The sequence below is a fragment of the Variovorax paradoxus genome (assembly GCF_000834655.1).
GTDB classification, from domain to species: domain Bacteria; phylum Pseudomonadota; class Gammaproteobacteria; order Burkholderiales; family Burkholderiaceae_C; genus Variovorax; species Variovorax paradoxus_F.
In genome coordinates this window covers 56,746-114,177 of record NZ_JXQQ01000014.1, presented here as the reverse complement: position 1 = coordinate 114,177, position 57,432 = coordinate 56,746, and the positions used below count along the sequence as shown (strand labels likewise).

The 57,432-nt window shown below is 68.5% G+C and carries 44 protein-coding genes and 1 pseudogene (2 of these 45 cut by a window edge); 21 read left to right on the top strand and 24 right to left on the bottom strand.

Translation table 11 applies throughout. From position 1 onward, the window contains the following. A protein-coding gene (locus RT97_RS07470) for an RNA polymerase sigma factor (protein WP_253278173.1) crosses the window boundary here: on the bottom strand, positions 1–303 show its 5' portion. It extends 273 nt beyond the left edge of the window; 303 of the gene's 576 nt are visible here — the first part of the coding sequence; it begins with the start codon at positions 301–303; its stop codon lies beyond the left edge, outside the window. A gap of 157 nt (positions 304–460) precedes the next feature. Between RT97_RS07470 and RT97_RS07465 the strand changes: the two genes are divergently transcribed. Together RT97_RS07465 and RT97_RS07460 are read left to right on the top strand one after the other, a co-directional pair. Then, entirely contained in the window at positions 461–1,000 is a 540-nt protein-coding gene (locus tag RT97_RS07465; protein WP_042578151.1) for a hypothetical protein, read from the top strand. Between the two features lie 8 nt (positions 1,001–1,008). Beyond that, a complete protein-coding gene (locus tag RT97_RS07460; protein ID WP_042578150.1) occupies positions 1,009–2,322 on the top strand; it encodes a hypothetical protein in 1,314 nt (437 codons plus the stop codon). Between the two features lie 26 nt (positions 2,323–2,348). Here RT97_RS07460 and RT97_RS07455 read toward each other — a convergent pair whose 3' ends face one another. The 9 genes from RT97_RS07455 to argH all read right to left on the bottom strand — a co-directional run bounded on the left by RT97_RS07455 (position 2,349) and on the right by argH (position 15,484). Continuing rightward, complete coding sequence (locus RT97_RS07455) at positions 2,349–3,170, bottom strand: ABC transporter substrate-binding protein (protein WP_080898220.1); 822 nt, start codon at positions 3,168–3,170, stop codon at positions 2,349–2,351. Positions 3,171–3,184: 14 nt separating this feature from the next. Continuing rightward, on the bottom strand, positions 3,185–4,555 hold the full coding sequence (locus tag RT97_RS07450; RefSeq protein WP_042578149.1) for an MmgE/PrpD family protein: 1,371 nt from the start codon (positions 4,553–4,555) through the stop codon (positions 3,185–3,187). Between the two features lie 48 nt (positions 4,556–4,603). Next, positions 4,604–5,578, bottom strand: coding sequence for a Bug family tripartite tricarboxylate transporter substrate binding protein (locus RT97_RS07445; protein WP_042578148.1), 975 nt, complete (start codon positions 5,576–5,578; stop codon positions 4,604–4,606). Positions 5,579–5,627: 49 nt separating this feature from the next. Continuing rightward, the gene (locus RT97_RS07440) at positions 5,628–6,320 is read right to left on the bottom strand and encodes a GntR family transcriptional regulator (RefSeq protein ID WP_042578147.1); all 693 of its coding nucleotides are present in this window, start codon (positions 6,318–6,320) and stop codon (positions 5,628–5,630) included. Positions 6,321–6,505: 185 nt separating this feature from the next. Then, positions 6,506–7,954 carry an efflux transporter outer membrane subunit gene (locus RT97_RS07435; protein ID WP_042578146.1) on the bottom strand — a complete coding sequence of 483 codons (1,449 nt, stop codon included), beginning with the start codon at positions 7,952–7,954 and terminating at the stop codon, positions 6,506–6,508. Continuing rightward, positions 7,954–11,133: an efflux RND transporter permease subunit gene (locus tag RT97_RS07430; RefSeq protein ID WP_042578145.1), complete on the bottom strand. Its 3,180-nt coding sequence runs from the start codon at positions 11,131–11,133 to the stop codon at positions 7,954–7,956. The genes RT97_RS07435 and RT97_RS07430 overlap by 1 nt, the downstream gene beginning before the upstream one ends. A gap of 9 nt (positions 11,134–11,142) precedes the next feature. Next, on the bottom strand, positions 11,143–12,396 hold the full coding sequence (locus tag RT97_RS07425) for an efflux RND transporter periplasmic adaptor subunit (RefSeq protein WP_042578144.1): 1,254 nt from the start codon (positions 12,394–12,396) through the stop codon (positions 11,143–11,145). 174 nt (positions 12,397–12,570) lie between these two features. Then, positions 12,571–14,049 carry a rhomboid family protein gene (locus RT97_RS07420; RefSeq protein ID WP_042578143.1) on the bottom strand — a complete coding sequence of 493 codons (1,479 nt, stop codon included), beginning with the start codon at positions 14,047–14,049 and terminating at the stop codon, positions 12,571–12,573. A gap of 37 nt (positions 14,050–14,086) precedes the next feature. Continuing rightward, positions 14,087–15,484, bottom strand: coding sequence for an argininosuccinate lyase (argH, locus tag RT97_RS07415; RefSeq protein ID WP_042578142.1), 1,398 nt, complete (start codon positions 15,482–15,484; stop codon positions 14,087–14,089). Positions 15,485–15,542: 58 nt separating this feature from the next. On the opposite strand from argH, the gene RT97_RS07410 reads away from it, so the two are divergent. Genes RT97_RS07410 through RT97_RS07400 form a run of 3 tightly spaced genes read left to right on the top strand, consistent with a single transcriptional unit; the run spans position 15,543 to position 18,660 of the window. Then, complete coding sequence (locus RT97_RS07410) at positions 15,543–16,619, top strand: sensor histidine kinase (RefSeq protein WP_042578169.1); 1,077 nt, start codon at positions 15,543–15,545, stop codon at positions 16,617–16,619. After that, positions 16,616–17,368: a LytR/AlgR family response regulator transcription factor gene (locus RT97_RS07405; protein WP_042578141.1), complete on the top strand. Its 753-nt coding sequence runs from the start codon at positions 16,616–16,618 to the stop codon at positions 17,366–17,368. The genes RT97_RS07410 and RT97_RS07405 overlap by 4 nt, the downstream gene beginning before the upstream one ends. Then, positions 17,365–18,660: an AI-2E family transporter gene (locus RT97_RS07400; RefSeq protein WP_042578140.1), complete on the top strand. Its 1,296-nt coding sequence runs from the start codon at positions 17,365–17,367 to the stop codon at positions 18,658–18,660. The genes RT97_RS07405 and RT97_RS07400 overlap by 4 nt, the downstream gene beginning before the upstream one ends. Positions 18,661–18,666: 6 nt before the next feature. Here the strand turns inward: RT97_RS07400 and RT97_RS07395 are convergent, their stop codons facing one another. Further along, complete coding sequence (locus tag RT97_RS07395) at positions 18,667–19,152, bottom strand: winged helix-turn-helix transcriptional regulator (protein ID WP_042578139.1); 486 nt, start codon at positions 19,150–19,152, stop codon at positions 18,667–18,669. A 97-nt stretch (positions 19,153–19,249) separates the two neighbouring features. Between RT97_RS07395 and RT97_RS07390 the strand changes: the two genes are divergently transcribed. Next, positions 19,250–19,642 (top strand): tautomerase family protein, encoded by a 393-nt coding sequence (locus tag RT97_RS07390; protein ID WP_042578168.1) that lies wholly within the window; start codon positions 19,250–19,252, stop codon positions 19,640–19,642. Positions 19,643–19,660: 18 nt separating this feature from the next. Here RT97_RS07390 and RT97_RS07385 read toward each other — a convergent pair whose 3' ends face one another. Next, positions 19,661–20,185: a GNAT family N-acetyltransferase gene (locus tag RT97_RS07385; protein WP_042578167.1), complete on the bottom strand. Its 525-nt coding sequence runs from the start codon at positions 20,183–20,185 to the stop codon at positions 19,661–19,663. A gap of 49 nt (positions 20,186–20,234) precedes the next feature. Here RT97_RS07385 and RT97_RS07380 point away from each other — a divergent pair, with 49 nt between their 5' ends. After that, positions 20,235–21,155: a LysR family transcriptional regulator gene (locus RT97_RS07380; protein WP_042578138.1), complete on the top strand. Its 921-nt coding sequence runs from the start codon at positions 20,235–20,237 to the stop codon at positions 21,153–21,155. Here RT97_RS07380 and RT97_RS07375 read toward each other — a convergent pair. Together RT97_RS07375 and RT97_RS32425 are read right to left on the bottom strand one after the other, a co-directional pair. Then, the gene (locus RT97_RS07375; protein WP_042578137.1) at positions 21,152–21,871 is read right to left on the bottom strand and encodes a winged helix-turn-helix domain-containing protein; all 720 of its coding nucleotides are present in this window, start codon (positions 21,869–21,871) and stop codon (positions 21,152–21,154) included. The two genes, RT97_RS07380 and RT97_RS07375, sit on opposite strands and share 4 nt — an antisense overlap. A gap of 81 nt (positions 21,872–21,952) precedes the next feature. Continuing rightward, positions 21,953–26,203, bottom strand: a complete 4,251-nt coding sequence (locus RT97_RS32425) for a beta strand repeat-containing protein (protein ID WP_367379259.1) — start codon at positions 26,201–26,203, stop codon at positions 21,953–21,955. Between the two features lie 154 nt (positions 26,204–26,357). Between RT97_RS32425 and RT97_RS34110 the strand changes: the two genes are divergently transcribed. Further along, positions 26,358–26,558 carry a hypothetical protein gene (locus tag RT97_RS34110; RefSeq protein ID WP_367379260.1) on the top strand — a complete coding sequence of 67 codons (201 nt, stop codon included), beginning with the start codon at positions 26,358–26,360 and terminating at the stop codon, positions 26,556–26,558. Positions 26,559–26,695: 137 nt separating this feature from the next. On the opposite strand, the pseudogene RT97_RS34190 reads toward RT97_RS34110, so the two are convergent. Then, positions 26,696–26,764, bottom strand: a pseudogene (locus RT97_RS34190) (ESPR domain-containing protein); the annotation flags it as partial. Between the two features lie 625 nt (positions 26,765–27,389). On the opposite strand from RT97_RS34190, the gene RT97_RS07345 reads away from it, so the two are divergent. Further along, positions 27,390–27,635 (top strand): hypothetical protein, encoded by a 246-nt coding sequence (locus RT97_RS07345; protein WP_042578164.1) that lies wholly within the window; start codon positions 27,390–27,392, stop codon positions 27,633–27,635. Continuing rightward, positions 27,632–27,904, top strand: a complete 273-nt coding sequence (locus RT97_RS07340; RefSeq protein WP_253278172.1) for a general secretion pathway protein GspL — start codon at positions 27,632–27,634, stop codon at positions 27,902–27,904. Before RT97_RS07345 ends, RT97_RS07340 begins: the two co-directional genes overlap by 4 nt. 31 nt (positions 27,905–27,935) lie before the next feature. Here RT97_RS07340 and RT97_RS07335 read toward each other — a convergent pair whose 3' ends face one another. The 5 genes from RT97_RS07335 to ppc form a co-directional block, all read right to left on the bottom strand. Continuing rightward, complete coding sequence (locus tag RT97_RS07335) at positions 27,936–29,177, bottom strand: MFS transporter (RefSeq protein ID WP_080898217.1); 1,242 nt, start codon at positions 29,175–29,177, stop codon at positions 27,936–27,938. Between the two features lie 202 nt (positions 29,178–29,379). Beyond that, the gene (locus tag RT97_RS07330; RefSeq protein WP_042578133.1) at positions 29,380–29,907 is read right to left on the bottom strand and encodes a hypothetical protein; all 528 of its coding nucleotides are present in this window, start codon (positions 29,905–29,907) and stop codon (positions 29,380–29,382) included. A gap of 29 nt (positions 29,908–29,936) precedes the next feature. Further along, a complete protein-coding gene (locus RT97_RS07325) occupies positions 29,937–38,132 on the bottom strand; it encodes a GH36-type glycosyl hydrolase domain-containing protein (protein ID WP_042578132.1) in 8,196 nt (2,731 codons plus the stop codon). Beyond that, positions 38,129–38,347, bottom strand: a complete 219-nt coding sequence (locus RT97_RS07320; RefSeq protein WP_042578131.1) for a hypothetical protein — start codon at positions 38,345–38,347, stop codon at positions 38,129–38,131. Before RT97_RS07320 ends, RT97_RS07325 begins: the two co-directional genes overlap by 4 nt. Before the next feature lie 169 nt (positions 38,348–38,516). Then, positions 38,517–41,360 (bottom strand): phosphoenolpyruvate carboxylase, encoded by a 2,844-nt coding sequence (gene ppc, locus RT97_RS07315; RefSeq protein WP_042578130.1) that lies wholly within the window; start codon positions 41,358–41,360, stop codon positions 38,517–38,519. An 83-nt stretch (positions 41,361–41,443) separates the two neighbouring features. On the opposite strand from ppc, the gene hemC reads away from it, so the two are divergent. The 4 genes from hemC to RT97_RS07295 all read left to right on the top strand — a co-directional run bounded on the left by hemC (position 41,444) and on the right by RT97_RS07295 (position 45,652). Beyond that, the gene (hemC, locus tag RT97_RS07310) at positions 41,444–42,370 is read left to right on the top strand and encodes a hydroxymethylbilane synthase (protein WP_042578129.1); all 927 of its coding nucleotides are present in this window, start codon (positions 41,444–41,446) and stop codon (positions 42,368–42,370) included. A gap of 16 nt (positions 42,371–42,386) precedes the next feature. Beyond that, positions 42,387–43,169 (top strand): uroporphyrinogen-III synthase, encoded by a 783-nt coding sequence (locus RT97_RS07305; protein WP_042578128.1) that lies wholly within the window; start codon positions 42,387–42,389, stop codon positions 43,167–43,169. Beyond that, a complete protein-coding gene (locus tag RT97_RS07300) occupies positions 43,166–44,266 on the top strand; it encodes a uroporphyrinogen-III C-methyltransferase (RefSeq protein ID WP_042578127.1) in 1,101 nt (366 codons plus the stop codon). The genes RT97_RS07305 and RT97_RS07300 overlap by 4 nt, the downstream gene beginning before the upstream one ends. Before the next feature lie 102 nt (positions 44,267–44,368). Beyond that, positions 44,369–45,652, top strand: coding sequence for a heme biosynthesis HemY N-terminal domain-containing protein (locus RT97_RS07295; RefSeq protein WP_042578126.1), 1,284 nt, complete (start codon positions 44,369–44,371; stop codon positions 45,650–45,652). Between the two features lie 319 nt (positions 45,653–45,971). On the opposite strand, the gene RT97_RS07290 is transcribed toward RT97_RS07295, so the two are convergent. Next, positions 45,972–49,226, bottom strand: a complete 3,255-nt coding sequence (locus RT97_RS07290; RefSeq protein ID WP_042578125.1) for an Rne/Rng family ribonuclease — start codon at positions 49,224–49,226, stop codon at positions 45,972–45,974. Between the two features lie 548 nt (positions 49,227–49,774). On the opposite strand from RT97_RS07290, the gene RT97_RS07285 reads away from it, so the two are divergent. The 4 genes from RT97_RS07285 to RT97_RS07270 are packed head-to-tail and all read left to right on the top strand — an operon-like array spanning position 49,775 to position 52,965. Beyond that, complete coding sequence (locus RT97_RS07285; protein WP_042578124.1) at positions 49,775–50,872, top strand: RluA family pseudouridine synthase; 1,098 nt, start codon at positions 49,775–49,777, stop codon at positions 50,870–50,872. Further along, on the top strand, positions 50,865–51,539 hold the full coding sequence (locus RT97_RS07280; RefSeq protein ID WP_042578123.1) for an HAD family hydrolase: 675 nt from the start codon (positions 50,865–50,867) through the stop codon (positions 51,537–51,539). The genes RT97_RS07285 and RT97_RS07280 overlap by 8 nt, the downstream gene beginning before the upstream one ends. A gap of 10 nt (positions 51,540–51,549) precedes the next feature. Beyond that, positions 51,550–51,918: a Rieske (2Fe-2S) protein gene (locus RT97_RS07275; protein WP_042578122.1), complete on the top strand. Its 369-nt coding sequence runs from the start codon at positions 51,550–51,552 to the stop codon at positions 51,916–51,918. A gap of 3 nt (positions 51,919–51,921) precedes the next feature. Then, positions 51,922–52,965, top strand: a complete 1,044-nt coding sequence (locus RT97_RS07270; RefSeq protein WP_042578121.1) for a S49 family peptidase — start codon at positions 51,922–51,924, stop codon at positions 52,963–52,965. Between the two features lie 12 nt (positions 52,966–52,977). Here the strand turns inward: RT97_RS07270 and RT97_RS07265 are convergent, their stop codons facing one another. From RT97_RS07265 to RT97_RS07255, 3 genes are read right to left on the bottom strand one after another with little or no spacing between them, the layout of a single operon-like run. After that, the gene (locus RT97_RS07265; protein WP_042578120.1) at positions 52,978–54,129 is read right to left on the bottom strand and encodes an MFS transporter; all 1,152 of its coding nucleotides are present in this window, start codon (positions 54,127–54,129) and stop codon (positions 52,978–52,980) included. Between the two features lie 2 nt (positions 54,130–54,131). After that, complete coding sequence (locus RT97_RS07260) at positions 54,132–54,893, bottom strand: SAM-dependent methyltransferase (protein WP_042578119.1); 762 nt, start codon at positions 54,891–54,893, stop codon at positions 54,132–54,134. Then, a complete protein-coding gene (locus tag RT97_RS07255) occupies positions 54,890–55,471 on the bottom strand; it encodes a Maf family protein (RefSeq protein WP_042578118.1) in 582 nt (193 codons plus the stop codon). Before RT97_RS07255 ends, RT97_RS07260 begins: the two co-directional genes overlap by 4 nt. A gap of 83 nt (positions 55,472–55,554) precedes the next feature. Between RT97_RS07255 and RT97_RS07250 the strand changes: the two genes are divergently transcribed. From RT97_RS07250 to plsX, 3 genes are all read left to right on the top strand, one after another. Next, positions 55,555–56,112, top strand: a complete 558-nt coding sequence (locus tag RT97_RS07250) for a YceD family protein (protein ID WP_042578117.1) — start codon at positions 55,555–55,557, stop codon at positions 56,110–56,112. Between the two features lie 155 nt (positions 56,113–56,267). Then, positions 56,268–56,450, top strand: coding sequence for a 50S ribosomal protein L32 (gene rpmF / locus RT97_RS07245; protein WP_007830466.1), 183 nt, complete (start codon positions 56,268–56,270; stop codon positions 56,448–56,450). Positions 56,451–56,511: 61 nt separating this feature from the next. Then, a protein-coding gene (plsX, locus tag RT97_RS07240; protein ID WP_080898216.1) for a phosphate acyltransferase PlsX crosses the window boundary here: on the top strand, positions 56,512–57,432 show its 5' portion. 177 nt of this gene lie beyond the right edge of the window; only the first 921 of its 1,098 coding nucleotides appear in the window; the start codon lies at positions 56,512–56,514; its stop codon lies beyond the right edge, outside the window.

Below are 57,432 nucleotides of genomic sequence, written 5' to 3'. Positions count from 1 at the left end.
GAGCTGGGCGCGGTCGGCGGTGCGGCGGCGCAGGAGGTCGAGCGCACGGCTGCGCACGATCAAGCCCAGCCATGCCAGCGGCGGGCTCAGGGTGGAGCGGTAGTCGCCGGCCACGCGCCAGACGGTGAGAAAGGCTTCCTGGAGAACATCTTCGGCCCATTCGCGCTGCCGCACGACGCGCATCGCCAGGCCCATGAGCTTGGGCGCGGTGCGGTCGTACAGCTGGCGCAGGGCGGCTTCGTCGCGATGGCCGATCCGATCGATCAGCGCCATCAGTTCGGCGTCTGGGCTGGGTGCTGTCATCCGCGGATTGTCGGGCATCGGTGCGCATGGACAAGATACGGCCCCGCACGCCTGCCGGATTCAAACAACAGGTCCGAAGATCCGATTTCTAGAAACATTCGTTAACGTATACTGCGCCGCAAAATCGGAGCGGGGCCGCGCATGCGCGGGAGGCGGAATGAAGCAAATTGCGATCGTCATCGTGCTCTGCGTGGGCGCGTGGTACTTCTTTATCGGCGGCCGCAAGCTCGACGAGCCGATGGTGCGCGACTACTACCAGAAGGAAGCGCGCGCCATTTCCGCCAACGACGCCTACCAGCTGTGCAAGCAGTTGAGCCGCAAGGCCGTCATCGAGAGCAAGACCACGATGATGGGCAAGACGGTGGAGAGCACCCACAACCGCGACGAAGCCTGCGAAGCCCAGCACAAGACCTTCGAGAAGCTGCGCGCGGTCAGCGACCAGGTCGGCAGCATCATGGCCATCGAGTACGACTACCAGATCGACAGCGTCGAGCTCACGCCCGACCGCAAGAGCGCCACCGTGCAGGGGACCAACGTGATCAAGATGGGCGAGTCGATCCTGCAGTTCAAGACCAGCTTCACCCAGCGCCTTGAGCGCGAACTCGGCCAGGTGCGCCTCGTGCATTCCGAGGAGGCCACGGTGGTGCGCGTGGGCGGCCGAGGCGCCATGAGCCAGAGCGAGTTCTTCCGTAAATAGGGGCGGTCGTGATCGTTCAGGATTCCCTGCCACCCCCGCCGCCGTTCTGGCACCGCCTCAACAGCTTCTTCGCGTTTCCGTTCCAGATGCGGCCGCTGGCCTACGGGCTCGTGCTGTCGTTCTGCAGCCTGCTCTTCGAGGCGATCTTCTTCCTGCCCGATGCGCTGGCGTTCATCGTCATCGAGATCGGCATCATGCTGGCGGCCAGCCGCTACGGCTTCAAGATCACCGCGCTCGGCGCGCGCGGCATCTGGCAGTCGGCCGACTTCGCGCGCGAGTCGAGCGACGACTGGACCTACCTGCCCTGGAAGCTCTTCGCGATCTCGCTGGTGCAGGGCGCGCTGATCGCCTGGCTCGCCTGGTACGAGCCGGTGCTGGGCACGGTGGCGCTGTTCGTCATGTCCTTCACCTTCCCGGCCGCGGTGATCGTGCTGGTGCAGTCGTCCAGCTTCTTCCAGGCGATGAACCCGGGGCACGTGATGGATGCGATCCGCACCATCGGCTGGCCGTATGCGCTGCTGTGCTTTTTCCTGTTCCTGCTGAGCACGGGTGCCCAGATCGCCATATCGATGGTGGTGCCGATGTTCGACGGCCGCATCATCCTGCCGATCGTCAATTTCGCGTTCATCTACTTCGGCTGGGTGATGGCGAGCCTCCTGGGCTATGTGATGTACCAGCACCACGACGCCTTCGGCATTGACGTGGTGCCCGGTGCCGGCGCGGGCGAGGGCATGCCGGTGGACCGCCGCACGCCCGCGCAGATCGCCGCCCAGCGCATCGACGCCGAGGTGGCGCAGTTCATCACCGACGGCGACCTGGCCGCCGCGCTCGGCACCGCCTACGAGGCGCAGCGCACCGCCGCCATCGACGACCTCGCCGCGCAGCGCCGCTACCACCGCGTGCTCGCGATGATGCCGGACAAGGAGAGCGCAATGCTCGACCAGGCCAGGCGCTTCATTCCGCTCCTGATGCGGCGCGACCTGTCTTCCGAAGCGCTCAAGGTCTTCAAGTTGTGCCGCGAGAAGGACAAGGCGTTCGCGCTCGACGACGCGGCCACGGTGATCGCGATGGCGCGGGCCGAATGGCGCAACGGCGATGCCCATGCCACGCTCGCGCTGCTGGCGGGTTTCGACCGCCGCTTCCGCGGGAACGAGGCGATCCCGCAGGCGTATGAACTCGCGGCCCGCGCGCTGGTGCAGGGCCTGGGGCGCGCCGACATGGCCAAGCCCATCCTCCGCACGATGGAATCGCGCTACCCCGACAGCGAGCAGACGCAAGAGGTGCGCTGGCTGCTGCGGCCGGCCCCCGAGGCCGCCGCCTAGCCCGCCGCCTGGCCTGCCCCCTGAGGTCAGGCCCTGCGGGGCGCCACGGCGGCACCCTCGATGCCGTGCCGCTTCAGCGCGTCGGCGACGAAACCGGACGCCTTCATCTCCTCGACGAATCCGCTGAGCCACGCCTGTGCGGCGAGCCGGCCCTTCGGCACGCCCATCGCCTGCTCGATCACCATGAAGCGGCCCGGCAGCAGGCGCACGCCGCCCACGCGCTGCGCGTCGGCTTCGAGCTGCTGCTTCACGCCGGCCGCCACGTCGAGGTTCTGCGCGATGAACTGGTTCGTGACCTCGGGCGAGGTCGGCGCGCGCACCAGCGTGGCGGCCTTCAGCTCGCGTGTGAGGTAGAGGTCGTAGGCGCTGCCCCTGCCGACCACCACGCGGGTGCCGGCGCGGTCCACGTCCGCGTTGCGCTGCAGCGGCGAGCCGTTGCGCACGAGGTAGGCGCCTTCGATGACAACGTAGGGCGCGGTGTATTCCATGTCCGCCGCGCGCACCGGATCGATCGCGACGAAAGCCATGTCGACCTGGCGCGCCTTGACGGCTTCCACCACGTTGCCGGCGGAGTTGAACTGCACGAGGTCGATCGCGAGGCCCAGGCGTCGCGCCGCCTCGCGCGCGAGGTCCACCGACACGCCGCTCGGCTGGCCACCGGCGCCGCGGCTCGCGAGGATCGGATTGCCGAAGTTGATGGCGGCGCGCAGCTTGCCGGTGCCGCCGAGTTCCGCCGCGGCGGCCGCCTGCGAGCTGGCCGTGGTGCCGGCGCAGCCCGCAAGGAGGAGTGCGCCCGCGCCACAGAAGGCGCGGCGATCGATGGCGTGGGAGAGATCGGGCTGCTTCATGCGTTCTCTCCTTGTCAGGGCCGGGCCAGCGCCGCGAGGCCGCGCACGTCGGCTGCCTTTCCCAGCGACCAGCAGGCCGCGAGCAACTCGCTCGTGCGCTGCGCGCCGAGGATGCCGTCCGACAGCCCGTGGAACTTGCGCTCCAGGTCCGCATCGCTCATCGGGCGCTGCAGCGAGCCGATCGCGTGCTCGATGAACACGTGCTCGCGGCGGCCGTCGGTCAGCACCGCGGTCACGTCGGCGCTGGCTTCGTCGATCCCGTCGTCCACCGTGGCCACGACCTTGCGGCGCAGCGCGACCACGTCGGGGCGGTTCACGATGTCGTCGGCAAATTCCTCCTCGGCAGCGCGCCCGAACAACAGGCCCGCCGCGCACCCGTGGTAGACGCTGAACTTGGCGCTCAGCCCATCGGCCGGCTCCTTCTTGCCGGTGAGTTCGAGCACCAGCGAATGCACCTTGAGCTCGATGCGCTCGACCTGGTCCGCCGCGATGCCGCGCTCGCGCAGTTGCACGCAGGCGTCGATGCTCGGGTGGATCACGATGCCGCAGGCAAAGGGCTTGTAGCTGTTGAACGAAATCTCGAAGCGCTCGCCGAGTTCGTCGGTCACTTCGTTCCAGGCGTACTTGGTCGATACCACCTGCGCCCAGCCGCGCGGCGCCTCGATTGCCTTGGGGCTCGCGGTGTAGCCGTGCTGCGCCATCAGCGCGGCCATGAGGCCCGCGCGCGCGGCACCGCCCGGGTGAAAGGGCTTGGTCATGGTGCCGAACTGCTCGCGCAGGCCGACCGGCTGCGACGCGGCGATGCCGAGCGCCATGGCCGTGCGGTCCGCGTCCAGCCCGAGCAGCCGCGCGCAGCCCGCGGCCGCGCCTAACATGCCCGTGGTGCCGGTGATGTGCCAGCCGCGGTCGTAGTGCTCGGGATAGACCGTGTTGCCGAGGCGACACGCCACGTCGATGCCCAGCACCAGCGCATCGAGCACCGTGCGGCCGCTCGCGCCGGTGTGCTCGGCCAATGCCAGCACGGCCGAGGCCACGGGGCCGGCGGGATGGATGATGGTCTTCAGGTGCGTGTCGTCGAAGTCGAAGGTGTGCGAGGTGATGCCGTTGAGCAGCGCCGCATTCGCGATGTCGACCTTCTCGGCACGCCCGAGGATGGTGGCCTGCGGCGCGGGCTGCAGCACCTGCACGGCGGCCAGCGCGGCCTCGACGGCTTCGTGCCTGGCGGCGCCGACGGCGCAGCCCAGCCAGTTGAGGAAGGTGCGGTGCGCCTCGTGGTCCACCGCCTCGCTCCAGCCGCGCGAGGCGTGGCCTGCGACGTACTCGGCAAGGATGCGGGTGATGGGCGGGGCGTTGTGGTCTGCGGCGACCTGGGTGTTGCGGGCCATGTGCTTGAAAGTCTCCGGTGGATGGCGAAGGAAAAAAGAATGCGGGCTTCAGGTGCCGAGTTCGATCTTGCGATCGCGCGCGAGCTGGGTCCATCGCGCGACGTCGGCGCGGATGTAGTCGCCGAACTGCTGCGCGCTCATGGGCATCGGCTCGACCGCCTCGACCGCGAGCTTCTCGCTGAGGTCGGGCGCCTTGAGCACCGTGTTGAGCGTGTCGTTGAGCTGCTTGACGACGGCGGCCGGCATGTGGGCCGGGCCGACCACGCCGTACCACTGCATCGCGTCGAAGCCCGCAAGGCCCAGCTCCTCGAGCGTGGGCACGTCCTTGATCTGCGGATGGCGCGCCCTGCCGGTCACCGCCAGCGGCCGCACGCGGCCCGACTTGAGGTGCGGCATGGCGGCGGCGAGGCCCGGGAACATCGCCTGCGTCTGTCCGCCCATGAGGTCGGTGAAGGCCGGGGCGACGCCGCGGTAGGGCACGTGCGTCATCTGCAGGCCGGTCTGCTGCTTGAAGAGCTCCATCGTCAGGTGCGTGAGCGAGCCGGCGCCGGCCGAGCCGTAGCTCAGCTTGCCGGCCTGGGCCTTGGCGTACTCGAGGAACTGCCTGAAGTCCTTGGCGGGCAGGTCGGCGTTGATGACCAGCACGTTGGGCGTGCCGCCGATCATGCCGATCGGCGTGAAGTCCTTGACCGGGTCGTAGGGCACCTGGCGCGTTGCCGGGCTGGTGCCGTGCGTGGCGACGTAGCCCTGCATCAGCGTGTAGCCGTCGGCCGGTGCGCGCGCGGTGTTCTGCGAGGCGATCACGCCGCCGCCGCCGCCCTGGTTGTCGACGATGAAGGTCTGGTTCAGCAGCTTGCCCCAGCGCTCGGTGACGGTGCGGCCCACCATGTCGCTGCCCCCGCCGGCCGCCACCGGCACGATGTAGCGGATGGGCTTGCTCGGAAAGTCCTCGGCACGCGCGGAACGGTGAAGCCCGAGGAAGGCGGACGTGGGAATGGCGAGGGTGAAGGCTCGGCGTTTCATTGTCTTGTCTCCTGGTGGTTGTTCGAGCCAGGGCGGCCGGGCCGCGCGTTCAGCGGCGGCAGCTCTGCAGGCGGTCGTAGGCGTCGCTCACGTGGCGCGCCATCAGGTCTTCGCAGCGCGCGATGTCGCCCTTGCGCAGGGCCCGGGCGATGCGCGTGTGTTCGGCGATCGATGCGCGCATGCCGATGTCCTGCGACAGGTTCTTCAGGCGCGAGAGGTGCAGCTTCTGCACCACCGTGCGGTAGGTCGCGGCGAGTGCGTGGTTGCCGGCGGCCTCGACGATGGCCCAGTGGAAGGCGAGGTTCTCGCGGTAGTAGCGCTGCACGTCGTGTGCGTCGAAGGCCGCGTTCATCGCGGCGATGGAGGCATCGAGCCGGTCGGCCAGGGCGATGCGCGCGGGCGCTTCGAGCCGCGCCGCGCGGCGCCCCGCAAAGCCGTCGAGGAGGCCCCGCATCTCGTAGAGGTCGTGCACCTCGTCGGCGGTGGGCTCGCGCACGAAGACGCCGGCGTGCTTGCGTGCAACCACGAGCCCGGTGCTCTCGAGTTCGCGCAAGGCCTCTCGCACCGGCACCCGCGAGACGCCCAGCCGCAGGGCCACGTCGGGCTCGTTGATGCGTTGGCCGGGCTGCAGTTCGCCGCGCAGGATCATGGCCAGCATGTCGTCGCGCACCAACTTCGAGAGCGAGGTGTCGCGCACGGCCGAGAGATGGTCCGGAGCGGTTTCGACGAGCCAGGGAAGCATGCGATGGTCCTTGAGTTGGCGGAATATCGTATACGAATGGATCGACGGATGTCCACCGGCTTTACCCGTTCCAGCCTCGCGCAGCATGCGATTCCGGATGCGGTGGCGTGTCGAAAGACCAGCGGGCGCGCTCGTTGCCGAGGGCGCCCGCTGGCGATTTCGAGAAGCCGCTGGCCGGCCGGGCTCTAGCCGTTCTTGTCCGCGACTTCGCTCCAGCCGCCGCCCAGCGTCCTGTAGATCGTGAGGCGGTTGGTCTGCTCGGTGAGCTGCAGGCTGATCAGCGTCTGCTGCGCCGCGTAATGGGCGCGCTGCGCATCCAGCACGTCGAGGAAGCTGCTCGCGCCGCTCCTGAAGAGCGACTGCGACAGCTCGAAGCTGCGGGAGGTCGCGCCCAGCAGCGAGCGCTGCGCATCGAGCCGCTCGGCCAGCGTGCGGCGCTCGGCCAGCGCATCCGCCACTTCACGGAAGGCCGTCTGCACGGTCTTCTCGTAGGTCGCGAGCTGGATCTTCTGCTGCGCCTCGGCCATCTTCAGGTTCGCGCGGTTCGCGCCGCCGTCGAAGATCGGCACGCTGATCGAGGGCGCGAAGCTCCAGGCCTTGCTGCCGCTCGTGAACAGGCCCGAGAGCGTGCTGCTCGCCGTACCCGCCGAGGCCGTGAGCGCGATGCGCGGAAAGAACGCCGCGCGCGCCGCGCCGATGTCGGCATTGCTTGCGCGCAGGGCGTGCTCGGCAGCGCGCACGTCGGGGCGCTGCTGCAGCACGTTCGACGAGAGGCCGGCCGGCGGCACGAGCAGCTGCGCGGCCTCGGCCGTCGCGGTAGTCGGCAGCAATTCGGCCGGCGGCGTGGTGCCGACCAGGAGGGCGAGCGCGTTGCGGTCCTGCTCCACCAGGCTGTCGAACGCGGCCGCATCGGCCCGCGCAGCTTCGACCGTGCTTTGCGACTGCGCGAGCGCCAAGCCCGACTGCGAACCCAGCGCATGGCTGCGCTGGATCAGGTCGAACGACTTGCGCTGGCTCTCCAGCGTGCTGCGCGCGAGCGCCAGGCGCTGTTCGTCCGCGGCCAGCTGCAGCCAGGCCGTGGCCACCGAGGCCACCAGGCTGATCTGCGTGCTGCGTCGGGTTTCCTCGGTCTGGAAATAGCTCTGCAGCGCCGATTCGCCGAGGTTGCGCACGCGGCCGAACAGGTCAAGTTCGTAGGCCGTCATGCCCAGGTCGGCGCTGTATTGCGAGGAGATGCGCGCCTCGCCGCTGGTCGAGAGGCTGCCCGGCGTCCGCGAGCGGCTTCCGCCCGCGCCGGCGTCGACGGTCGGGAACAGGCCCGCGCGCGCGATGCCGTACTGGGCGCGTGCGCGCTCGATGTTGAGTGCGGCCACGCGCAGGTCGCGGTTGTTGGCGAGCGCGAGTTCGATCACGCCCTGCAGGCGCTTGTCGACGAAGAAGTCTCTCCAGCTGACATCGACCGGCGCAGCCGCGTTGGCACCGCTCGCGCCGCCCGAGGGCAGGGCCTGCGGCACCGGCGAGGCGGGCGTTTCATACGCGGGCGCGAGGTTGACGCAGCCCGAGAGCACGGCCGAAGCCACGGCCGCGCAGGCCAGCGAGCGCAGCGGAAAGTGGGGGAGGGATGTGCGTCGCATCATTGGCCTCCCTGTTCCGCGGCGGGCGCCGGCAATGCGCCCGGTACTTCTGCCTTCGCCGGCTTGCGCCTGCCCTCCAGCCACCCGCGGATCAGCGCGAAGAACAGCGGCACGAAAAAGATGCCGAGCGCCGTGCCGACCACCATGCCGCCCAGCACCGCGGTGCCGATCGACTGGCGGCCACCCGCGCCCGCGCCGGTGCCGATGGCCAGCGGCAGCACGCCGAAGCCGAAGGCCAGCGAGGTCATGAGAATGGGCCGCAGCCGCAGGCGCACCGCTTCCAGGGTCGCCTCGATCACGCCCTTGCCCTGCTCCTGTAGCTGTTTGGCAAACTCCACGATCAGGATCGCGTTCTTCGACGAGAGCCCCACCGTGGTCAGGAGGCCCACCTGGAAGTACACGTCGTTGCTCAGGCCCCGGAAGCTGGTGAACAGCAGCGCCCCCACGATGCCCAGCGGCACCACCAGGATCACCGAGAACGGCACCGACCAGCTCTCGTAGAGCGCGGCCAGGCACAGGAAAACGAACAGGATCGAGATCGCATAAAGCACAGGGGCCTGCGCGCCCGAGAGCCGCTCCTGGAACGACGCACCGGTCCACTCGTAGCCGATGCCTGGTGGCATCTGCTTCATCACCTCGTCCACCGCGGCCATCGCGTCGCCCGAACTCACGCCTGGCGCGGCATCGCCCACGAACTCGTAGCTCGGGCTGCCGTTGTAGCGCTGCAGTTGCGGCGAGCCGTAGGTCCAGCGCGAACTCGAGAACGCCGGGAACGACACCATCTGCCCGAGGCTGTTGCGCACGCTCCAGCGGTCGATGTCGGCGGGCAGCATCCGGAAGGCGGTGTCGCCCTGCATGTACACGCGCTTGACGCGGCCGTTGTCCAGGAAGTCGTTGATGTAGGTGCCGCCCATCGCGCTGGAGAGCGTGCTGTCGATGTCGGCCGTGGCCAGGCTCGCCGCGCCCGCGCGCGCATCGTCGATGTCCACCGCGAACTGCGGCGTGTCGTCCAGGTTGTTGCTGCGCACGTTCACGACCACGTCGGAGCGCTTGGACAGGAGCTCGATGACCTGGTCGCGCGCCTTCACCAGCGCGTCGTGGCCGAGGCCGTTGATGTCCTTCAGGTGGAAGTTGAAGCCCGCATTGGCGCCCAGCCCGCGCACCGCCGGCGGCAGCAGCACGAACACGCGCGCATCGCGGATGGTCGAGAGGTCCTTGTTGGCACGGCGCGCGAGCGCGGCGGCCGATTGCCCGTCGCCTTCGCGCTCGGCCCAGTCTTTGAGCTTGACGAAAGCGCGCGCCGAACTCTGGTCGCCGTTCTGCCCGGTGATGACGTTCACGCTCACCACCTCGGGTTGCTTGGTGAAGTAGTCCTGCATCTGCGTGACCACCGGCTGCAGCCGCGCGTCGGAGGCGCCCGGCGGCAGCGTCACCTGCACCTGCAGGAAGGCCTGGTCCTCGTCGGGAAGGAAAGATGTGGGCAGGCGCATGAACAGCACCGCCATCGCGGCCGCGATCAGCAGGTACACCACGATGCTGCGCTTGCCGCGCCGCACGATGCCGCCCACCACGCCCTGGTAGCGGTCGGCGCCCTTGTCGAAGTTGCGGTTGAAGCCCGCGAAGAAGCGATCGACCGCGCCCAGCACCCCTTTGCGCGGCACGGCGTGCTGGCCCTTGGCCACGGGCTTCAGGAGCGTCGCGCACAGCGCCGGCGTGAGCGTGAGCGCCACGAACACCGACAGCGCCATCGCCGAGACGATGGTGATCGAGAACTGCCGGTAGATCACGCCGGTCGAGCCGCCGAAGAAGGCCATCGGGATGAACACCGCCGAGAGCACCAGCGCGATGCCCACGAGCGCGGGCGTGATCTCGGCCATCGACTTGCGCGTGGCCTCCTTGGGCGAGAGGCCTTCTTCATGCATCACGCGCTCGACGTTCTCCACCACCACGATGGCGTCGTCCACCAGGAGGCCGATGGCCAGCACCATGCCGAACATGGTGAGCGTGTTGATCGAGTAGCCGGCAATCGAGAGCACGCCGAAGGTGCCCAGCAGCACCACCGGCACCGCAATGGCAGGAATCAGCGTCGCGCGGAAGTTCTGCAGGAAGATGTACATCACCAGCACGACCAGCAGCATGGCCTCGGCCAGCGCCTTGACCACCTCGTCGATCGACGCGCTCACGAAGGGCGTGGTGTCGTAGCTCACGAAGGTCTGCAGCTGGTTCGGAAAGAGCGGCTGCAGTTCGGCCACCTTGGCCTTCACCGCCTCGGCCACCTGCACCGCGTTGGCGCCGTCGGCCAGCACCACGCCCAGGCCCGCGCCGGGGCGGCCGCCCAGCTGCGAGCGCACGGTGAGGTTCTCGGCGCCCAGCTCCACGCGCGCCACGTCGCGAAGGCGCACCACGGCGCCGTCGGGCGTCGCGCGCAGCACTACGTTCTCGAACTGCTCCACCGTCTGCAGCTTGCTGCGCGCGGTGATGGTGGCGTTGAGCTGCTGCTGCGCCCCGGCGGGCAGCGCCCCTAGCTGGCCGGCCGAGACCTGCGCGTTCTGCGCGGTGATGGCGCTGCCCACGTCCGAGGGCATGAGCGCGTACTTGCGCAGCTTGTCCGGGTCCAGCCACAGGCGCATCGCGTAGCCGGTGCCCAGCGTCTGCACCTCGCCCACGCCGTCGATGCGGCTGATCACGTCGACCAGGTTGCTGCTGATGTAGTCGCCCACGTCCACCGCGGAGGCGCTGCCGTCGCCCGAGTACATCGAGACGATCAGCAGGAAGTCGTTGCCGCCCTTGGTGACGGTGACGCCGCGGCTTTGCACCTGCTGGGGCAGGCGCGACATGGCCTGCTGCAGCTTGTTCTGCACCTGCATCTGGGCCACGTCGATGTTGGTGCCCGCGTTGAAGGTGAGCGACAGGCGCGCCACGCCCGAGGAGTTGCTGGTCGACTGCATGTAGAGCAGGTTGTCCAGCCCCTTCATCTGCTGCTCGATGACCTGGGTGACCGAGTCTTCGACCGTCTTGGCCGAGGCGCCGGTGTAGGTGGCGTTGATCGACACGCGCGGCGGCGCGATGTCGGGGTACTGCTCCAGGGGCAGCGTGCGGATGGCCATCAGCCCGGCGAGCATGACGACGATGGAGAGCACCCACGCGAAGATGGGGCGGTCGATGAAGAACTGGGCCATGGCGGGGCCTCAGCGCGCGACGGTGGCGGAGGCGGCGTCGGGCGCGACGGCGGCCACGGGCCCGGGAGCCGGCCTCGCGCCCGCTGCGGGGCTGGTCGCCGGCTTCGCGCCGAGGTCGACCACGCGCACCCTGTCGCCGACCTTCACGCGCTGCGAGCCTTCCATCATCACGCGGTCGCCCGCGGCCAGGCCATCGATCACCTGCCAGTGCGTGCCGACCGCGCGGCCCACGCTGATCGGGCGCCGGGCCACCTTGCTCTCGGTGTCGATCACCAGCGTGGAGGCGCTGCCGTCCGGCGCGCGCGTGACGGCCTGTTGCGGCACCAGCAGCGCGGCCTGGTTCACGCCTTCCTGCAGCACCGCGCGCACGTACATGCCGGGCATCAGCATCCGGTCGGGGTTGGGCACCACCGCGCGCAGCGTGACGCTGCCGGTGCCGGCATCGACGGTGACGCCGCTGAAGGTCAGGCGCCCGGCGTGCGGGTACTTGCTGCCGTCTTCCAGCAGCAGCTGGATGCTCGCCTCGGCGCCGTTCGCGCGCTGCAGGCGGCCGCTGGCCAGTTCGCGCTTGAGGCGCAGCAGTTCGCTGCTCGACTGCGTGACGTGCACGTGCATCGGGTCCAGTTGCTGCACGGTCGTCATGGCGGCGGTCTGGTTGGCGGTGACCAGCGCGCCCGGGGTCACGGTGGAGAGCTCGGCCCAGCCGGTGATCGGCGAGGTGATGCGGGTGTAGCCCAGCTGGATGCGCGCGGTCTGCTCGGCCGCGCGGGCCACGCCCAGGTCGGCTTCGGCCTGCTGCTCGGCGGCCTGCGATTCGTCGAACACCTGGCGGCTGATGGCGTCGATCTTCACCAGTTCGGCGTTGCGCCTGGCCACGGTGCGGGCCGTGGCCAGGGCCGACTCGGCCTTGCGCGCGCTGGCCTGCGCGCTCGCATGGGCGGCCTGCAGCGAGGCGGGGTCGAGCTGGTAGAGCACCTGCCCGGCCTTGACCTGCGAGCCTTCTGTAAAGAGCCGTTCCTTCAGGATGCCGCCGACCTGCGGGCGGATCTCGGCGATCACCGGCGCGGCGGTGCGGCCGGGGAGCTCGGTGCTCAGCGCGAGGGTTTCATGCTTGAGGGTGACGACGCCGACTTCCTTTTCTGGTGCGGCGGCCGCCTTGGCCCCGGTGGGCGTCTCCACGCTGGTGCGTGAACACCCTGCGAGCGCGGCAATGGCCAGGGCCGTAACGAGCAGGGCGAAGCGGGAGGGGGTGTGGTCAGGCATGAATCAGGCAACGGAAGTAGGAAAAAGCCCCGGATGGAGCGGGCGGGCAGCCCCAAGTTCAATGAGGCGCGGGCGCAAGGGCCGGCTTTACACGCCAGACGCAGCAATTGCAGTGCCACATGCTGCCAACGGCGCTCTACAGGGGCATGACAGCCCCCGGGTGCCGGTGTGGTTTCATGCGCGCTGCAGGGCGCGCGTGACCATGTCGTTGGGCGCGAGCCGCAGCAGGTGCGGCAGGAGTCCGACGGCCTTGTCGCGCTCGCCCGCATGCAGCAGGCCGTTGGCGCACACCGAGAGCGTGTCGGCCAGCTGGGGATGGTCGGGCGCGGTCTTCAGCAGGATGCGGCACAGCATGTCGGCATCGCCGAATTCGCGGATGCGGGCGAACCGGCGCGCGAGCCGCGCCATGTCGTCGGGCTTCAGGCGCAGGCCCGGCCTGGCCTGGTCGAGGTAGGTGCGGTAGCTCGCGTGCTGCAGGGCGATCGTCTCGGGGTCGGTCGCGGGCAGGCGGAAGATGCGGCGCGCGGCCTGGTGGAAATCTTCGCTCGCGGGCTGCAGGCGCGCGGTGTTGAACCAGGCGCGCAGCGTGTCGGTGTCGCCGGGGCGCAGGGCCGCCGCGGCGCGCCATTCGGCCGCGGCCTGGTCGAACTTCATCGCGGCGGCGAGCCGGCGTGCGGCTGCCACGTGCGCATCGAAGCGGTCGTCGTCGTTCGCCATTTCCGACTTCACGGTCTCGGGCGTCTTCACGCGGCCCAGCAGCATGGCGCCGCCCATCAGTGCGGCGCCGGTGAGCAGGCCGCCCAGGTGGGCCATGTAGGCGACGCCCTCGTCGGCGAGCCAGTGCTGCATCAGCTCGTTGACGATCCAGGCCGGCAGCAGGAGCAGGGCCGGCGCGCTCACGTAGTTGAAATAGAAGAACAGCTGGTAGAAAAAGCGGATGCGCCGCAGCCGGTACATCACCGCGTACATGCCCATCAGCGCGGAGATCGCGCCCGAGGCGCCCAGCCCGTACGAGCCCTTGCCCGCATAAGCCCAGGCCGCCAGCGCCGAGCCGCCGATGGCGCCCAGCAGGTAGAAGGTCAGGTAGGTGCTGCGCCCCAGCGCCAGCTCGACCGAGGCGCCGAATAAAAAGAGGAACAGCATGTTGCCCAGCAGGTGGCCGGTGCTGCCGTGCAGGAAGGCGGAGGTGACCAGCGTCCAGGGTTTGCTGAACCCGGCGTCCTGGCCGTAGTCCTGCGCCCAGCGCTCGGTGAAGGGGGCGGGCAGCATCGACTCGTACTGCTGGCGGTCGCGCTTCCACTCGGCGTACTGCGGGTGCGACGGGGTGATGATCTCTTCGGCCTTGAGCTTCTTCTGGAAGTCCCTGTCATGCGCCATGGCCTCGATCAACTGGTCGTAGACCTTGGCCTGCAGCATGCGCTCGGCCAGCTTGCCGCGCTTCGCGTCGGTCTTCTTCAGCTGCTCCACGAAGGGCGGCAGTTCCAGCTCGGGCAGCACGCTCCTGGCGTAGTAGTGGGCGGCGCGCTCGCGTGCGGTCTCTTCGCTGCGCTGCGGCCCCCACCACACGATCATGTTGACGAGGATCAGCAGCACCGTCAGCCACGGTGGGTTGCGCCAGCTCGGTTTGTTCTCGAGCGGGATGGCGTAGAACACGGTTCGGCGGCCGGTTGCTGCTGATGCTGTGCCGCGATCAACCTAGGCGCTTGCGATGGCGCGCGATCTGCGCCTTCACCTGCGCAGGCGCGGTGCCGCCGAGGATGTTGCGTGCGTTCAGCGAGCCGCGCAGGCTCAGCACGTCGTACACGTCCTTCTCGATGCTCGGGTTGAACTGCTGCAGCACCGCGAGCGGCAGCTCGGCCAGGTCGACCTTGTGCGAGGTGGCGGCCTTCACGGCGTGGGCCACGGTTTCGTGCGCGTCGCGGAAGGGCAGGCCCTTCTTCACGAGGTAGTCGGCGAGATCCGTGGCGGTGGCGTAGCCGCGCAGGGCCGCGGCTTCCATCGCCTCGGGCTTCACGGTGATGCCGCCGATCATCTCGGCAAAGATGCGCAGGGTGTCCTTGAGCGTGTCGACGGTGTCGAACAGCGGCTCCTTGTCTTCCTGGTTGTCCTTGTTGTAGGCGAGCGGCTGGCCCTTCATGAGCGTGATGAGCGCCATCAGGTGGCCGACCACGCGGCCGGTCTTGCCGCGGGCCAGCTCGGGCACGTCGGGGTTCTTCTTCTGCGGCATGATCGACGAGCCGGTCGTGAAGCGGTCTGCGATCTGGATGAAGCCGAAGTTCTGGCTCATCCACAGGATGAGTTCTTCGCTCATGCGGCTCACGTGGACCATGCACAGGCTTGCCGCCGCGGTGAATTCGATCGCGAAGTCGCGGTCGCTCACGGCGTCCAGGCTGTTCTGGCAGACGCCATCCATGTTCAATGTCTTGGCAACCAGCTCGCGGTCCAGCGGGTAGCTGGTGCCGGCGAGGGCGGCGGCGCCCAGCGGCAGGCGGTTGACGCGGCGGCGCACCTCGCCCATGCGCTCGGCATCGCGGCTGAACATTTCCACGTAGGCCAGCATGTGGTGGCCGAAGCTCACCGGCTGGGCCACCTGCAGGTGGGTGAAGCCGGGCAGGATCACATCGACGTTCTTCTCGGCGATGTCCACCAGCGCCTTCTGCAGCTCGGTGAGCAGGTCGCCGATGAGGTCGATCTCGCCGCGCAGCCACAGGCGCACGTCGGTGGCCACCTGGTCGTTGCGGCTGCGGCCGGTGTGCAGGCGCTTGCCGGCGTCGCCCACCAGCTGGGTGAGGCGCGCCTCGATGTTCAGGTGCACGTCTTCCAGGTCGAGCTTCCACTCGAAGACGCCCGATTCGATTTCGCTGCGAATCTGCGCCATCCCACGTTCGATTTCGGCGTGGTCCTGCTTTTGGATGATCCCTTGGGCGGCGAGCATGCCGGCATGGGCAAGGGAGCCTTCGATGTCGGCCTGCCAGAGGCGCTTGTCGAAGAAGACGCTGGAGGTGTAGCGCTTCACCAGGTCGCTCATCGGTTCGGAGAACAGGGCCGACCAGGCTTCGGATTTCTTGTCGAGTTGGTTTTGGGTCATGGGAGCCGTCCAGGAGGCAATAATGGGTTGGTCACCCGATGTATCTGTGATGTCTGCGATGCGCAACCCGGCGATTTTATCGGCCAGCCCTGGCTCCACGTCCCCGACGCCGTCGGAAAGGGCTCGCGCCCCCCTGCGCGGCGCACCTTCGCTGTTCGATGCGTGCCAGATCGGTGTGGTGCTGCGCACGGTGGTGTTCGTCGAGGTGGTGGTGGCCATCGCCGCGCTTTTCGTGGTCGCTACGCCCGGCGAATGGCTGGTGCAGACGGCCACCGTCACCGGCGGCGCCTTGCCCGCCACGCTGCTGTGGCTGGTCACGGCCTGCGGGCTCAAGAAGCAGTTGCGGCGGCTGCCGCGCCAGTGGCAATACGCGGCGGGCGCCATGCTCGGCGCGCTCGCATCGCTTTATGGCTGCGGGCTGCTGCGCCTGACCGGCGTGCTGGCCAACGCACCGTGGCTGGCCAGCGCCCTGGCCGGGGCGCTCTTCGCAGGCCTGGTGATGACCGCGATGGCCCTGCGCGCGCGCGGCCAGACGCCCGCCGCCACGACGGCACGGCTCGAAGAGCTGCAGTCGCGCATCCGCCCCCACTTTCTGTTCAACACCCTCAACAGCGCCATCGCGCTGGTGCGCGAGGAGCCGGCCAAGGCCGAGACCATGCTCGAAGACCTGGCCGAGCTGTTCCGCCAGGCGCTCGCCGACCCTGGCGAATCGGGCACGCTGGCCGACGAGATCGCGCTCGCCGAGCGCTACCTGGCGATCGAGCAGGTGCGCTTCGGCGACCGGCTGCGCATCCGCTGGGACCTCGATGCCGCAGCCAGCAATGCGCGCCTGCCGCCGCTGCTTCTGCAGCCGTTGGTCGAGAACGCCATCAAGCACGGCGTGGAGCCCAGCCCTGAGGGCGCCAAGCTGCGCATCCGCACCGAGCGGCGCGGCAGCATGGTGGTGATCGAAGTGGTCAACAGCCTGCCGCCGCTGCGCTGGGCCGACGAGCCGCTGCCGCGCGGCCACGGCATCGCCCTGGCCAACGTGCGCGACCGCCTGCGCCTGTTGCACGACATGCAGATGCAGTTCAGCGCCGGAATGGATCAGAAAAACTACCGGGTGCGCATCGCGATCCCCGCCGAATCACCATGAGCCTCAAGACCCTGATCGTCGACGACGAAGCCCTGGCGCGTTCGCGCATGCGCACGCTGCTGCGCGATTGCACCTCGCCCGCCGCCGAAGTGGTGGCCGAGGCCTCGCAAGGCGCGGAGGCGCAGCAGCACCTGGCCGCGATGGACCTCGACCTGGTGCTGCTCGACGTGCACATGCCCGGCGTCGACGGCATCGAGGTGGCGCGCGCGCTGCGCAGCCGGCCCGATGCGCCGGCCGTGGTGTTCGTCACGGCCCATGCGACGCACGCGGTCACCGCCTTCGAGCTCGACGCGGTCGACTACCTGACCAAGCCGGTGCGCGCCGAGCGGCTGCAGCAGGCGCTGCAGAAGGCCGAGCGCTTCCTGAAGGAGCGCCGCGCGTTGCAGGCCGCGGCCCCGGCCGCCCCCGAGACCGTGCTGATCCAGGACCGCGGCCGTGCCGAGCGCGTGCCGCTGTCCGAGGTGCTGTACCTGAAGTCCGAATACAAGTACCTCACCGTGCGCACTGCCACGCGCAGCCACATCCTGGACGGCTCGCTCAACGAGTTCGAGGAGCGCTATCCGAACCGCTTCCTGCGCGTGCACCGCAACGCGCTGGTGGCGCGCTCGGCAATACGCGCGCTAGAGAAATACGACGACGGCGAAGACGCCGAAGGCTGGGCCCTCCGGCTCGATGCGATTCCCGAACCCGTCGCGGTATCGCGGCGCCAACTCGCCGCCGTGCGCGAGGTGCTCAAGGAAACGCGATGAACGACGAACACAAACCCCCAGCGCCCGACAAACTGCCGCCCGCAGAGACCCCACAGCCGCAACCGGCGCCCGCGCCTGCGGCTGCCGAAGCCCCCCGGACGCCTGCGCCTCCCGCGCCTGCCTCCCCATCTGCTTCTGCTTCCACACCTTCATCCGCACCGGAGGAGCCCGCTGCCGCCCAGCGCCGGCGCCTGATGCTGCACATGCCGGTCGACGTGCGCAGTGCCTCGCTGGTGGTGCTCGCCGTGCTGGCCGGCGTGTTCGCGCTGCAGTGGGGCCAGGCGGTGTTCATTCCGTTGATGCTGAGCCTCCTGCTGACCTACGCACTCTCGCCGCTGGTCGAAATGCTGCATCGCTGGCACCTGCCGCGCTGGATCGGCGCGGCGCTCATCCTGGTGGGCTTGTTCGGGGGCATCGGCTGGACCGGCTACTCGCTCTCGGGCAACGCATCGCAACTGGTCGATTCGCTGCCGGTCGCCGCGCAGAAGCTCGGGCAGGCCATGCGCCGCGACAAGGGCGCCAGCGCGACGCCGCTCGAAAGCGTGCAGCAGGCCGCCGCGCAGCTGGAAAAAGCCGCCGAGGAAAACTCCGCGCGCGTCGCCTCGCGCCGCGGCGTGGCCCGCGTCATCATCGAGCGGCCCGGCTTCAACGTGCGCGACTACCTGCTCAGCGGCACGGTGGGCCTCCTGAGCGCGCTCGGGCAGTTCACGCTGGTGGCCTTCCTTACCTATTTCGCGCTGTGCTCGGGCGACACTTTTCGGCGCAAGCTCATCAAGATTACCGGCTCGAGCCTGCAGAAGAAGAAGGTCACGGTGCATGTGCTGGACGACATCACGCGCAACATCGAGCGCTACCTGCTGGTGCAGATCCTGGTGAGCGTGGTGGTGGGCGTGACGACCGGCCTCGCGTTCTGGGTCATCGGCGTGGAGAACGCGGCCGTCTGGGGAATCATCGCGGCCGTGACCAACCTCATTCCCTACATCGGCTCGGTGATCGTGCTGGTGGCTGCGGGGCTGGTGGCCTTCTTGCAGTTCAACAGCCTGCAGATGGGCATCCTGGTGGGCGGTGTGTCGCTGGCCATCCACACGGTCATCGGCAACCTGCTGATGCCCTGGCTCACCAGCCGCACCAGCCGCATGAACCCGGTGGCGGTGTTCGTGGGTGTGATCTTCTGGGGCTGGCTCTGGGGCATCTGGGGGTTGCTGCTGGGGATCCCGATCACGATGGTGATCAAGGCCATCTGCGACCGGGTGGAAGACCTGCAGCCGATCGGCGAGCTGCTGGGCGAGTAGGCGCGCTCAGCCCGCCGGGGCTTTCTTTCGCGCTGCCTTTGCCTTCGCAGGCAGCTTCTTGACGTACGTCGCGGCCGCATCGAGCGGCTTGCCGTCGTGGGTGCGCAGCTCGAGCTTGCGCACCGGCTTGCCGCTGTCGCGCTCCAGCAGCACCGAGTGGGCCTCGCCCTTGCCGTATAGGTGCTGCTCGCCCCAGTGCCTCAAGCCCACCACCACCGGGAAGAGGCCGTTGCCCTTGGGCGTGAGAACGTACGCCTGGTACGTCGTGCCGTCGGACGCGGGCGCGAGCGCAAGGACGCCCTCCTGCACGAGGTTTTTCAGCCGGTCCGCAAGGATGTTCTTCGCCACGCCCAAGCTCTGCTGGAATTCGCCGAAGCGCTTCATGCCGTCGAACGCGTCGCGGATGATGAGCAGCGACCACTGGTCGCCCACGATGTCGAGCGAGCGCGCCATCGGGCAGGTGTCTTGTTTGAGGCTTCGTCTCTTGGCCATGGGCCGTATTAGACGGGGGATGGTCTTCCGGTGGCAAATCGAAACCTGAATGCCTGCGCGGGACCGATGGGAATCGGTTTTCCGTAAGGTGCCGGACATGCCATACCTCCAACTCGATGTGAACGGCCGCCATGAAGTGGCCGACAAGAAGCGCCTCGCGCGCAAGCTCTGCGAAACCTATGCGGAGATGATGAGCGTCGACATCCGCCGCATCAGCGTCGCGATCCGCGAGGTGGGCGAGGGCGGCGTCTGGCGCATCGTGGACGGGGAGCCTGTCGAGGTGTCGGTGCTCATGTGCGACATCCGCCGAGGCCGCTCTGCCGAGTTGCGGCTCGAAGTTGCGAAAGCCTTGTGCGCCGATAGCATCGAGATCCTGGGGCTGCGCGAAGACCGCCTGAACGTCGAGTTCACCCAGCATTCGGGGGACGAGATGTACCACCCGACGCTCGGCGGCTACAGCCCCGAGTGGTCCGAGGACGAGGCCGGCTGAGCGCCCGGGTGCGGGGGCTCAGCGCAGGGCGCGCTGCATCAGCACGGTATCGACCCACTGCCCGAACTTGAAGCCGACGTTGCGCAGCACGCCCACGGTCTCGAAGCCGAGGCTTTCGTGCAGGCGCTGCGAACCGGCGTTGGCGCTGTTGCCAACCACCGCCACCATCTGCGTGAAGCCGCTGTCGGTGCAACGCGCGATCACCGCCTGCAGCAGCGCGCGTCCGATGCCGTGGCCGTGCAGGCCCTCCGCGACGTAGATCGAGTCTTCCACCGTGTGGCGGTAGGCGGAGCGGGCGCGGTAGGGGCTCGCATAGGCGTAGCCGACCACCTGGCCTTCCTTCAGCGCGACGAGGTAGGGAAGGCCCCGGCGCAGCACCTCGGTGCGGCGGGCCTGCATCTGCTCGACGGAGGGCACTTCTTCCTCGAAGGAGCACAGGTCGTGCTGCACGTAGTGGCTGTAGATGGCCTGCACCGCGGCCATGTGGCGAGGCGCGGCATCGAGGATGTCGATGGTGGAGGAAACGAGGGTTTGTGAAGGCATGCCCCGGATCTTGACCATCCGCCATCGATAAGTGAAGCTTCGATGATCTATGCAAGGCATAAGGAATACTTTGGAAAAGACGCTCAACCTGGACCAGCTCAAGTCCTTCGGCCTGGTGATCGAAACCGGCAGCTTCTCGGCCGCGGCCGACCGGCTCGGCCTCACGCAGCCGGCCATCAGCCTGCAGGTGCGCCAGCTCGAGCGCAGGCTTGCGGTGCGCCTCATCGAACGCGTCGGCAAGCGCGCCCGTGCCACGCCAGCCGGCATGGAGCTGCTGCGCCATGCGCACCACATCGAGACCGCAGTGGACAACGCCATCGACGCCCTGGCCGATCACGCGAGCGGCGTGACGGGCCGGGTGCGCCTGGGCACCGGTGCCACGGCGTGCCTGCATTTCCTGCCGGCCGTGCTGCGTGCGCTGCGGGAAGAATTCCCGGCGCTCGGCATCGTGGTGAGCACCGGCAACACCGAAGACCATGTGCGCAAGGTCGAGGAGAACAGCATCGACCTCGCGCTGGTCACGCTGCCCGCTGCGGGCCGTTCGTTGAGCGTCGTGCCGGTGCTCGACGACGAGTTCGTCGCCATCGGCCGCAGCGACCTCGCGCCCCTGAAGGCGCGCGTGACTCCGGCCGATCTGGCTGCGTTGCCGCTGGTGCTGTTCGAGCCCGCGGCCAACACGCGCAAGCTGGTCGACCGCTGGTTCGCCGCCGAAGGCCTGCAGCCGCAGCCCGTCATGGAACTGGGCAGCGTCGAGGCGATGAAGGTGATGGTGGCCGCGGGGCTGGGCTACGGCATCGTGCCGCGCATGGCGACGACGGGGCGCGGCGCCCACCCCGACCTGAAGACCAGCCGCCTCGCGCCGCGCATGCACCGCACGCTGGCCGTCGTCATGCGGCGGGACAAGCCGGTCAACAAGGCGCTGCGCGTGGTGCTCGATGCGATCGTGGCGACGGGGAAGTCGCGCCGCTAGCGGGTACGCGCCTGCATGTGCGCTTCGCCCGCCGGGTGGACATGCCGCGCCGGAACGCTCGCGAGCTGGTAGCCCGTGCCGTAGATCGAGCGCAGCACGTACCCGTTCGCGGCCTCGAGCGCCAGCTTCTTGCGCACGCCCGCCGCGCACACGTCGATCACCCGGCCCACCGAGCGTCCGGTTGGCGCCTTCCAGATCGAGTTCCAAAGCCACTCCCGCGTCAGCACGCGGTCGACGTTCTGAAACAGCGCCGACGCGAAGGCGAAGGACTGCCTGGAGAGACGGACCTCGCGATCCCGAAGAAACACCACGCTCGATTCATCGACGAGGCGATAGGCGCCCCGCACCAGCTCCCCGGACATCGTTGTCCGCAACGCAGGTGCGCCGCCTTCCAGGACGGCGGGTATCCGACGCGCCAGTTCCTCGCGCCACAAGGGCAGGCCCTTCCAGGCGCCGCCTTGCGGAATGACAAGGATCGCCAGGCCCAGCACCTCGCATGCTGCGCGCAGGCTGGTGTGCGTCAGCTCGTCTTGCGATGCGAGCAGCAGCAGGTCGAAGTGCTCCCCACGGCCCATTGCGGCGAGCAGTTCGGCGATGCCGGCAAACGAGGCCACCCGGTGGTTGGTCGCTCGCAGACTGTCCTGCACCGCGGCGCAGTGCGAATCTTTTTCATCCAGAAGTGCCAGTGACAACGGGCTGCGCGAACTCTCCGTCATCCTGTGGCGCGACCTCGTTCTGTTGGCTGGCGGCCGCGGGTGTTGCCGCCGCCGGCAGCGGCCCGCGGTGCGAACCGGTGCTCAATCGAACTCATAGCCCACGCCCACGCCGATGTTGAACTTGGTGCCGCTGTAGCCGCCGTTGACTTTGTAGACCCACTTGCCGTTGTCCGAGCGCGAGGAGAAGCCGACAGCCATCGCGCTGTAGCCCGAGTAGTTGCCCACCCCGACCGCCAGCAGCGTCTTGCCCGGCGTCATCGCCTGCGGCAGCGAACTCATCGCGGTGGCCATGGCCACGCCCGAATAGGCAATGCGCTGCGTGCTGCCGATCTGGCCTTGCAGCTGGTTCTGTGCGGCCGTCAGCTGCCCCAGGTTGACCGCATCCGTCGGCGCCACACCCGGCGCCACGTTCGAGATGCGCGTGCCGTTGGGCGCCTGGCCGTTGCCCATGTTGACCTGGCCGTAGTTGACCGAGCCGTCCGGGTTGGTCGCGTACTGCACGCTGCCCGCGGCCACCGCGCTGGCGCTGGCCCGCAGTTGCGCGACGTTGGTGGCGTCGCTGTCGGCCGTGCCCGCTGCCACGCCGGTGATCTGGCGGAACTGTCCGCTGGCCGCATTACCCACCGACACCGCAGCCTGCGTGCTTGTGGTGGCGTTGACTGCCGCCGCCTGCTGCGCAGCCGCGTTGGCAGGCACGTAGCCGGCCACGCCTGCCGCGGTCGACGCCACCGAGCCGGAACCCAGCGCGACACCGCCGCTTTGCTGCACCACCGCACCGAAGCCGATGGCCGTGCCCTTGGAGACGTTCTGCGCCTGGCTCAGCGGCGTGCCGCCCGCATCCGCGTTGTCGCCCAGCGCCACGCCGCCGCTGCCTGAGCGGGCGTTGGCGCCGATGGCCTGCGAGCCGGTCGCCAGTGCGCCGGAGCCGATCGCGATGGCGTCGGTCCCCGTGGCCTGTGCGCCGAAGCCGATGGCCACCGCACCGTCGGCTGTCGCCTTCGCGCCGTTGCCGGCGGCGAAGGAGTTGGCGCCGCTGGACACCGACTGCGGCCCGATCGCCACCGACTCCTGGCCGATGGCCTGCGAATCCGCCGCCGTCGAGTTGGCGTGGAAGTACTTCGTGCCGGTGTTGTAGATCGTGCTGACCGTCGTGCTCAGGTTGCTGACGTTCAGGTTGGTCGTGCTCAGGCCCGTGGACAGGCTGGAGATGCCGCTCGTGGCGGTGCTCAGACCCGTCGATGTGGAGGTCGAGAGGCTGCCGATGCTGCTGGTCGCGGTGCTCAGACCGGTGGACGTCGAACTGGACAGGCTGCTCACGCTGCTGTTGGTCGAGCTCAGGCCTGTGGACAGGCTCGAGATGCCGCTCGTGGCCGTGCTCAGGCCCGTGGACGTCGAAGTCGACAGGCTGGCCAAGTTGCTGTCCGTGGTGCTCAGCCCGGTCGACAGGCTGCTGATGCTGCTGGTCGCAGTGCTCAGGCCCGTGGAGGTCGAAGTTGACAAGCTGCTGATGCTGCTGGTGGCCGTGCTCAATCCGCTCGATGTCGATGTCGACAGGCTGCTGATGCTGCTGTTGGTCGTGCTCAGGCCTGTGGACAGGCTGGAGATACCGCTCGTTGCGGTGCTCAGGCCGGTGGAGGTCGAGGTCGAGAGGCTGGCGAGATTGCTGTCCGTGGTGCTCAGGCCGGTGGACAAGCTACCGATGCTGCTTGTCGCGGTGCTGAGGCCGCTAGAGGTCGAGGTCGACAGGCTGCTCACGCTGCTGTTGGTCGTGCTCAAGCCAGTGGACAGGCTCGAGACACCGCTCGTGGCGGTGCTCAGGCCCGTAGAGGTCGAGGTCGAGAGGCTCGCGAGATTGCTGTCCGTCGTGCTCAAGCCGGAGGACAGACTGCCGATGCTGCTCGTGGTCGTACTCAGCCCGGTGGACAGGCTGCTGACGCTGCTGTTGGTGGTGCTCAGGCCTGTGGAGAGGCTGGAGATGCCGCTGGTCGCTGTGCTCAGACCCGTGGAGGTCGACGTCGACAAGCTGGCCAGATTGCTGTCCGTCGTGCTCAAGCCTGTCGATAGGCTGCCGATGCTGCTCGTGGCGGTACTCAGACCAGTCGAGGTAGACGTCGAGAGGCTGCTGACGCTGCTGTTGGTCGTGCTCAGTCCGGTTGAGAGGCTGGAGATACCGCTGGTCGCTGTGCTCAATCCGATCGACGTGGATGTCGAGAGGCTGCTGACGCTGCTGTTGGTGGTGCTCAGGCCTGTGGACAGGCTCGAGATACCGCTGGTGGCGGTGCTCAGGCCTGTGGAGGTCGAGGTGGACAAGCTGGCCAGGCTGCTGTCCGTCGTGCTCAGGCCCGTGGACAAGCTGCCGATGCTGCTTGTAGCAGTGCTCAGGCCCGTCGACGTGGACGTCGAGAGGCTGCTGACGCTGCTGGTCGCGGTGCTGAGACCCGTGGAAGTCGAGGTCGAAAGGCTGGCTAGGTTGCTGTCCGTGGTGCTAAGCCCGGTGGACAGACTGCCGATGTTGCTGGCCGCTGTGCTCAGACCCGTGGAGGTCGAAGTCGACAAGCTGTTCACGCTGCTGTTGGTCGTGCTCAATCCGGTGGACAGGCTCGAGACACCGCTGGTAGCCGTGCTCAGGCCGGTGGAGAGGCTGCCGATGCTGCTCGTGGCCGTGCTCAGGCCGCTGGACGTGGAGGTGGACAGGCTCGCCAGACCGCTGTTGGTCGTGCTCAAGCCGGTCGAGAGGCTGCCGATGCCGCTGGTCGCAGTGCTCAGGCCCGTGGAGGTCGAAGTCGAGAGGCTACCGATACTGCTGGTCGCGGTGCTGAGGCCGGTCGATGTCGAGGTGGACAGGCTGCTCACGCTGCTGTTGGTCGTGCTCAATCCGGTGGACAGGCTTGAGATGCTGCTGTTCGCAGTGCTCAGGCCCGTCGACGTGGAGGTCGAAAGGCTCGCAAGGCCGCTGTTGGTCGTGCTCAGCCCTGTGGACAGGCTGCCAATTCCGCTGGTCGCAGTGCTCAAACCCGTGGAAGTCGAAGTCGACAAGCTGCTGATGCCGCTGGTGGCAGTGCTCAAGCCGCTCGATGTGGAGGTCGACAGGCTTGCCACGCTGCTGTTGGTCGTGCTCAGGCCCGTCGACGTGGAGGTCGACAAACTGACGATTCCGCTCGCCGAAGTGCTCAGGCCTGTCGACAGGCTGGCGACCGTGCTGTTGGTGGTGCTCAGGCCGGTGGACAGGCTCGAGATGCCGCTGGTGGCAGTGCTCAGGCCCGTCGACGTGGAAGTCGAGAGGCTGCTGATGCTGCTGGTAGCTGTGCTCAGGCCTGTCGAAGTCGAGGTCGACAGGCTGGAGATGCCGCTGCTCAGCGTGCTGGCCACGGTGTAGAGCTGGCTGCCGTTGATTGCGTCGGTGCTGGCAGCGCCCACCAGGCCCGCTGCAACGTTCTGGATGCGCCGCTCTGCGCCAGGTGCCCCGACGCTCACCACGCCTGCCGAGGAGTTGGCGCCCGCGAACGTGCCGAAGGTCGTTGCGCCGATCGTGGCATTGCTGACCGTGCCGGTGCCTCCGGTCTTGCCCGATGCCGTGGCGGTGGTGGTAGCGCCCGAGCCCAGTGCCACCGATCCGGCCACGCTGGAATTGGCGCCCAGGCCGATCGCGACGCCCGAAGTCGCTGCGGAAACAACGGTGGATTGGCCGCCGATGGCAATCGAATCGGCCGCGGCGGCCGACGCGCCGCCGTTGGCATTCGTTCCCAGCGCTGTGGCCCCAGCTCCCGATGCATTAGCCGTGCGACCGATGGCCGAGGAAAAATCACCGCTGGAATTGGCGCCGGAGCCGACCGCGACGCTGCGATTCCCGGAGGCGCTCGCGTTGGTGCCCAGCGCCAGCGCATTGGTGTTGCTGGCCGTTGCGGCATAGCCGAACGCTGCGGATGTCGCGCCGGTGGCCGTCGCAATCGTGCCGAATGCCGTGGAGCCGCTGCCCGTGGCATTGGCCGAATTGCCGAACGCCGTGGAAGGGGCCAGGCCGCTGGCATCGCCGATGGCCAGCGCATTCGTGCCAAAGGCCATGTCGTTGCCGAAGGCGCCATTGGCGTTGTTGCCGAAGGCGGTCGCGCCGCCGCCGTTCGCCCTGGCGCCGGTGCCGATGGCCGTCGTGTTGGAGCCGCTTGCAAAGCTGTTCAGTCCGACAGCCACGGCGCCGCCCGACAGGGCATTGGCGCTGGTGCCGATGGCGATGGCGTCATCGCCGGTGGCCCTGGTCGGGTTGGTTCCGGCCCCGATCGCCAGCGCGCGGTTTCCGGACGTCCCTCCCAGCGTGGCCGTGCTGCCGATGCGCATCGCGTTCGTGGTGGTCCCGCCGCCCAGGCCCAGGTTGCCCGAATTGACGAAGAGGTCGCCGCCAATGCTCAGCGAATTCGCGCCCACGCCGCTGCTGGGGCCGTAGAAGAGGGCGCGGTTGGTCTGCGTCGACTTGTCGGTCGTCACGCACCGGGTGTCCGCAGTTCCTATCGCCGCATTGGTGGGGACGCCGCCGTTCGCGCCGCCGTACACGCCGCCCGCCGTGTTGTTGCCGCCGGAATTCGCAGCGCTCGGCGCCGTCGTGCCCGAGTACAGGCCGATGGGCGAGAGGCCCTGGGTATCGAAGGTCCACAGGCAGCCGTTGTCGGTGCCGTCGTTGATGAAGATGCCGTAGCCAGCCGCCGCGGGCAGGCTCATCAATCCGAGGCAGGCGGCGAATGCCGCGCTCGAGAGGGCTGCAAGCCGGAATTTCTTCCGGGCGGGGCGCGCACTGCTGCTGCACAGGCTTGCAGCGGGCTTGCCCCTGGCGCTGAAAATTTCCGCGACGGCCACCCAGGCGCCAAGCGATTCGTTCCAGATGGAGCGGTAATTTTTATTCATAACCAGTTTCGTTGAGTAATTCCAGGAGGCGACGGTCAGGGTGATGCATGCATTCCCGTCTCAATCGCGCGGCGGATCGAGATGACATGTCGTGAGGGGGCTGCCCGATTCGCTGCGATATCGCCTTCGCAGCCGTGCGTGTGCGCCGCCGGCGAAGCGTTGTGCGCGTCGCTCGGCGTCTTGCCGTCCCTGTTAACTTTGTTATCAAAATTCCGAGGCGCGAGTCTAGGAGCAGCTAGTTGTTTTCATCCGTTAACTTTTGCGCGCCATTTCGAGCGTTTTCGATGAATGACGTCGTTTGCTAACGTTTAAGCGCGCTTTTGTGAGATTTGTCTCGTCGGATACAAATGCAACACAGTCGCGCTAGTCGATCGGGGGCTCCCCGAGCACTGGCGTGAAATAGTGAACAACTGCGCATCAAATCTGAGGCTGCGGCTTCAATTCGATGACGTATGTGAACCACTTCCTGGGGATCGGCAACGCCTTCGCCTATCTTCCGGTCTTGCAACCCGGTGGCGATTTCGCGAGCAGGGTGAGCCCGACATCTCTTGCAGATCCTTGAACCCCATGACCGCAAAAACCCGTCCCCATGCCGCTTCCGCGCGCGAAGCAGAAAAAGTACCCCATGCTTAACCCGTTCCTGCCGGACATGAATCCGGACGAGCCACCCGCACCCAACCTGCGACCGGCCTGCATGGGGTGGCTCCCGTTGCTGCTGTATGCCATGACGACCGCTGCCTTCCTGGCCATGGCCATGCGCATGCAGAACATCGTGGTCGCTTCCCTTTTCGTGACAGCGGCCATGGTGTCGCTGGGCGCAGGTGTCGTCCTCGGATTGAGCGTTTGGATATTTCCCGAGCTGCCGCGATGAGCGACGCCGCACCGCCCATGGATGCCGGCATCGTCCGCAGCCCGAGCAACTGGCGAATGGCATTGATCGCCGCGCTGCTGGGCCTGCTCGTCATGCTGGTTGTGACGCTGGCGTGGCTTGTGGGGTATCAGGTCGAAGCCGCACAGGAGCGGCGCTCGTTCGAGGCCGCGCTGCGCGAAGCGGATGCGCGCTGCTTCGAGCTGGCAACGCGTCGCGAGACCGACGCGTGCCGGGCGACCAACGCATTGCGCGGCCGCCCGGCGGAATAAAAAAGAAAAGAAGAACCCGCGCTATCGGGCGTTATTCGGGAATGGCCGCCAGCGGCGCCCCGCCGCGCGCACGGCCCAGCGTGCCGACGATCAGTGCGGCGATCAACACCAGCACACCGCTCAGCACCATCGCGCTGGAGATGCCGAAACTGTCGACCGTGAGCCCGCCGATGAGCGCGCCCGAGGCGATCGCGACCTGGAAGCCGCTCACAAGCAGCGCCTGTCCGGCTTCGGGTGCGTCGGGCACGGCTTCCATCATCCAGCCGGTGAGCGCCACTGGAATCAGGCCGAAGGCCACGCCCCAGATGAAGACCACCACCGCGCCGGGCACGAAGCCGCTGCCGATCATGGTGGACAGCAGCAGCGCCGTGGCCAGCATCAGCGCCGCCAGCAAGGTGGTGCCGCGCACGCTGCGCGCCACCAGGCTGCCGCCGACGAAGGTGCCGATGAAGCCGACCGCGCCGTAGACCAGCAGCAGCGTCGACACCGCGTTGGGCTCCAGGCCGAACACCTGCTGCAGCAGCGGCTTCAGGTAGGTGTAGGCCGCGAAGTGGCCGGCGATGAAGAACAGCACCGCGAGCAACCCGACCTGCGCCATGCGGCGCGTGAGCGGCGTGAGCAGGTCGCGCGCACCGATGGCGCGCACCGGCGGGATCGCGGGCAAGAGCCACAGCTGCACCACCAGCACGAACGCGGCGAGCGCACCGGTCACCGCGAACGAAGCACGCCAGCCGAAGAGCGTGCCGAGGAACGAGCCCGCGGGCACGCCGAGCACCGTGGCGGCCGACACGCCGGCCAGCACCAGCGACATGGCGCGTGCCTTCGAGGCGTCGGGCACCAGTTGCGTGGCGGCAGCCGGTGCAAAGGTCCAGAAGCCGCCCACGCACAGGCCGAGCAGCAGGCGCGCGACGAGCATCGTGGCGAAGTTGGGTGCAAACGCGGCGAGCAGGTTCGAGGCGATCAGCAGGGTGGTGAGGGCGATCAGCACGGTGCGCCGGTCGAGCTTGCCCGACGCGACGATCAGCGCCGGCCCGGCGAAGGCGGCGAGCACGCCGGGCATGGTGACCATGAGGCCGGCCGTGCCGTCGGACACGTTCAGGCCGCGCGCGATGTCGGTGAGAAGGCCGATGGGCATGAACTCCGTCGAGACCATCGCGAAGGTGCCGACGGCAATGGAGCCGACCGCGAGCCAGGCCGAGCGGGTCGTCTTGACCAGCCCGGATGCCGGCGACAGGTCGTCGACGCAGGGGGTGCTGCTGGGTGCATTCATCATGAGAGGGGTCCTGGGGCGCATGGGCCAGGCGCGGGCCGATGCTTGTTGCGGGAGTCCAGGGAGTGTGAAAGCGCAAGCCCTCGCGACAAAGGGGCCCCACGGCAGTAGTCAGTTTCCCCTGGGCTAACAATCGGCCCTTTTCTCAACGCCGTGGCTGCCGGCCCGCTCGCCGTGGCGGCTATCGCCACCACGCCACCACCTGCTACCGCGTCTGCAGCACCCGGCCGTCGGCAATGAACGAGTCGCCGACCAGCACGCGAAAGCCCGCACCTTGCGCAAAGCGGGGCCTGGCAAGCTCCGGTGCCAGGAACTCGATGTCGAGCGCATGCGCCTTCCCGCGCTCGAGCACTTCGCCGTGCGGCACGAACCATCGCGCGGAAAAACCTTCGTTGTCGATCACCAGCGCGCCGCGGTATTCCCCGGCGCCGAGCGGCACGTCGTGCACCGGCAGTGCCGGCGGACGCAGCGTGAGCGCGACCTGCAGATGCGGCGTGAACGCGCCCAGCGCATCGAAGGTCACGGGCTCGGGCGGCGGCGCGCGGCGCGGCAGCTTGCCGATGAGCCACGCGATCACGTTGCCGATGATCGGCACCCACAGCACCATCAGCAGCGTGGCGATGTCGCGCGTGGTGGTGCCGCGCTCCGCGTAGTGCCGCACCACCGCGCCGGTGACCGCCACGCACAGCAGGATGATGACGATGAGCTTGCGGCGGAACTGGATCTTGGTCATGGATGTGCGGATGAATGGGCCCGCGGACCTTAACCCACCCGCAGCACCGCATCCGCCGGCAGTGCCTGCCAGTCGACCCATTCACCGACCGCCACATGGTGCGTGGGGGTCGCAGCGACCTCCGGCGCGCCCCATTGCAGCGTGAGGTGGCGTCCACCCAGCCGCAGTGCGATCTCGAAACCCGGCCAGTGCGCGGGCACGTGCGGCGTCAGCGAGAGCTGCCTGCCCTTCACGCTCAGCCCCAGCAGCGTCTCGACCGAGGCGCGGTGCAGCCACGCCGCCGAGCCGGTGTACCAGCTCCAGCCGCCCCGGCCCACGTACGGCGCTGCACCGTAGATGTCGCCCGCCATCACGTAGGGCTCCAGTTCGTAGGCCGGCCCGCGCTCCGGATTCGCCGCGCGGTGCGCCGGGCTCAGCCCCTCGAAGCTCTGCCATGCCGCCTCGTGGTCGCCCTGCAGCGCCTGCGCCATCAGCGCCCACACCGCGCCGTGCGAATACTGCCCGCCGTTCTCGCGCACGCCCGGCGGATACGCCTGGATGTAGCCCGGGTTGTTGGTCGAGTGCGCGAAGGGCGGCGTCAACAGGCGCAGCAGGCCCGCCGGTTCGTCGTGCAGGTGCTTCTTGATGGCGGCCATCGCCGGGCCAGTGTGCGCCTCGTCCGATGCACCCGAGAGCACCGACCACGCCTGCGCGATCAGGTCGATGCGGCACTCGTCGTTGGTCGACGAGCCCAGCGGCGCTCCGTTGTCGAAGAAGGCGCGGCGGAACCATGCGCCGTCCCAGCCCGCACCGTGCAGCGCGGCGATCCAGCCTCGGCGCGCCTCGGTCCAGCGTGCAGCGCGCTCGTGCTCGCCGCGCGCCTCTGCGATCGGCGCGTAGTGCGCCACCACGCTGCACAGGAACCACGCGAGCCACACCGATTCGCCGCGGCCCTCGTTGCCCACGCGGTTCATGCCGTCGTTCCAGTCGCCCGTGCCCATGAGCGGCAGGCCGTGCACGCCGGTCTTGAGGCTCCGGTCGATGGCGCGTGCGCCGTGGTCGAACACGGTGGCCGTTTGGCCGTTGTTCTGCGGTGCGTAGTAGGCGTCTTCGGCGCCGTCGGGAATCGCGGGGCCTTCGATGAAGCCGACCACCTGGTCGAGCAGCGAGGCATCGCCGGTCACCTCGACGTAGTGGGCCGTCGCGAACGGCAGCCACAGCAGATCGTCCGAGAAATGCGTGCGCACGCCCGCGCCGCCGGGCATGTGCCACCAATGCTGCACGTCGCCCTCGGGGAACTGGCGCGCGGCGTTGACCAAAATCTGCTCGCGCAGCCGTGCCGGATCGGTGAGCGCGAAGGCCATCGCGTCCTGCAGCTGGTCGCGAAAGCCGAAAGCGCCGCCCGCCTGGTAGAAGCCGGCCTTCGACCAGAGCCGGCAGGCCAGCGTCTGGTAGATGAGCCAGCGGTTGACCATCGCGTCGAACAGCGGATCGGGGGTGCGCACCGCAAGGCGGCCCAGCAGCTCGTCCCAGAAGCTGCGCACCTGTGCGAAGGCATCAGGCACGTCGCGCTGCCGCCAGCTATGTGCCAGGTCGAGCGCCGCCTCTGCGGTGTCGGCATGGCCGAGCACGAAGGTGAATTCCGCGGTCTCGCCGGCACCGACGATGAATTCGCCGCCGATGGCCGCGCAGGCATCGAGCCCGCTGCCCGCTCGCCGCGCCAGTGTCTCGGGCACCTCGACGATGCCGTGGCCAGCGAAGAACTCGTTGCGGTCGCAGGTCCATTGCGTAGCCCCTGACAAGCCGGCGAGCAACAAAAAGGCCGTGCTGCCGCCGAAGCCGCCGCCCGATTCGCGCTGCTGGCCGAACACCGCCGGCTGGTCTTCGGGCTTCCAGCAATGCACGGTGCGCCGCTCGCCGCGCGCCGCACCCATCTGCCACTCGACCATGCCGAGCGCGCGCAGACGCCGCGCGCCGGCGCCCTCGTTGTGCACGCGCACGTGCACGAGCTTCACGGCATCGTCGCGGTCCGCGAAGAAGGTGGTCTTGAGCGTCAGGTTGCGCAGCCGGCATTCGAAAACCGAGTACCCCTGGCCGTGCCGCACGCGGTGGCGCACGGCTTCCGAACCGCTCACGCCCTGGCCGGCCGGCGTGAGCGGCAGCAGCTCGCGCGTGGCCAGGTCCTGCAGCAGGTAGTGCTCGAACGACGGGTCCTGCACCGGGTCGTTCGACCACGGCGTGACCTGGTGCATGCGGCTGTTGCCGGCCCAGGTGAAGCCCGTGCCCCACTCGGACACCTGGAAGCCGAAGTTCGAATTGGCGATCACGTTGATCCAGGGGCGCGGCGTGCGGTTGTCCATGTCGACGTCGAATCGGAACTCGCCGCTCTCCGCATCGAAGCGGCCGGCGGGCGCCGTCATCGGCAGCGTCGCAGGTTGGGCCGAGTGGGCCGCGGCCGAGCGCATCAGCAAGGGCGTGCGCTGCGGCACCGGCGCGCTGCTGTCGTCGGCAATCGTCGGGCTGCGCGCTTCGTGCAGCGCGGCCACCTGCACTTCCAGGGCGCGCCCGTCGGCCGTGAACACGACCCGTGCGAGCGTGGAGAGCGCGGCCTTTTCCGACGGCGCCACCTCGTGGTCGCGCAACAGGTAGAAGCCGGCCGTGTCGTTGCGTGGAAAACTGTTCTGGGTCTGCTGCTGCACGCGGGTGCGCAGCGTCTCGATCTCGCGCTGCAGCGGCATCAGGTAGGAGTTGGGCTCGCTGTTGAGCACCACCAGGTCGCAGGCCACGCCGCCGAACCCCCACCACGGTTGCGCGCGCAACAGCGTGTTGATGAGCCCCATGCCGTTCATCGAGTGGATGTAGACCAGCACGATGGGCTTGTCGCCCGAGATGCCGAAGCGCCAGATCTGCCGCAGGTCGATGAGCCCGCGGTCCTTCATCACGCGCGGCGTGGTGTAGGTGAGGATGGTCGTCAGGTCCTGCAGCGCGAGGTTCTGCGCGGGCGCGATGCTCAGGTCGCGCAGCCGCACCTGCGCCAGCGTGGCGGCCATGCGCGTGGCGCGCTCCACGTGCATCGGCTGCAGGTAGCGGTCGATGCTGGGCATCAGCGCCTCGATGCTCTCGTCGGCCGCGGTCGCGAAGCTCAGGCGCGCGGTGGCGCCCGGCGCGATCGACAGGCGCACGCGCAGGCACGCGATCGGGTCCAGGCCGTTCACCGGCGTGCCGTTGACCTGCAGCGGCTGCGCATCGAGCGCGGGGCTCGCGAGCGAGCGGTTGCGGCCGATGAAGGCGCGCCGGTCGGTCATGCAGTCGATCGAGAGCACGTGCGCATCGACCGAAGCGACGAAGTGCGCCGCCGCCACCACCGGGTCGCCGTGCAGCCGGGGCTTGCGCGACATGAGGAGCGCGCGCCAAGCGGGCTCCCAGCGCGACTCGACGAACAGGTTCGCGAAGGCCGGATGCGCCTCGTCGGCCTTGGGGTTCGAGAGCACCGGCTCGAAGTACGAGACGAGTTCGAGCGTGCGCGTCTCCTCGCCCGAGTTGTGCAGCGAGATGTTGCGCAGCTCGGTGTCGTCCTCGGGGCTGATGAGGACCGTGGTGCGCACCTGCAGGCCGGGGCCGGCCGCATCGAACTGCACCTGGTCGGCCAGAAAGCGGGTGCGGTAGAGCCAGTCGGCGCCGGGCGCGGGCAGGGCGGTGAGCGAGGTGAGCTCGCGCTGCCCTTCGTCGCGGATGTAGAAGAAGGTGCCGTGGCTGTCGCGCAGCGGGTCGTCGCGCCAGCGCGTCACGTTGAACGAGCGCCATCGGCTCACGCCCGCGCCGTTGGCGCGCAGCGCGACCGTGTAGCGGCCGTTCGAGAGCAGGTGCGTGGGCTGGAAGCCGGCGGCCATCGGATCGACCAGGCGCGGCTGGAACAGCGGCGCCAGTTCGGTCTGGCTGGGCTCGGGCGGCGTGCGCGGATCGGCGCTGCCGATGATCTGCCGCGGCGTGCGCTCGTGCAGCAGCGACTCGTGCGCCTGCACCAGCGCGGCGCTGCCGAACCAGCGGCGCGGCCCGTCGGCGCACAGCACGTTGCACAGCGCCACCAGCGACATGCCCTGGTGGTGCGCCATGAAGTTGCGCACCACGGTGAAGTCCTGCCCCTCGGCCTGGCGCGTGGTGGTGAAGTCCACCGCGTCGTGAAAGCCGAATTCGCCGCGCGCGCCGAGCGATTCGAGCCGTTCGAGATTGGCCACCGCCGCTGCCGGCGCCAGCACCGCGGCCATCACGCTTGCATAGGGCGCCACCACACGGTCGGTGGGCGGCGTGCGGCGCAGCGCGAGGCGGGGCACCCCGAAGGGCGAATACTGGTAGGCGAGCGAGTGGTCCTGCGCGAAGTAGGCCGACTCCGAAACGCCCCAGGGCAGGTTCTGCGCGCGGCCGAAGGCCTGCTGCTCGGCAATGGCGGCGGTGTTGGCCACCTGCAGCAGGCCGTCTTCGGGCTCGGACATCACGAGCGCGGGCATGAGGTACTCGAACATCGAGCCCGACCACGACTTCAGGCTCGGCTCGAAGCCCACCAGCAGGAACGGCCGGCCAAGCGCCATCCAGTGGCGGCGCGGCACGTCGCCCTTGGCGATCGCCAGGAAGCTCAAGAGGCGCGACTCGGAGGCCAGCAGGTCGTAGTAGCTCGCGTCCAGCACGTTCTCCTCCACGCGCAGGCCGATGTGGAAGAGGTGGCGCTTGGCGTCGTAGAGGCCGCTGAAATCCATGCCGGCGTGCAGTGCGTCGCAGCGCTGCGCGAGCGCTTCGAGTGCGGGTGCCTCGTGGCTTTCGCAGCCCTCGGCCGAAAAGGCGCGGCAGGCCTGCGCCACTGCCACGAGGTGGCCCGCGAAGTTGCCGCTGTCGACGCTGGAGACGTAGTCCGGCGGCAGCGGCCTGAGCGTCTGCGTGTCGTACCAGTTGAAGAGGTGGCCCTGGTGCTTCTGCATGCGATCGACAGTGTCGAGCGTGGCGGTGATGCGCGCGAGCAGTGCGGCCGTGTCGATCCAGCGGAACTCGCGCGCGCAGCACGCCGCCAGCAGGTACATGCCGATGTTGGTCGGCGAGGTGCGATGGGCAATGGTGGGCTGCGGCTCCAGCTGCAGGTTGTCGGGCGGCAGGTGGTTGTCGTCGGGGCCGACCACGCGCTCGAAGAACATCCAGGTGTCGTGCGCGAGCTTCTCGAGGTAGCTGCGCTGATCGGCGCTCAGCGGATCGGGCACCTGGGCATCGACACGGCTGCTCCACCACGCGGCGACGGGCGCGAGCGCCCAGACGACGAACAGCAGCGGGCCGATCACCGGGTACGCGCTCCAGTGCGCCGCCACCGCGAGCGCAATACAGATTGCGCTGCTCAGTGCACCGCTGCGCAGGAACGGCAGCAACTGCTGGCTGGACTGCGCCTGCGCCTGCGCGGCGGTGGTCCACTGCAACAGGTGCTTGCGGCTCACGACCAGCCGCCACGTCGCGAGAAAGGCAGCGTCGAGCAGGAGGCGCGTCTGCGCCGCGAGCTGCACGAACTGCCAGGCCGCGCCAGCCATGGCGCGCAGCAGTTCGACCGCGCCCACGTCGAAGAAATGGCGCAGCTCGATCGCGCGCCGCGTGGGCACCAGCCCGGCGAGCGCGCCGAGCAGCGGCCCGAGCGTGAGCGCCGAGCCGACGGCCGCCAGCGCCCAGCCGAGCGGCATGGCCTGCGTGAAGATCACCAGCACCAATAGCGCGAAAGAAGCCGGCACCACCTGCGAGCGGCGCAGGTTGTCGGCCATCTTCCAGAGCCCCAGCGCGTCGATGCCGAAACGCCGGGCGCGCCACATCAGCGGCAGCAGCTGCCAGTCGCCGCGCACCCAGCGGTGCACGCGCGAGGCGGCCACGCCGGCGTGGTGCGGATGGTCTTCGACCAGCACCACGTCGCTCACCATCGCGCAGCGCGCGACCGTGCCTTCGAGCAGGTCGTGGCTGAGCACCGCGCTGTCGGGAAGGCGGTCGTTGAGCGTGGCGTGCACTGCGCGCACGTTCAGGAGGCCCTTGCCGGTGAAGGAGCCGCTGCCGAACACGTCCTGGTAGATGTCGGAGGCGCCGCTGCCGTAGGGGTCGAGCCCGCACTGCCCGGCGAACATCCAGTGGTAGGGCGAGCGCTCGTTGCGCATCGGAAAGGGCGTGACGATGCGCGGCTGCAGGATGCCGAAGCCCGCGACGACGCGGCGGCTTTCTGCATCGACTTCGGGCGCGTTGAGCGGGTGCGCTGCGATCGACACCAGGTCGCGCAGCGCGCCGGGCGGCAGGCCCGTGTCGCTGTCGAGCGTCAGCACATAGGGCGTGCGCCCTGCGGCCAGTTGCTGGCCCGGCGCGAGCGGCAGGAAGCCGCCGGCATCGCCGGTCGCGAGCAGGCGCACCAGCATCTCCAGCTTGCCGCGCTTGCGCTCCCAGCCCATCCAGCGTTCTTCGGTGTCGCTCCAGGTGCGCGGGCGGTGCAGCACGAGGAAGCGAGGCGCTGCGCCGTCGGCTGTGGGGTATTTCGCGTTGAGTGCGGCGATGTGCCGGATGGCGTCGTCCAGCAGCGGCGCGTCTTCGGGCAGCGAGGCTTGCCGGGCGTCGGCCCAGTCGGTCAGGAGGGCGAACTGCGCGTGCTGCTCGCGGTTGGCGAGCCAGTGCAGCTCGAGGCGGTGCGCGAGCTGCGCGTTGTTCGCGGCCGAGGTCAGCAGCGTGGGAATGACGACGAGCGCACGGTGCCGCTCGGGAATGCCGGCCGCGAAGTCCAGCCGCGGCAGCGCCTGCACGCGCACCGACTCGGCCATGATCCGCTGCGCCAGCGCGATCAGCGCTTCCGAGAGGGGCCACGCGAGCAGCACGAGCGCGGCCACGGTGGTCCAGTCGCCGCGGTGCGCGAGGCCATGCACCACGGCGAACAGCAGCAATGCGGTGCCCACGGCCACGGACGAGAGATAGGCCGGCAAACGCCAGCTTCGATGGCTGCGCGCAGGTTGGATGGGAATCGCGCGGCCATTGCCGCCCGCCTTGCCATCGGACTCCAGCGCGGCGATCAGCGCAGGGCGCCCCTGGCCGAAAAGGTAGTAGCCGGCGGTGCCGTCGGCACGGTCGGTCTCGGCCGCGGCATCGTCGGCCGGCGCGCTTGCGGCCATGCGCACGACGGCCTCGGCCACTTCGCGCTCGGGCTGCTCGGTGTCGCGCGCCACGCGCTCCATGGCGTGCGTGATCTGCTGGCGCGTGCTCTCGCTCTCGCTCGCGAAGCTGGGCAGTTCGCGCAGCACGCGCAGCGACCGGCTCACCGGCTCGATCAGGTCGCTCCACTCGACCTGGCCGATCATGCGCAGCGTGGTGATGATGTTGCCCACCGTGAGGTTGGCCGCGGCCTGGGCGTTCTGCGCGTCGTTGATCAGCGCCGGGCCGTTGGGGCAGTGCTGCTCGGTCCAGCGCACCAGCGCCGGCATGTTCTCGCCGTGCTCGACCGGCAGGCGCTGCCAGAGCTGCGTGAGGTAGTTGTCCTGAAGGCCGTGGCTCTGCAGCGCGCGGTAGAGCACGTCGAGATCCTGCGCGGACAGATGCGGCGCGGCATCCCAGGCGGCATGCGCGATCTCGCGCGCGACCTTGTTCTCGGCAATGCTCTCGGCCACGCGGCGCAGGTTTTCCAGCAGCACCACGCGCAGGGTGGTGGGCAGCGCCCAGAGTTCGCCGAGCGTGAGTTCGTCGATGTCCTGGTAGGCGTTGAGGAAGGCGGTGAACAGCGTCTTGTTGAGCACGCTGTCGGTGTGCGCCACATAGGCCCACGCGATGCCGTACACGCGCGGCAGGCCCGCGAGCGGCGGCGTGGCCAGCTTGGGCAGGCGCGCGTAGTAGCTGCGCGGCACGCCATCGTGGATCTGCTGGAGCTGCGCCTCGACCAGGTGGAAGTTGTCGAGCAGCCATTCGGCCGCCGGCGACACGTAGCGGCCGCTCTGCGAGATCCGCGCGATGTAGTCGAATGCGGCGCGCAGGGACTCGAGGTTCTCGTCGACGCGCGGAAAGAAAGGCGCGACTTCGCCAGCGCGGCGGCGGTCGTCTTCCACCACCTGCGCGCGCGCGAGGCTGTGGCCGTGCTGCTCGAAACGTTGGGCACCGAAGAGTTCGGCGCGGATCGGAAGGGCTACGGGGTCATGCGGACCCAGAAGCAGGGTCCGGGCGTAGTGACTGAGCCCCTGGAGGCGGTCGACGACGGCTGCGGCGCTCAAGCGATCGAGAAGAGACCGATGACGAGGACCACGGCCATGCAGGCCATCGTGACGATGCGGCCCGCAGCGAGTGCGCGCACACGTTGCATGTGGCTTCGCACCGAGAACCATCGCCCGTGGGCACGCGCGCAGTGGCGCATGTGGGAAGCCAAGGCTTCGAAATCGTCGCTGACGAAATCGACTTGCGAATGGGTAAGGGACTGCGGGACTGACATGCAACGGGCTCCTGTGAAACGACTTCGAGCTGCCGCGCGATTGCGAGAACTGTGAACGTGTCCGACCGTACTCTTTTAAATGACCTTACGGGTTCCTCATTGGCGACTGTGGATGTAGGAGAGGGCGCACAAGGCGCCCTCTGTCTTGGTGCTCGACGCCTAAAAAAAGTCAGCCCGTGTTGCGCAGGCCCGCCGCCACACCGTTGATCGAGATGTGGATGCCGCGCTGCAGCCGCTCGCCGCCGTCGCCCGCTCGGTAGCGGCGCATCAATTCGACCTGCAGGTGATGCAGCGGATCGATGTACGGAAAGCGGTGCCGCACCGAGCGCTGCATCTCGGCATTGCCTTCGAGCCGCTGCCTGGCGCCCGTGATGAGCGTGAGCGCATCAGAGGTGCGGTGCCATTCGGCATCGATCATCGAGAACACCTTCTGGCGCAGCTTGCGGTCGGTCACGAGCTCGGCGTAGCGCGAGGCGAGCGCCAGGTCGCTCTTGGCGAGCACCATGTCCATGTTCGAGAGCAGCGTGCGAAAGAACGGCCACTGCGCGTACATGCGCTGCAGCAGCGCCACGCGCTCCTTCTTGCCAGCGGCGTTGCCGGCCGAGGCGAGGAACTGCTCCACGCCCGAGCCGAAGCCGAACCAGCCCGGAATCGTGAGCCGGCACTGGCCCCAACTGAAGCTCCAGGGCACCGCGCGCAGGTCGTCGATCTTGTGGCTCGGGTTGCGGGATGCCGGGCGCGAGCCGATGTTGAGCTCGGCGATTTCGCGGATCGGCGTGGAGCCGAAGAAGTAGTCGCCGAAGCCCGGGGTCTCGTACACCAGCTTGCGGTATGCAGCCATGCTCGCGGACGAGAGTTCGCCCGCAGCCGAGAGGAAGGCGGCGGGGGCCGACTTGCCCTGCGGCAGCAGCGTGGCCTCCAGCGTGGCGGCCACCAGCGTCTCGAGGTTGCGCCGGCCGATCTCGCGGTTGGCGTACTTCGAGCCGATGACTTCGCCTTGCTCCGTGAGGCGGATCTGGCCGCGCACCGTGCCCGGCGGCTGCGCGAGGATCGCCTGGTAGCTCGGGCCGCCGCCGCGTCCCACCGTGCCGCCGCGGCCATGGAACATGCGCAGCCGGATGGGGTTGGCCTTCTTCTTGTTGAGCTCGTCGAAGAGCGACACCAGCGCGATGCCCGCGCGGTACAGCTCCCAGTTGCTGGTGAAGATGCCGCCGTCCTTGTTGCTGTCGCTGTAGCCGAGCATCACGTCCTGCTCGGCGCCCGAGCGCTCGATGAGCGCCTGGATGTTCGGCAGCGCGTAGAAGGCGCGCACGATGGGCGCGGCGTTGCGCAGGTCTTCGATGGTCTCGAACAGCGGCACCACGATCAGGTCGCACACCGCGTTGGTGGCCATCGCGCCGCGCAGGAGCCCCACTTCCTTTTGCAGCAGCAGCGCTTCGAGCAGGTCGCTCACCGTTTCGGTGTGGCTGATGATGTAGTGGCGGATCGCCGCTGCGCCATAGCGCGCACGCGCGGTGCGGGCGGCGGCGAAGATGGCCAGCTCGCTCCTGGCGAGCGGCGAGTAGTCGGCGTCGGGCACGCGCAAGGGGCGCGCATCGTCCAGCAGCCTGAGCAGCAGCGTCTGCTTGGCCTCCTCGGCGAGCGACGCATACGAGGGCTCGATGCGTGCGGTGGCCAGCAGTTCGGCGATCACCGCCTCGTGCTTGTCGGAGCTCTGGCGCAGGTCGACGGTGGCGAGATGGAAGCCGAATACCTCCACCGCGCGGATCAGCGGCCGAAGGCGTTGCGCCGCGAGCACGCTGCCGTGCTTTTCGTCGAGCGACTCTTCCACGGTCCGCAGGTCGGCGAGGAATTCCTCGGCCTTCGCGTACGGGTTCTGCGGCGCGACGGCGTGGCGTGCAGCTTCGCCGCCGGTGAGCTCGCGCAGCGTGGCCGCCAGGCGCGCATACACGCCGGTGAGCGCGCGGCGGTAGGGCTCGTCCTTGCGGTGCTCGCTGGTGTCGGGCGAGCGCTCGGCCAGCGCCTGCATCTCGACCGACACATCGACCAGCGTGGCCGAGAGCGAGAGCTCGCCGCCCAGGTAGTGCACCTCGGTGAGGTAGTGGCGCAGCGCCAGTTCGCACTGGCGTCCGAGGGCGTATTCGAGCGTCTCGGCGGTGACGTTGGGGTTGCCGTCGCGGTCGCCGCCGATCCACTGGCCCATGCGAAGGAAGGGCGCGACCGAGGGCGTGTGGCCGCCTTGCACCAGGGCCTTTTCGAGGTCGGCGTACACGCGTGGAATCTCGCGCAGGAACGTGGCTTCGTAGTAGCTCAGCGCATTCTCGATTTCATCGGCCACGGTGAGCTTGGAGAAGCGCAGCAGGCGCGTCTGCCAGATCTGCGTGACGCGCGTGCGCATCTGCGTTTCGTTCTCGGCAAGCTCGAGGGGCGAGAGCGCGTCCTTTCCGCCCGCATAGGCGTTCTGGCGCAGCTTGATTTCGTCGCGTGTGGTGAGCAGCAAGGCAATGGCGCGCTCGGCATCCAGGATGCTCTTGCGCTGCACTTCGGTCGGGTGCGCGGTGAGCACGGGCGAGACGTAGCTGTGGGCGAGCGAGGCGACGATCTCGTCGGGCTTCACGCCGGCCTTGCGGATGCGGGCGAGCGCAGTCTGCAGGTCGCCATCGGCCAGCACGCCTTCGCGATCGGCCTCGGTGCGGCGGCGGATCTGGTGGCGGTCTTCCGCAAGGTTGGCCAGGTGGCTGAAGTAGGTGAAGGCGCGGATCACGCGCACCGTCTCGGCGGCGCTCAGGCCCTTGAGCAGGTTTTTCAGCGCACGGTCGGCCGCTTGGTCGGCGTCGCGGCGAAAGGCCACCGACAGGGTGCGGATCTTCTCCACCAACGCATAGGTCTCGTCTCCTTCCTGCTCCCGGATCACATCGCCGAGGATCCGGCCCAGGAGCCGGATGTCGTCGATCAGTGGCTGGTCTTCGGCCTGGCGGCGCTTGGGAGGAGCAGGGGTCTTGCTGGCTTTCATTCGATGTTGTTCCTGGGACTTGAATGGACGCGCCGCCTGCGTTGCTGCGGCGCAACATGCTAGCATTCCGGCGGTCTGGAAACATGTACTTTTTGGGAGCGGTCTTGAGCAATATCGTGATCGCGACGCGCGAAAGCCGGTTGGCCCTTTGGCAGGCCGAACACGTGCAAGCGCTTTTGCAAGAACGGGGCCACACGGTGAGCCTCCTGGGCATGACGACCCGTGGCGACCAGATCCTCGACAAGAGCCTGAGCAAGGTCGGCGGCAAGGGCCTCTTCGTGAAGGAACTCGAAACGGCGATCGAAGACGGGCGCGCCGACATCGCGGTGCATTCGCTCAAGGATGTGCCGATGGACCTGCCCGAGGGCTTCGTCCTGGCCTGCGTGCTGGAGCGCGAGGACCCGCGCGATGCGATGGTCTCCACCCGCTACGCCTCGCTCGACGAACTGCCGCACGGCGCTGTGGTCGGCACCTCCAGCCTGCGCCGCGTGGTGCTGCTCAAGGCCAGGCGGCCCGACGTGCGCATCGAGCCGCTTCGCGGCAACCTCGACACGCGCTTGCGCAAGCTCGACGAAGGACAGTACGACGCGATCATCCTGGCGGCCGCGGGCCTGAAGCGCCTTGGCCTGGAAGACCGCATCCGCGTCGCCTTCGAACCCGACGACATGCTGCCGGCCGCGGGGCAGGGCGCATTGGGCATCGAGGTGCGCGCCGATCGCACCGACCTCATCGAATTGCTGGCGCCGCTCGCGCATCGCGGCGACTGGCTCTCCACCGCCGCCGAACGCGCCGTGAGTCGCACGATGGGCGGCAGTTGCTCGATGCCGCTCGCGGCGCACGCGCGCTGGCAGGCCGATGGCAGCCTGCGCATCGATGCCGCCTGGGGCGACCCCGAAGGCAACGCGCCGCTCGTTCGCGTTCATGCGCAGGCCGAGGTCGGCGACTTCACACGCGCCGACGCGCTCGGCGAACACGCCGCCGCGCTGCTGCGCGACGCAGGCGCTCACTGAAACCCGTGGTCGCCGGATGACTGCGCGGCCCGTCATCGTCACGCGGCCCGCACGCGAGGCGGTGCAGTGGGTCGACGACCTGCGCGCCGCCGGACTCGAAGCCGTCGCACTGCCGCTGATCGTCATCGAGCCGGTCCGCGATGCCGAGCCGTTGCGCGCGGCCTGGCGGCAGCTCGAGGACTACGCGGCGCTCATGTTCGTCAGCGCAACGGCCGTCGAGCATTTTTTCCAGAGCAGGGATGCGGGTTCGTCCGACGAGGCGATGGCCGGCCGCCGCTTCTGGGCCACCGGCCCCGGCACGACGCGCGCCCTGCTGCGTGCCGGCGTGCCGCCCGAAGCCATCGACGCACCGCCGCCCGAGGCCACGCGCTTCGATTCGGAGGCGCTGTGGGAGCGCGTCCACGGCCAGGTGTCTGCCGGCGTGCGCGTGCTGATCGTGCGTGGCGGCGACGAGGCAGGGCAGCCCGCCGGGCGCGACTGGCTCGCGAAGGAAATCGATGCGGCGAGCGGGCATCGCGACACCGTGGTGGCCTATCGCCGCCTGCCGCCGTTGTTCGATGTCAGACAACATCAGCTGGCCGTCGATGGTGCGCAAGGCCGCGCGATCTGGCTCTTCAGCAGTTCCGAGGCGATCGCCAATCTGCAGCGCGCGATGCCCGGCACCGACTGGCATGCCGCGAGCGCGGTCGCCACGCATGCACGCATCGGCGAAGCCGCGCGCGCTGCGGGTTTTGGTGCGTTGCGTGTGTGCACACCCCTGCGGGATGCGTTGATCGCGTCGATAGAATCGTTGGCATGAGCGCCGCGTCCCCGTCAGACGACCTTTCTCCTTCTTCTCCCGCTGCCGCAACGGCGCCGGTGCCCGCCACGCTGGCGCCGCACCAGACGCCCGCCGCCATGGCCGCCGCGGCCACCTTGCTGTCCCGCATCGGCTTCGGCCTCGTCGCCCTGGTGGCGCTGGCCGCGCTGGTGATGACCATCACGCTGTGGAACAAGGTCGGCGGCATGAAGGAGCAGCTCGCGCGCCAGAGCGCCGACGCCACCGCCCAGTCGATGGAAGCGCGCACGCTGGCGCGCCAGGCCAGCGACACGGTGCGCGATGCCGCGGCCCGCGTGGCCCTCATCGAAACCCGCGTGGCCGAAGTCGCGCTGCAGCGCTCGCAGCTCGAAGAGCTGATGCAGAGCCTCTCGCGTTCGCGCGACGAGAACCTCGTGGTCGACATCGAATCGGCCGTGCGCCTCGCCCTGCAGCAGGCCCAGGTCACCGGCAACGTCGAACCCCTGCTGGCCGCGCTGAAGGCCGGCGACCTGCGCATCTCGCGCGCCGCGCAGCCGCGGCTCGCACCGCTGCAGCGCGCCATGCAGCGCGACGCCGATCGCCTGCGCACCAACTCCAGCGTCGACAGCGCCGAGGCATTGCAAAAACTCGACGAGCTGATGCGCAACGTGGACGACCTGCCTGCGATCAACGCGGTGGCGGTGCGCGGCACGGGCGTCAACGCCTGGCAGCCGGAACCGATCCCGGCCGATGCGCCGTGGTGGCGGCGTGTGCTGCTCACGGTGCGCGGCGAAGCCCGCTCGCTGGTGCGCGTGGGGCGCATCCAGAGCCCCGAGGCCATCCTGCTGGCGCCCGAGCAGACCTACTTCCTGCGCGAGAATCTGAAGCTCAAGCTGCTCAATGCGCGCCTTTCGCTGCTGTCGCGCCAGGTCGAGGCCACGCGCGCCGAACTGGCCCAGGTGACCGCATCGCTCAATCGTTATTTCGATCCCGCGTCGCGCCGCACGCAGGCAGCGGCCACGCTGCTGCAGCAATTGCAGGCGCAGGTGAAGACCACCGAGCCGGCACGCGTCGACGACACGCTCGCAGCACTGGCCACCGCGGCCGCAGGGCGCTGATGATGACCTCCCGGCTTTTCACTCGCTTCGCTCCGTGCAGTTCGCCACCCCCCGAGCGGGAGGCTCGACCCGCCTTGGGGCGGCCCGGCGGCGGTCGCTGACATGCGCGCTGCAATCTGGCTCCTCGCGCTGTTCGCCGTCGCCGCGGCGGTGGCTCTTTTCGCGGGCAACAACCAGGGCACGATCACGGTGTTCTGGCCGCCGTGGCGGGTCGACCTGTCGCTGAATCTTGTGCTCGTGATCCTGCTGGCGACCTTCGTGCTGCTGCACGTCGCGTTGCGCGCGCTGGCCGCGCTGTTCTCGCTGCCGACGCAGGCGCGCCAGTGGCGCCTCCAGCAGAAAGAACGCACGCTGCACGCCGCGTTGCTCGATGCAATGGTGCAGCTGATCGCCGGCCGCTTCTCGCGCGCACGCAAGGCCGCGCAGGCCGCGCTGGTGCAGGAGAAGACCCTCGCCGCGCTCGATGCCAACCTGCCGCAGGCGCAGCAGGTGCGCGTGCTGTCGCACCTGCTGGCGGCCGAGAGCGCGCAGGCCCTGCAGGACAAGCCGGCGCGCGATGCGCATCTGCAGCAGGCGCTCAACGAGAGCGCCGACCGCACGGTGCTCGCGAGCCCCGAGACGCGCGAAGGCGTGCAACTGCGCGCCGCGCGCTGGGCGCTCGAAGACCGCGATGCAGCCGCGGCGCTCGCTCGCCTCGAAGAACTTCCGCAAGGCGCGCAGCGGCGTACGCTGGCCCTGCGCCTTCGCCTCAAGGCGGCGCGGCAAGACCGGCGCACGCTCGAAGCCCTCGAAACCGCCCGCCTGCTGGCCAAGCACCGGGCCTTCTCGGATGCGGCGGCGCAGAGCATCGTGCGCGGCCTCGCGACCGAACTGCTCTCGGGTGCGCACGACCCGGCGCAACTGATGCGCGCCTGGTCCGAACTGGACAGCAGCGAACGCGAAATGCCCGAGGTCGCGATCCACGGGGCTCAACGCATGGTGGTGCTGCATGGCGACCTGGCGCTCGCGCGCGGCTGGCTGCTGCCCGCTTGGGAGCGCATGGTGGCCAACCCCCGCGGCCTTGGCGATGCGCTGCGCGTCAAGCTGGCGCGCGCGCTCGAGGCGGGGCTCGACTCGGTGGATGCCGAATGGCTGGCCCGCATCGAAAGCGCCCAGCGCAACAACCCGCGCGATGCGAACCTGCAGTACCTCGCCGGCATGGCCTGCATGAAGCGCCAGCTTTGGGGCAAGGCCCAGCAACTGCTCACGCAGGCCGGGCTCGCGTTGCAGGACGGCGAGCTCTATCGCCGCGCCTGGCTCGCATTGGCCGAGCTGGCCGAAGCGCGCGAGGATGCGGAGCAGGCCGCGGCCGCCTGGAAACGCGCGGCGCAGGCGCCCAGCACCTGATCAGGGGCCAGCGCCCGAAGGCTGCACCGACGGCATGCGGCTGCCGAGACCACGAAGCTGATCGCCGTCAGCACCCAAATGCCGATGCCGCCAGTGAGCATCACCAGCCTGAAGCCGCTAGAAGAGGTCGATCCGGGCGTCAAGATCGTCCACGGCGGCTGCCGAGCATCGATTCGCGCTGATCTGGAGCGAGGGCGGCAAGGCGCCATGCGCCTGCCGCTTCGGGCAGATGACCCTTGAGACGGCAGACCTTCCAGCAAGCGCGCAGGCATAAAAAAACGGCGCCAGAGGCGCCGTTTTTCATTTGCGAGCTCGGTGCTCAGTGCGTGCCGGGCGCTTGCGCGTCGGCAGCCGTCTTTTCGAACGGCAGCGACATCGAGCCCAGGTCGCGGCGGGTTTCGACCAGCACCAGCGGGCCTTCGTCCAGCACGATCACCGGCGGGCGTTCGCGCGGCACGTGCACCGGCTTCGGCTCGGCGGCCATCGCGGCGCGCGCTTGCGCGATGCGGTCGGCATCCGAGTTGACCCACTCCAGGCCCGAGCTCTCGGCGATCTGCGCGAGTTCGTTCAGCGGCAGTTCGAAGGGCTGCACCTTGGGCAGTGCGCGGCCGTTGCCGTTGGCGGCAGCAGGCGCTGCCTTGGGGCTCTCGACCACGATGGGCGCTGCGACCGGCGCGGGCGCAGGGCGCTCGAAGCGCGGCTGCTGCTGCGGTGCGGCCTCGCGCACCTCAGGGGCCGCGGCGACTTCGTTCACCTGGCGTTCGGCGACGGGTTCCGACGCCAGCGACAGCGGCTGCTGACGGGCGACCGGCGCTTCGTACGACTCGCCGGTGGCTTCCACGGCCGCTGCATCGGCTGCGCTGGCTTCGCTCTCGTCACGCGGGCCGCGTTCACGGCGGTCGCGGCCGTAGCGGTCGCGCGAACGGCCGCGGCGCTCTTCGCCCTCGCGGCCTTCGCGGCGCGGTGCCTGGTCGCTGCCGGTGTTGTCGCTGGCTTGTTCGCCATCGGCGGATGCCACTTCGGCCACGCGCACTTCGCCTTCGGCAGGCGGTGCGTCGCTGCGGCGCTCGCGGCGGCCGTCGTTGCGTTCGCCTCGTTCGCCACCACGTTCACCGCGCGGGGCGCGTTGTTCGTCGCGGCCGCTGCGGGGCTGGCGTTCGCCTTGCGGTGCGCCTTCACCGGCGACGGCTTCGCCGCGCGGTTGTGCGTCGCCGTTGCGATCGCCGCCACGGTCGTTGCTGCGCTCGCCGCGTTCGGCACGGTCACCGCGCTCGCCGCGTTCACGACGCTCGCCGCGGGCGCGTGGTGCGCGTTCCGCTGCGTTGCCCTCGTCGGCGCCGGGCGCCTGTTGCTGGGCTTCGAGGGCGACGTTGCCGTCGACCAGTGCCTCGGCCGGTGCATTGCGGCCTTCGCCTTCGCGGCGCTCGCCGCGACCGCCACGGCGTTGTTCGCCGTCGCGCGGGGCGCGTGCCTCGCGGGGTTCACGCTGCTCGCGGGGCTCGCGTTGTTCACGTTGTTCGCGCGGCTGGCCTGCGGCTGCGTCGTTGCGCAGTTCGCTGCTGCGGCCTTCGCGTCCTTCGCCGCCGCGTCCTTCGCCGCGACCACCTTCGCGACGTTCGCCGCCGCGGCCGCCACGGCGTTCGCCGTCACGACCACCGCCGCGGCGTTCGCCGCCTTCGCCTCGGGCTTCACCGCGGCCGCCACGGCGTTGTTCGCCGTCACGTGCGCCGCCGCGGGCTTCGCCATCGCGGCCCGGACGGCCATCGCGGCGGGGCTTCGGTGCCTCGACCGGAATCACGGCCGGTGCGGGCGCCGGAGCTTCTGCTGGCGAGCCGCCGAACAGGCTCTTGATCCAGCCGAAGAAACCAGTCTGCGCCGGAACCGGTGCGCTCACGACGGGCGGAGCGACCGGTGCGGGTGCGGCGACAGGCGCGCGCACCGCTTCGGGCTTGGGCGGAACGACCGGCGCGGGCGCGTCGGGCAGCACGCCCTTGATGACCGGTGTCTGCTTGTTGGTCGGTTCCTGCGAGCGGCGCGTGACGGCCGTCGGGTCTTCGATCTCGTCGGCCATCTTGTAGCTGGCTTCGATGTGGTCGAGACGCGGGTCGTCGTGCTTCAGGCGCTCAAGCTTGTAGTTCGGCGTTTCGAGCGTCTTGTTGGGCACCATCAGCACGGTGACGCGCTGCTTGAGTTCGATCTTGGCGATTTCTGGGCGCTTTTCGTTCAAGAGGAACGACGCCACCTCGACCGGCACCTGGACGTGCACGGCGGCCGTGTTGTCCTTCAGGCACTCTTCCTGAATGATGCGCAGGATCTGCAACGCGCTCGATTCGGTGTCGCGGATGTGGCCCGAGCCGCCGCAGCGGGGGCAGGGGATCGAGGAACCTTCGCTGAGCGCCGGCTTGAGGCGCTGGCGGCTCATTTCCATCAGGCCGAACTTGCTGATCGAGCCGAACTGCACGCGGGCGCGGTCCTGGCGCAGCGCGTCGCGCAGGCGGCTTTCGACTTCGCGGCGGTTCTTCGACTCGTCCATGTCGATGAAGTCGATGACGATCAGGCCGCCCAGGTCGCGCAGGCGCATCTGGCGGGCCACTTCGTCGGCGGCTTCGAGGTTGGTGCGTGTGGCGGTTTCTTCGATGTCGCCGCCCTTGATGGCGCGGGCCGAGTTCACGTCGACCGAGACCAGCGCCTCGGTGTGGTCGATCACGATGGCGCCGCCCGAGGGCAGCTGCACGGTGCGGGCGTAGGCCGATTCGATCTGGTGCTCGATCTGGAAGCGGCTGAACAGGGCCGCGTCGTCGCGGTAGCGCTTCACGCGGGCGGCATGCTCGGGCATGACGTGCGCCATGAACTGCTGCGCCTGGTCGTAGATGTCGTCGGTGTCGATCAGGATGTCGCCGATGTCGTGATTGAAGTAATCACGGATCGCGCGGATCACGAGCGAGGATTCCTGGTAGATCAGGAAGGCGCCCTTGCCGCCCTTGGCCGCGCCGTCGATGGCGCTCCACAGCTTGAGCAGGTAGTTCAGGTCCCACTGGAGTTCGGGCGCCGAGCGGCCGATGCCGGCGGTGCGCGCGATGATGCTCATGCCCTTGGGGTACTCGAGCTGGTCCATCGCCTCCTTGAGCTCGGCGCGGTCGTCGCCCTCGATGCGGCGCGAAACGCCACCGCCACGGGGGTTGTTGGGCATCAGCACGACATAGCGGCCGGCCAGCGAGATGAAGGTGGTAAGGGCTGCGCCCTTGTTCCCGCGTTCTTCCTTTTCGACCTGGACGGTGAGTTCCTGGCCTTCGCGGATCGCGTCCTGGATGCGGGCCTGGCTGGCCGACACGCCTTCGGCGAAGTACTGCTTGGAGATTTCCTTGAACGGCAGGAAGCCGTGGCGGTCTTCGCCGTAGTCGACGAAACAGGCTTCGAGCGACGGCTCCACGCGGGTCACGACCGCCTTGTAGATGTTGCCCTTGCGCTGTTCGCGCCCTTCGATCTCGATTTCGTAGTCGAGGAGCTTTTGCCCGTCGACGATGGCCAGGCGCCGTTCTTCGGCTTGCGTGGCATTGATCAGCATCCGCTTCATGATGCGTTGTCCTTATATGTATCGTTCTCTGCAGCCCATGACGGGCCAACGATGCACGGACGACGCCCGCGAAACCAGGGAATTGCCGCTTGGCCCCGGATGCTGTGACTGCCGCGCCAGGCGCGAGCAGGCCTCTCGAGCGTCAGCTCAAGAAGACAGCCGGGGTGGGGGCGCGTGGATGGGCGCGAGCCAGATTCGGTGTTGAGTGGCGATCTTTTCGATCGCCGGTTGCGCAAGGGGGGCGCGCACTGCAAAAGATCCAATGCCGGAGGCCGCTGGCAGAAGCCAGGTCGGCCAGCGAAGGCATATTTGAATCAGCAGCATCAACACAACAAGGGACTCGCTTCGATCCGCCGGCAGCTTGGAAGCTGCAGGCTGGGTATTCCGTATCGGTGTTTCGTGGGTGTCGGCTTGACTTGGGTGCCGGGCCTGCCACTTTGCGCAATTGCGCGGGGTTTGCAGCTCGGCGCCAAAGCGGCATCGACCTCACAGCATGGTCGTCAGTGCTCTAAACTTCTGTCTAATCAAGCACTTACACGACCGCGCTGGTGAAAAACATTATAGGTGCGAAGCAAAGCCCCGAGACCGCTCCAAATCCCGCAGATCGAAATGCCGGGGCCGAGGCTGGCGCGCACGGGGCCATCAAATTCATCACCGTCGACGCGGAGTCCGCGGGGCAACGCCTCGACAACTTTCTTTTCCGCCATCTGAAAGGCGTGCCCAAGACGCACGTCTATCGGATCATCCGGTCGGGCGAGGTGCGCATCAACAAGGGGCGTGTCCAGGCCGAGACCCGCATCGAGGTCGGCGACGTGCTGAGGCTGCCTCCGGTGCGGATTTCGCCCCGCGCTGAAGAGGGCGCCACGCCCCCCGCGCCAGCGCGCGAATTCCCCGTGCTGCTCGAAGACGATGCGGTGCTGGCCATCGACAAGCCCGCCGGCGTGGCGGTTCATGGCGGAAGCGGCGTGAGTTTCGGCGTGATCGAGCAGCTGCGCACGGCGCGCCCGGGTGCCAAATTCCTGGAACTCGTCCACCGGCTGGACCGCGAGACCTCCGGCATCCTGCTGGTTGCCAAGAAGCGCAGTGCTCTGGTCGCGTTGCAGGACCAGTTCCGCGAGCGGGAAACCGGCAAGACCTATCTCGCGCTGGTCGAGGGCGAATGGCCCGCCAACAAGAAGGTGCTCGATGCGCCACTCGCCAAGTATTTGCTGCCCGACGGTTCCGGCGCCGGTGCCGGCGAACGCCGGGTGCGCGTGGTCGCCAAGGACCATCCGGACGCGATGCGCGCCGTGACGCTGGTTCGCGTGCTCGCGCGGCTCACGCTGCCGGGCGACGCCACGCCGCTGTCATTGCTGGCGGTGACCATCAAGACTGGACGCACCCACCAGATCCGCGTGCACCTGGCGTCGGCCGGCCATGCGATCGCGGGCGACGACAAATACGGCGACTTCGAACGCCAGCGCGCGTTGCAGAAGCTCGGCCTGAAGCGCATGTTTCTTCATGCGTGGCGATTGCAGTTCAACCACCCGGCGGGCGGCGAGCGCATTGCGCTGCAGGCCGACCTGCCGCCCGAACTGCACGCGCTGATGCCACCTGCCGCGCTCCAGGCGCTGGCCCAACACCCCACTCCCACGGCCCATGACTGATTCCCTTGCAAGACCTCCCCGCTTCGACCTGATCGCCTTCGACTGGGACGGCACGCTCTACGACTCCACGCGCCTGATCGTGCGCTGCATCCAGGCCGCGGTCATCGATGTGGGCGGCGCCAAGCCCACCGAGAACGACGCCGCCTGGGTGATCGGCCTGGGCCTGGCCGAAGCGCTCGCGCGCGCGGCGCCCGACGTGCCGAAGGAAAAGTACGCCGAGCTCGGCGCGCGCTACCGCTACCACTACCTGCAGCACCAGGACGACCTGGTGCTGTTCGACGGCGTGCTGCAGATGCTCGACGCCCTGCGCGCGCGTGGCCACAAGCTGGCCGTGGCCACCGGCAAGTCGCGCCGCGGGCTGAACGAGGCACTGAAGTCCGTCGCCCTTCGCGACCGCTTCGACGCCTCGCGCACTGCCGACGAAACTTTCGGCAAGCCGCATCCGCGCATGCTTCTGGAGCTGATGGAAGAGCTCGACGTGCCTGCCGAGCGCACGCTGATGATCGGCGACACCACGCACGACCTGCAGCTGGCGATGAACGCCGGGTGCGCCAGCGTGGGCGTGAGCTACGGCGCGCACGAGCCGGCGGGCTTCGACGAGTTCAAGCCGCTGTTCGTCGCCGATTCGGTTGCCGTGCTGGAAACGTGGCTCCTCGACAACGCCTGAGGACATCGCCATGAGCGAAGCGCGCATCCCGCTGTGCAATGCCTCGGACCTCGTTGAAGGCGGCCGCGCAGTGCCCTTCGACGTCGTGCACGGCGGGGAAACCTGCCGTGCCTTCGCGGTGCGCTTCGAAGGCCAGCCGCATGCGTACCTCAACCGGTGCAGCCACGTGGCGATGGAAATGGACTTCCAGCCCGACCGCTTCTTCGACGACACCGGCCAGTGGCTGCTGTGCGCCACCCACGGCGCGGTCTATTCGCCCGACACCGGCGAATGCGCCGGCGGCCCCTGCCGCGGCGGCCTCGTGAAGATCGCCTTGAGCGAACGCGACGGCGTGGTGCACTGGCATACTGACTGGAACCTCCAACCTCTCACTTTCTGACACATGACCGACCCGACTCGCAGGGAACCCGAGGGTTTCGATCCGTTTGAGCCGGTAACGCCCCTCACGCCTCGGCAAGACACCCCCAAGAACATGGCTCAAGACCCCACACAGCGTCCCGGCTGGGAGCGCGCAACGCTCGAAAAGCTCGCGTTTTCCGCGCTCAACGAGCAGAAGTCCACCCGCCGCTGGAAGACCTTCGTGCGTCTTTCGTGGCTCGCCTTCTTCATCTTCCTGGCGTGGTTCGCGCTCTCGCGCAGCACGCCGAGCACCGCCAAGACCACGGCCCACACGGCCGTCGTCGAGATCAAGGGCGAGATCGCCGCGGGCGGCGACGCGAGCGCCGAATTCGTCGTGGCCGCCATGAAGACGGCCTTCGAGGACGACGGCGCCAAGGGCGTCGTGCTTCTGATCAACTCGCCGGGCGGCAGCCCCGTGCAGGCCGGCATCATCAACGACGAGATCAAGCGCCTGAAGGCCAAGCACAAGAAGCCGGTGTATGCGGTGGTCGAGGAGACCTGCGCTTCGGCGGCTTATTACATTGCCGCCGGCGCCGACAGGATCTTCGTGGACAAGGCCAGCATCGTCGGCAGCATTGGCGTCTTGATGGATGGTTTCGGCTTCACCGGCGTGATGGACAAGGTCGGCGTGGAGCGGCGCCTGCTCACGGCCGGCGAGAACAAGGGATTCCTCGATCCGTTCAGCCCGATGAGCGACGCGCAGCGCGCGCATGCCCAGACGATGCTCAACCAGATCCACGCGCAATTCATCAATGTGGTGAAGACCGGCCGCGGCGATCGCCTGAAGCTCGACACCCCGGGCCTTTTCAGCGGTCTCTTCTGGAGCGGTGAGCAGGCGGTCGAATACGGCCTGGCCGACCAGCTGGGCAACGTCGACTTCGTGGCACGCGAGGTGATCAAGGCCGAAGAGGTCATCGACTACACCCGCCGCGACAACGTGGCCGAGAAGCTGGCCAAGAAGTTCGGCGCCGCGATGGGCGAAGCTTCGGTGCGTTCGCTGCAGGTCGCGGCACCCGCGCTGCGCTGAGGAAGATCGGCCTCAGGCTGCTTCTTCGCTGCGCGTGAGGCGGGCCGAGGCGGCCAGCGCCGCGGCGAAGATCACCACCACATAGAGCGCGGCAGTCAGCGAACTGGCCCGCGCCAGCAGGCCGATCACCGCGGGTCCGGCCATGAATCCCAGATAGGCCACGGCCGATACCGATGCGATGCCGCTGGCGGGCTCGACGCCCGGTATGCGGGCCGATGCGCCGAACAGGATCGGCACCACGTTCGCAAAACCGATCCCGACGCCTGCGAATCCGACCAGCGCGAGCCAGGGGAGATCGGTCAGCAGCACCACCGTCATCGAGGCAGCTGCGAGTACACCGCTCCCACGCAGCAGCGCCACCGGCGTGAAGCGGGCGCGCATCGCATCGCCGCCGAAGCGCGCGGCCGCCATGGCCGCGGAGAAAGCCGCATAGGCCAGAGCCGCCTGCTTCTGTGGACTGCCCAGCTCTTGCTGCATATAGAGAACGCTCCAGTCGTAGATCGCGCCCTCGGCGATCAGGCCCAGCGCAGCCAATACGCCAAGCACCGCGAGCGGGCCGCGCGGCAGGCGAAAGCTGTGGTCGGCGCTGGCTGCGTTGCCCGTGGCGACCGCCTTGGGCAGCATGCGCGTCGAGGACGCGGCGACGAGCAGCACCATCACTGCGGCAACAAGCAGCAGGTGCAACTGTGCGCCCATGCCCGCCGCAAGCACCGCGCTGCCGCTCGCAGCGCCGGCCATGCCGCCCAGGCTGAACATGCCGTGCATGCCGCTCATCAGCGGCGTGCCGCTTTGCATTTCGAGCTGGGCCGCTTCGGTGTTGATCGCCACGTCGAACACGCTGGTGACGAGGCCGAATGCGGCCAGCAGGCCCATCAGTGCGAAGTAGCCCGGCATCGCGATCAGCCCCGCCAGCAGCAGCGCGTAGACGCAGCCGGAAATGGCAGCGATCCGGCGGGGGCCGTGGCGGCCGATCCAGCGGCCCGCGCTGGTCAGGCCGAACATCGCGCCGGCACCCGCGGCGAGCAGGGCCAGTCCCAGCTGCGCTTCGTCGAGGCCGTAGTGCGCCTTGACCGTGGGCACATGCACGCCCCAGGTCGCGAAGATGAAGCCGGAAGAAAAGAACTGCGCGCGCGAGGCCCAGCGCGTGCCGGCGGTCACCGCCATCGTCAGCGCCCGATCGCGAACACGGCGGGCAGGCGCTCGTCGGTTGCGGTCTGCGGCTTGGCGCGCCAGGATTTCACGGTCTCGCTGCGCACATGGGAGGTCGCGAGGGTCAGGCCGCGTGCGACGGCAAGGCGGGTGTTCTGGTGCATCGTTTGAACCAAAGCCTGCAAGAGGGCGGCGTTGCGGTAGGGCGTTTCGATGAAGAGCTGCGTCTGGCCGGTCTTCAGGGCGATCGCTTCGAGCTCGCGGATGCGGGCTTGGCGCTCGCCCGCGTCCTGCGGCAGGTAGCCGACGAAGGCGAAGTTCTGACCGTTCAGGCCGCTCGCAGCCAGCGCCAGCAACAGAGATACGGGACCGGTCAGCGGCACCACGGTGATTCCCAGGTCGTGCGCGGCGCGCGCCACCGAAGAGCCTGGGTCAGCCACCGCCGGCATGCCGGCTTCGCTCAGGAGGCCGATGTCGTGGCCTGCGAGTGCGGCCGCCAGGAGCGGCCGGGCGTCGAACTGGCCGGCGTGATCTCCTTTCTTGTGCACTTCGCGAGGGAGTTCCTGAATGGTCTGCTCCTGCAGCGGAGCGGCCAGCGGCGCGACGGCGTCGATGCGCTTGAGATACGCGCGGGCGGATTTCGCGTTCTCGCAGATCCAATGGGTGATGCCGGCGGCCACCTGCAGGGTGCCGAGCGGCAACGCGTCTTGCAGCGGGGCCTGGACGTCGCAGCCGAAATCGAGCGGCGCGGGAACGAGATAGAGCTTGCCGTGGGTCACAGGAGTTCGACCCCCGCGGCGCGCAGCATCTGGCAGGTGCGGATCAGCGGCAGGCCGACCAGGGCGGTCGGGTCGTCGCTGTCGATGGCGTTCAGGAGGGCGATGCCGAGGCCTTCGCTTTTGGCGCTGCCGGCACAGTCGTAAGGTTGCTCGGCTTGAAGGTAGCGTTCGATGGCGGCGTCGCTGAGCTCGCGGAACACGACGCGCACGGGCGCCAGGTCGCGCTGGACGAATCCGGTGGCATGGCAGACCACGGCGACTGCCGTCTGGAATATCAGCGTCTGGCCGCGCATCCGGCGCAATTGGGCGGTGGCCCGGGCGTGGTCGCCGGGCTTGCCGAGCGCCTCGCCTGCGAGGTCCGCCACCTGGTCGGAGCCGATGACCACCGCTTCCGGGAAGCGCGTGGCGACGGCGTTGGCTTTTTCCAATGCGAGGCGTTCGGCGAGGGCGCGGGGTGTTTCACCAGCCAGCGCGGTTTCGTCGACTTCCGGGGCATGCACATCGAAGGGCAGGCGCAGGCGGGTCATCAGTTCGCGGCGATAGCGCGAGGTCGAGGCGAGGATCACGGAGCGTTGCATGGGGACGATTGTGCGTGAGCCGCGCAGGAACCTTCCGGCCCGCACCATGCCGGGGAGGCGGCCAGCGCGCTAGACTGGCGCGGATGAAGAGAGAATTTGCCCCCGAACGGCTCGACGTGGCCGGTTTTGCAGCCGCAGCCGCGACCCTGAATGCCGCCGACCCGGTTCCGAACTATGTGCGCCTTGTCGCCGAACTGGCGGATCCGGCCGCCGACGCCGTCGTCCATTGGGAAGCCACCGGCGAGGAGCGCCCGGGCGCCGACGGCAAGGCCGCCCCCTGGCTGCACCTGGACGCCGAGGCGGTCGTTCCGCTGACTTGCCAGCGCTGCCTGGCGCCGGTCGAGACGGAACTCGTGGTGGACCGGTGGTTCCGTTTCGTCGCCGACGAGGCCACGGCGGAGTCGGAAGATGAGGAATCCGACGAGGACCTGCTGGTCGTCAGCAGAGATTTCGACCTGCACACCCTGATCGAGGACGAACTGCTGATGGAAATTCCCGTCATGCCCGTCCACGATGTATGCCCCGAGCCGGTCCGGCTGTCGTCCAGCGACGACGATTTCAACGCGGCAGAAGAAGCCAAGCCGAACCCGTTCGCGGTGCTCGGAGCGTTGCGTTCGCGCAAGCCGGGAAAGGGCAAGTAGCCCTTTCCCGGCGCCTAGGCTATAATCATGGGCTTCGCGCGCGCCGCCGTGAGCAGCGATACAGACGAGGGCATTCCATACATGCCGCGCACTTTTTTGTATCGCCACCGCTTGAGCCCGTATCCAGTCACTCACCTAACAGTCCAGGAGCCATCATGGCCGTCCAGCAAAACAAGAAGTCGCCTTCCAAGCGCGGCATGCACCGTTCACACAACGCACTGGTTGTGCCCGGCATCGCCGTGGAGCCGACCACTGGCGAAACGCACCTGCGCCACCACATCAGCCCGAACGGTTTCTACCGTGGCCGTCAGGTGCTCAAGAACAAGTCTGAAGCCTGATCTCGCATCCCAAGGCCAAGGCCCGAAGCTACTTTTCCCGTAGCGTCGGGCCTTTGTTTTGATGGCTACGTCTTCTTCTCCCGAATTCACTGCTGCGCCTTCTGCAATCACGCTCGCCGTGGATTGCATGGGAGGCGACCATGGGCCGCGCGTCACGCTCGCGGCCTGCCGCGCGTTTCTCGAGCGGCACAGCGAGGCCTCGTTGCTGTTGGTCGGTGCGCCGGCCGCGCTGGCGGGGTTCGCCGCACATCCGCGTGCCCGCATCGTCGCTGCCAGCGAAGTGGTGGGCATGGACGATCCCATTGAAATTGCATTGCGCAAGAAGAAGGACTCTTCGATGCGCGTTGCGATCCAGCAGGTCAAGGATGGCGCCGCCCAGGCTGCCATCTCCGCCGGCAACACCGGCGCCTTGATGGCGATCGCGCGCTACCTGCTCAAGACGCTTGACGGCATCGATCGCCCCGCGATCGCGCCGCAACTCCCGAATGCGAAAGGTGGCGCGACCACGGTGCTCGATCTGGGTGCGAACGTCGATTGCGATGCCGAAGACTTGCTCCAGTTTGCCGTACTCGGCTCGGCCCTGGTTTCGGCGCTGACCGGCAACGAGGCGCCGTCTGTCGGCTTGCTCAATATTGGCGAGGAAGCCATCAAGGGCAGCGAAACGATCAAAAAAGCAAGCCAACTGCTTCGAACGGCTGCCAATTCCAAAGATTTGAACTTCTATGGGAATGTTGAGGGCAACGATATTTTCAAGGGCACGACTGACATCGTCGTCTGCGACGGTTTTGTCGGAAATGTCGCTCTGAAGGCCAGCGAAGGGGTCGCCTCGATGATCGGCGAGTTCATTCGCGTTGAATTTTCGCGAAGCATTTTCACGAAAATGGCGGCAATTGTTGCGTATCCGGTGCTAAAGGCATTTAAAAGTCGCTTGGATCACCGTCGGTACAACGGCGCTGCCTTGTTGGGTCTCCGCGGGCTGGTA

What these genes read in the sequence shown, in the direction of transcription:
- RT97_RS07295 (WP_042578126.1), top strand. Translation starts at nt 44,369, where the DNA reads ATGCGCGCTGCAATCTGGCTCCTCGCGCTGTTCGCCGTCGCCGCGGCG.
- RT97_RS07275 (WP_042578122.1), top strand. Translation starts at nt 51,550, where the DNA reads ATGAGCGAAGCGCGCATCCCGCTGTGCAATGCCTCGGACCTCGTTGAA.
- rpmF (WP_007830466.1), top strand. Translation starts at nt 56,268, where the DNA reads ATGGCCGTCCAGCAAAACAAGAAGTCGCCTTCCAAGCGCGGCATGCAC.
- RT97_RS07395 (WP_042578139.1), bottom strand. Translation starts at nt 19,152, where the DNA reads ATGGCCAAGAGACGAAGCCTCAAACAAGACACCTGCCCGATGGCGCGC.
- RT97_RS07345 (WP_042578164.1), top strand. Translation starts at nt 27,390, where the DNA reads ATGCTTAACCCGTTCCTGCCGGACATGAATCCGGACGAGCCACCCGCA.
- RT97_RS07405 (WP_042578141.1), top strand. Translation starts at nt 16,616, where the DNA reads ATGAGCCTCAAGACCCTGATCGTCGACGACGAAGCCCTGGCGCGTTCG.
- hemC (WP_042578129.1), top strand. Translation starts at nt 41,444, where the DNA reads ATGTACTTTTTGGGAGCGGTCTTGAGCAATATCGTGATCGCGACGCGC.
- RT97_RS07390 (WP_042578168.1), top strand. Translation starts at nt 19,250, where the DNA reads ATGCCATACCTCCAACTCGATGTGAACGGCCGCCATGAAGTGGCCGAC.
- RT97_RS07265 (WP_042578120.1), bottom strand. Translation starts at nt 54,129, where the DNA reads ATGGCGGTGACCGCCGGCACGCGCTGGGCCTCGCGCGCGCAGTTCTTT.
- RT97_RS07465 (WP_042578151.1), top strand. Translation starts at nt 461, where the DNA reads ATGAAGCAAATTGCGATCGTCATCGTGCTCTGCGTGGGCGCGTGGTAC.
- RT97_RS07445 (WP_042578148.1), bottom strand. Translation starts at nt 5,578, where the DNA reads ATGAAACGCCGAGCCTTCACCCTCGCCATTCCCACGTCCGCCTTCCTC.
- RT97_RS07410 (WP_042578169.1), top strand. Translation starts at nt 15,543, where the DNA reads ATGCGCAACCCGGCGATTTTATCGGCCAGCCCTGGCTCCACGTCCCCG.
- RT97_RS07425 (WP_042578144.1), bottom strand. Translation starts at nt 12,396, where the DNA reads ATGCCTGACCACACCCCCTCCCGCTTCGCCCTGCTCGTTACGGCCCTG.
- RT97_RS07455 (WP_080898220.1), bottom strand. Translation starts at nt 3,170, where the DNA reads ATGAAGCAGCCCGATCTCTCCCACGCCATCGATCGCCGCGCCTTCTGT.
- RT97_RS07320 (WP_042578131.1), bottom strand. Translation starts at nt 38,347, where the DNA reads ATGTCAGTCCCGCAGTCCCTTACCCATTCGCAAGTCGATTTCGTCAGC.
- RT97_RS07270 (WP_042578121.1), top strand. Translation starts at nt 51,922, where the DNA reads ATGACCGACCCGACTCGCAGGGAACCCGAGGGTTTCGATCCGTTTGAG.
- RT97_RS07430 (WP_042578145.1), bottom strand. Translation starts at nt 11,133, where the DNA reads ATGGCCCAGTTCTTCATCGACCGCCCCATCTTCGCGTGGGTGCTCTCC.
- RT97_RS07440 (WP_042578147.1), bottom strand. Translation starts at nt 6,320, where the DNA reads ATGCTTCCCTGGCTCGTCGAAACCGCTCCGGACCATCTCTCGGCCGTG.
- RT97_RS07280 (WP_042578123.1), top strand. Translation starts at nt 50,865, where the DNA reads ATGACTGATTCCCTTGCAAGACCTCCCCGCTTCGACCTGATCGCCTTC.
- RT97_RS07400 (WP_042578140.1), top strand. Translation starts at nt 17,365, where the DNA reads ATGAACGACGAACACAAACCCCCAGCGCCCGACAAACTGCCGCCCGCA.
- argH (WP_042578142.1), bottom strand. Translation starts at nt 15,484, where the DNA reads ATGACCCAAAACCAACTCGACAAGAAATCCGAAGCCTGGTCGGCCCTG.
- RT97_RS07450 (WP_042578149.1), bottom strand. Translation starts at nt 4,555, where the DNA reads ATGGCCCGCAACACCCAGGTCGCCGCAGACCACAACGCCCCGCCCATC.
- RT97_RS07330 (WP_042578133.1), bottom strand. Translation starts at nt 29,907, where the DNA reads ATGACCAAGATCCAGTTCCGCCGCAAGCTCATCGTCATCATCCTGCTG.
- RT97_RS07335 (WP_080898217.1), bottom strand. Translation starts at nt 29,177, where the DNA reads ATGATGAATGCACCCAGCAGCACCCCCTGCGTCGACGACCTGTCGCCG.
- RT97_RS07250 (WP_042578117.1), top strand. Translation starts at nt 55,555, where the DNA reads ATGAAGAGAGAATTTGCCCCCGAACGGCTCGACGTGGCCGGTTTTGCA.
- RT97_RS07255 (WP_042578118.1), bottom strand. Translation starts at nt 55,471, where the DNA reads ATGCAACGCTCCGTGATCCTCGCCTCGACCTCGCGCTATCGCCGCGAA.
- RT97_RS07300 (WP_042578127.1), top strand. Translation starts at nt 43,166, where the DNA reads ATGAGCGCCGCGTCCCCGTCAGACGACCTTTCTCCTTCTTCTCCCGCT.
- RT97_RS07380 (WP_042578138.1), top strand. Translation starts at nt 20,235, where the DNA reads ATGCAAGGCATAAGGAATACTTTGGAAAAGACGCTCAACCTGGACCAG.
- RT97_RS32425 (WP_367379259.1), bottom strand. Translation starts at nt 26,203, where the DNA reads ATGCGCATCGGCAGCACGGCCACGCTGGGAGGGACGTCCGGAAACCGC.
- RT97_RS07340 (WP_253278172.1), top strand. Translation starts at nt 27,632, where the DNA reads ATGAGCGACGCCGCACCGCCCATGGATGCCGGCATCGTCCGCAGCCCG.
- RT97_RS07385 (WP_042578167.1), bottom strand. Translation starts at nt 20,185, where the DNA reads ATGCCTTCACAAACCCTCGTTTCCTCCACCATCGACATCCTCGATGCC.
- RT97_RS07290 (WP_042578125.1), bottom strand. Translation starts at nt 49,226, where the DNA reads ATGAAGCGGATGCTGATCAATGCCACGCAAGCCGAAGAACGGCGCCTG.
- RT97_RS07375 (WP_042578137.1), bottom strand. Translation starts at nt 21,871, where the DNA reads ATGACGGAGAGTTCGCGCAGCCCGTTGTCACTGGCACTTCTGGATGAA.
- RT97_RS07305 (WP_042578128.1), top strand. Translation starts at nt 42,387, where the DNA reads ATGACTGCGCGGCCCGTCATCGTCACGCGGCCCGCACGCGAGGCGGTG.
- ppc (WP_042578130.1), bottom strand. Translation starts at nt 41,360, where the DNA reads ATGAAAGCCAGCAAGACCCCTGCTCCTCCCAAGCGCCGCCAGGCCGAA.
- RT97_RS07435 (WP_042578146.1), bottom strand. Translation starts at nt 7,954, where the DNA reads ATGCGACGCACATCCCTCCCCCACTTTCCGCTGCGCTCGCTGGCCTGC.